The 57671-nt window shown below is 35.0% G+C and carries 56 protein-coding genes (2 of these 56 running past the window's edge); 40 read left to right on the top strand and 16 right to left on the bottom strand.

Annotated features, from left to right (window positions below; translation table 11 throughout):
- Positions 1–186: the 3' end of an MFS transporter gene (locus tag PI23P_RS03705; protein ID WP_004569397.1), read on the top strand. It extends 1083 nt beyond the left edge of the window; only the last 186 of its 1269 coding nucleotides appear in the window; the start codon falls outside the window, past its left edge; its stop codon occupies positions 184–186.
- Positions 187–270: 84 nt separating this feature from the next.
- Here PI23P_RS03705 and PI23P_RS03700 read toward each other — a convergent pair whose 3' ends face one another.
- The gene (locus PI23P_RS03700) at positions 271–606 is read right to left on the bottom strand and encodes a hypothetical protein (protein ID WP_004569396.1); all 336 of its coding nucleotides are present in this window, start codon (positions 604–606) and stop codon (positions 271–273) included.
- 408 nt (positions 607–1014) lie between these two features.
- Here PI23P_RS03700 and PI23P_RS03695 point away from each other — a divergent pair, with 408 nt between their 5' ends.
- Positions 1015–2493: a Na+/H+ antiporter NhaC family protein gene (locus PI23P_RS03695; RefSeq protein ID WP_004569395.1), complete on the top strand. Its 1479-nt coding sequence runs from the start codon at positions 1015–1017 to the stop codon at positions 2491–2493.
- 52 nt (positions 2494–2545) lie between these two features.
- Here PI23P_RS03695 and PI23P_RS03690 read toward each other — a convergent pair whose 3' ends face one another.
- From PI23P_RS03690 to pheS, 7 genes are all read right to left on the bottom strand, one after another.
- Entirely contained in the window at positions 2546–2941 is a 396-nt protein-coding gene (locus PI23P_RS03690; RefSeq protein ID WP_004569394.1) for a hypothetical protein, read from the bottom strand.
- Positions 2942–3381: 440 nt separating this feature from the next.
- A complete protein-coding gene (locus PI23P_RS03685) occupies positions 3382–4815 on the bottom strand; it encodes an efflux transporter outer membrane subunit (RefSeq protein ID WP_004569393.1) in 1434 nt (477 codons plus the stop codon).
- The gene (locus PI23P_RS03680; protein ID WP_026288382.1) at positions 4805–7948 is read right to left on the bottom strand and encodes an efflux RND transporter permease subunit; all 3144 of its coding nucleotides are present in this window, start codon (positions 7946–7948) and stop codon (positions 4805–4807) included. Before PI23P_RS03680 ends, PI23P_RS03685 begins: the two co-directional genes overlap by 11 nt.
- Before the next feature lie 22 nt (positions 7949–7970).
- Positions 7971–9104: an efflux RND transporter periplasmic adaptor subunit gene (locus PI23P_RS03675; protein ID WP_004569390.1), complete on the bottom strand. Its 1134-nt coding sequence runs from the start codon at positions 9102–9104 to the stop codon at positions 7971–7973.
- 11 nt (positions 9105–9115) lie between these two features.
- On the bottom strand, positions 9116–9613 hold the full coding sequence (locus PI23P_RS03670) for a GbsR/MarR family transcriptional regulator (protein WP_004569389.1): 498 nt from the start codon (positions 9611–9613) through the stop codon (positions 9116–9118).
- Positions 9614–9851: 238 nt separating this feature from the next.
- Positions 9852–10109, bottom strand: coding sequence for a hypothetical protein (locus tag PI23P_RS03665; protein ID WP_004569388.1), 258 nt, complete (start codon positions 10107–10109; stop codon positions 9852–9854).
- Entirely contained in the window at positions 10109–11128 is a 1020-nt protein-coding gene (gene pheS, locus PI23P_RS03660) for a phenylalanine--tRNA ligase subunit alpha (RefSeq protein ID WP_004569387.1), read from the bottom strand. Before pheS ends, PI23P_RS03665 begins: the two co-directional genes overlap by 1 nt.
- Positions 11129–11335: 207 nt before the next feature.
- On the opposite strand from pheS, the gene gdhA reads away from it, so the two are divergent.
- The 15 genes from gdhA to PI23P_RS03585 all read left to right on the top strand — a co-directional run bounded on the left by gdhA (position 11336) and on the right by PI23P_RS03585 (position 23984).
- The gene (gene gdhA / locus PI23P_RS03655) at positions 11336–12679 is read left to right on the top strand and encodes an NADP-specific glutamate dehydrogenase (protein WP_004569386.1); all 1344 of its coding nucleotides are present in this window, start codon (positions 11336–11338) and stop codon (positions 12677–12679) included.
- Positions 12680–12782: 103 nt separating this feature from the next.
- The gene (locus tag PI23P_RS03650; RefSeq protein WP_018941879.1) at positions 12783–13403 is read left to right on the top strand and encodes a LysE family transporter; all 621 of its coding nucleotides are present in this window, start codon (positions 12783–12785) and stop codon (positions 13401–13403) included.
- Between the two features lie 6 nt (positions 13404–13409).
- Entirely contained in the window at positions 13410–14258 is an 849-nt protein-coding gene (locus tag PI23P_RS03645) for an alpha/beta hydrolase family protein (protein WP_004569384.1), read from the top strand.
- Between the two features lie 32 nt (positions 14259–14290).
- Entirely contained in the window at positions 14291–15373 is a 1083-nt protein-coding gene (gene dinB / locus PI23P_RS03640; RefSeq protein ID WP_004569383.1) for a DNA polymerase IV, read from the top strand.
- A 61-nt stretch (positions 15374–15434) separates the two neighbouring features.
- Positions 15435–15890 carry a GNAT family N-acetyltransferase gene (locus tag PI23P_RS03635; protein ID WP_004569382.1) on the top strand — a complete coding sequence of 152 codons (456 nt, stop codon included), beginning with the start codon at positions 15435–15437 and terminating at the stop codon, positions 15888–15890.
- Entirely contained in the window at positions 15887–16996 is a 1110-nt protein-coding gene (locus PI23P_RS03630) for an NAD(P)/FAD-dependent oxidoreductase (protein ID WP_004569381.1), read from the top strand. The genes PI23P_RS03635 and PI23P_RS03630 overlap by 4 nt, the downstream gene beginning before the upstream one ends.
- A complete protein-coding gene (locus PI23P_RS03625) occupies positions 16997–18160 on the top strand; it encodes an NAD(P)/FAD-dependent oxidoreductase (RefSeq protein WP_004569380.1) in 1164 nt (387 codons plus the stop codon).
- Between the two features lie 40 nt (positions 18161–18200).
- Positions 18201–18911, top strand: coding sequence for a methyltransferase domain-containing protein (locus tag PI23P_RS03620; RefSeq protein ID WP_004569379.1), 711 nt, complete (start codon positions 18201–18203; stop codon positions 18909–18911).
- Complete coding sequence (locus tag PI23P_RS03615; RefSeq protein ID WP_004569378.1) at positions 18912–19964, top strand: type III polyketide synthase; 1053 nt, start codon at positions 18912–18914, stop codon at positions 19962–19964.
- Positions 19965–20131: 167 nt separating this feature from the next.
- Positions 20132–20572 (top strand): 3-hydroxyacyl-ACP dehydratase FabZ family protein, encoded by a 441-nt coding sequence (locus PI23P_RS03610; protein WP_004569377.1) that lies wholly within the window; start codon positions 20132–20134, stop codon positions 20570–20572.
- Positions 20573–20580: 8 nt separating this feature from the next.
- Entirely contained in the window at positions 20581–21891 is a 1311-nt protein-coding gene (locus PI23P_RS03605) for a beta-ketoacyl-[acyl-carrier-protein] synthase family protein (RefSeq protein WP_004569376.1), read from the top strand.
- A 279-nt stretch (positions 21892–22170) separates the two neighbouring features.
- Positions 22171–22422, top strand: a complete 252-nt coding sequence (locus tag PI23P_RS03600) for an acyl carrier protein (protein ID WP_004569375.1) — start codon at positions 22171–22173, stop codon at positions 22420–22422.
- Entirely contained in the window at positions 22415–22981 is a 567-nt protein-coding gene (locus tag PI23P_RS03595; RefSeq protein WP_004569374.1) for a 4'-phosphopantetheinyl transferase family protein, read from the top strand. Before PI23P_RS03600 ends, PI23P_RS03595 begins: the two co-directional genes overlap by 8 nt.
- Positions 22982–22999: 18 nt before the next feature.
- Positions 23000–23545 (top strand): YceI family protein, encoded by a 546-nt coding sequence (locus PI23P_RS03590; RefSeq protein WP_004569373.1) that lies wholly within the window; start codon positions 23000–23002, stop codon positions 23543–23545.
- Positions 23526–23984 (top strand): hypothetical protein, encoded by a 459-nt coding sequence (locus tag PI23P_RS03585; RefSeq protein WP_004569372.1) that lies wholly within the window; start codon positions 23526–23528, stop codon positions 23982–23984. Before PI23P_RS03590 ends, PI23P_RS03585 begins: the two co-directional genes overlap by 20 nt.
- On the opposite strand, the gene PI23P_RS03580 is transcribed toward PI23P_RS03585, so the two are convergent.
- Positions 23947–24909 (bottom strand): ABC transporter ATP-binding protein, encoded by a 963-nt coding sequence (locus tag PI23P_RS03580; RefSeq protein WP_004569371.1) that lies wholly within the window; start codon positions 24907–24909, stop codon positions 23947–23949. The two genes, PI23P_RS03585 and PI23P_RS03580, sit on opposite strands and share 38 nt — an antisense overlap.
- Before the next feature lie 163 nt (positions 24910–25072).
- Complete coding sequence (locus PI23P_RS03575; RefSeq protein WP_004569370.1) at positions 25073–27142, bottom strand: M13 family metallopeptidase; 2070 nt, start codon at positions 27140–27142, stop codon at positions 25073–25075.
- A gap of 219 nt (positions 27143–27361) precedes the next feature.
- Between PI23P_RS03575 and PI23P_RS03570 the strand changes: the two genes are divergently transcribed.
- Positions 27362–28432, top strand: coding sequence for a flavin-containing monooxygenase (locus tag PI23P_RS03570; RefSeq protein ID WP_004569369.1), 1071 nt, complete (start codon positions 27362–27364; stop codon positions 28430–28432).
- A gap of 65 nt (positions 28433–28497) precedes the next feature.
- Here the strand turns inward: PI23P_RS03570 and PI23P_RS03565 are convergent, their stop codons facing one another.
- Positions 28498–30660 (bottom strand): prolyl oligopeptidase family serine peptidase, encoded by a 2163-nt coding sequence (locus tag PI23P_RS03565; RefSeq protein ID WP_202899942.1) that lies wholly within the window; start codon positions 30658–30660, stop codon positions 28498–28500.
- Positions 30661–30836: 176 nt separating this feature from the next.
- On the opposite strand from PI23P_RS03565, the gene PI23P_RS03560 reads away from it, so the two are divergent.
- The 20 genes from PI23P_RS03560 to atpG all read left to right on the top strand — a co-directional run bounded on the left by PI23P_RS03560 (position 30837) and on the right by atpG (position 46731).
- Positions 30837–31196 (top strand): thioredoxin family protein, encoded by a 360-nt coding sequence (locus PI23P_RS03560; RefSeq protein ID WP_004569367.1) that lies wholly within the window; start codon positions 30837–30839, stop codon positions 31194–31196.
- A 252-nt stretch (positions 31197–31448) separates the two neighbouring features.
- The gene (locus PI23P_RS03555; protein WP_004569365.1) at positions 31449–31787 is read left to right on the top strand and encodes a PadR family transcriptional regulator; all 339 of its coding nucleotides are present in this window, start codon (positions 31449–31451) and stop codon (positions 31785–31787) included.
- A 26-nt stretch (positions 31788–31813) separates the two neighbouring features.
- Positions 31814–32464, top strand: coding sequence for a hypothetical protein (locus PI23P_RS03550; RefSeq protein ID WP_004569364.1), 651 nt, complete (start codon positions 31814–31816; stop codon positions 32462–32464).
- 4 nt (positions 32465–32468) lie between these two features.
- Positions 32469–33122: a hypothetical protein gene (locus tag PI23P_RS03545; RefSeq protein WP_004569363.1), complete on the top strand. Its 654-nt coding sequence runs from the start codon at positions 32469–32471 to the stop codon at positions 33120–33122.
- Between the two features lie 2 nt (positions 33123–33124).
- Positions 33125–33775: a hypothetical protein gene (locus PI23P_RS03540; RefSeq protein ID WP_004569362.1), complete on the top strand. Its 651-nt coding sequence runs from the start codon at positions 33125–33127 to the stop codon at positions 33773–33775.
- Between the two features lie 2 nt (positions 33776–33777).
- Positions 33778–34452 carry a hypothetical protein gene (locus PI23P_RS03535; protein WP_004569361.1) on the top strand — a complete coding sequence of 225 codons (675 nt, stop codon included), beginning with the start codon at positions 33778–33780 and terminating at the stop codon, positions 34450–34452.
- A complete protein-coding gene (locus PI23P_RS03530; protein ID WP_004569360.1) occupies positions 34452–35150 on the top strand; it encodes a hypothetical protein in 699 nt (232 codons plus the stop codon). Before PI23P_RS03535 ends, PI23P_RS03530 begins: the two co-directional genes overlap by 1 nt.
- Complete coding sequence (locus PI23P_RS03525) at positions 35147–35854, top strand: hypothetical protein (RefSeq protein ID WP_004569359.1); 708 nt, start codon at positions 35147–35149, stop codon at positions 35852–35854. The genes PI23P_RS03530 and PI23P_RS03525 overlap by 4 nt, the downstream gene beginning before the upstream one ends.
- 22 nt (positions 35855–35876) lie before the next feature.
- Positions 35877–37370, top strand: coding sequence for a DUF5687 family protein (locus PI23P_RS03520; RefSeq protein ID WP_238299970.1), 1494 nt, complete (start codon positions 35877–35879; stop codon positions 37368–37370).
- A 19-nt stretch (positions 37371–37389) separates the two neighbouring features.
- Positions 37390–38085, top strand: coding sequence for an ABC transporter ATP-binding protein (locus tag PI23P_RS03515; protein WP_004569357.1), 696 nt, complete (start codon positions 37390–37392; stop codon positions 38083–38085).
- Positions 38086–38229: 144 nt separating this feature from the next.
- Entirely contained in the window at positions 38230–40461 is a 2232-nt protein-coding gene (gene porW, locus PI23P_RS03510) for a type IX secretion system periplasmic lipoprotein PorW/SprE (RefSeq protein WP_004569356.1), read from the top strand.
- Positions 40462–40463: 2 nt separating this feature from the next.
- Positions 40464–40883, top strand: a complete 420-nt coding sequence (locus PI23P_RS03505; protein ID WP_004569355.1) for a bactofilin family protein — start codon at positions 40464–40466, stop codon at positions 40881–40883.
- Complete coding sequence (locus PI23P_RS03500; protein ID WP_004569354.1) at positions 40849–41067, top strand: AtpZ/AtpI family protein; 219 nt, start codon at positions 40849–40851, stop codon at positions 41065–41067. The genes PI23P_RS03505 and PI23P_RS03500 overlap by 35 nt, the downstream gene beginning before the upstream one ends.
- A complete protein-coding gene (locus PI23P_RS12745; RefSeq protein WP_004569353.1) occupies positions 41060–41449 on the top strand; it encodes a DUF6168 family protein in 390 nt (129 codons plus the stop codon). The genes PI23P_RS03500 and PI23P_RS12745 overlap by 8 nt, the downstream gene beginning before the upstream one ends.
- 74 nt (positions 41450–41523) lie before the next feature.
- A complete protein-coding gene (gene atpB / locus PI23P_RS03490) occupies positions 41524–42657 on the top strand; it encodes a F0F1 ATP synthase subunit A (RefSeq protein WP_004569352.1) in 1134 nt (377 codons plus the stop codon).
- 75 nt (positions 42658–42732) lie between these two features.
- Positions 42733–42921, top strand: coding sequence for an ATP synthase F0 subunit C (atpE, locus tag PI23P_RS03485; protein WP_004569351.1), 189 nt, complete (start codon positions 42733–42735; stop codon positions 42919–42921).
- A 158-nt stretch (positions 42922–43079) separates the two neighbouring features.
- Positions 43080–43580, top strand: coding sequence for a F0F1 ATP synthase subunit B (locus PI23P_RS03480; protein ID WP_004569350.1), 501 nt, complete (start codon positions 43080–43082; stop codon positions 43578–43580).
- A gap of 6 nt (positions 43581–43586) precedes the next feature.
- A complete protein-coding gene (gene atpH, locus PI23P_RS03475) occupies positions 43587–44144 on the top strand; it encodes an ATP synthase F1 subunit delta (RefSeq protein ID WP_004569349.1) in 558 nt (185 codons plus the stop codon).
- A 73-nt stretch (positions 44145–44217) separates the two neighbouring features.
- Positions 44218–45795 carry a F0F1 ATP synthase subunit alpha gene (atpA, locus tag PI23P_RS03470; RefSeq protein ID WP_004569348.1) on the top strand — a complete coding sequence of 526 codons (1578 nt, stop codon included), beginning with the start codon at positions 44218–44220 and terminating at the stop codon, positions 45793–45795.
- A gap of 69 nt (positions 45796–45864) precedes the next feature.
- Positions 45865–46731: an ATP synthase F1 subunit gamma gene (atpG, locus tag PI23P_RS03465; RefSeq protein ID WP_004569347.1), complete on the top strand. Its 867-nt coding sequence runs from the start codon at positions 45865–45867 to the stop codon at positions 46729–46731.
- A gap of 178 nt (positions 46732–46909) precedes the next feature.
- Here the strand turns inward: atpG and amaB are convergent, their stop codons facing one another.
- A complete protein-coding gene (gene amaB / locus PI23P_RS03460) occupies positions 46910–48451 on the bottom strand; it encodes an L-piperidine-6-carboxylate dehydrogenase (RefSeq protein WP_004569346.1) in 1542 nt (513 codons plus the stop codon).
- Between the two features lie 111 nt (positions 48452–48562).
- Here amaB and PI23P_RS03455 point away from each other — a divergent pair, with 111 nt between their 5' ends.
- Positions 48563–49621 carry an isoaspartyl peptidase/L-asparaginase family protein gene (locus PI23P_RS03455; protein WP_004569345.1) on the top strand — a complete coding sequence of 353 codons (1059 nt, stop codon included), beginning with the start codon at positions 48563–48565 and terminating at the stop codon, positions 49619–49621.
- Positions 49622–49693: 72 nt separating this feature from the next.
- The gene (locus tag PI23P_RS03450; protein ID WP_004569344.1) at positions 49694–50668 is read left to right on the top strand and encodes a LuxE/PaaK family acyltransferase; all 975 of its coding nucleotides are present in this window, start codon (positions 49694–49696) and stop codon (positions 50666–50668) included.
- 123 nt (positions 50669–50791) lie between these two features.
- Here PI23P_RS03450 and PI23P_RS03445 read toward each other — a convergent pair whose 3' ends face one another.
- From PI23P_RS03445 to PI23P_RS03430, 4 genes are all read right to left on the bottom strand, one after another.
- Entirely contained in the window at positions 50792–52330 is a 1539-nt protein-coding gene (locus PI23P_RS03445) for an SLC13 family permease (RefSeq protein ID WP_004569343.1), read from the bottom strand.
- A gap of 87 nt (positions 52331–52417) precedes the next feature.
- Positions 52418–54352 carry a glucosamine-6-phosphate deaminase gene (nagB, locus tag PI23P_RS03440; protein ID WP_004569342.1) on the bottom strand — a complete coding sequence of 645 codons (1935 nt, stop codon included), beginning with the start codon at positions 54350–54352 and terminating at the stop codon, positions 52418–52420.
- Between the two features lie 2 nt (positions 54353–54354).
- On the bottom strand, positions 54355–56955 hold the full coding sequence (locus PI23P_RS03435; RefSeq protein WP_004569341.1) for an exo-rhamnogalacturonan lyase family protein: 2601 nt from the start codon (positions 56953–56955) through the stop codon (positions 54355–54357).
- Positions 56956–56976: 21 nt separating this feature from the next.
- On the bottom strand, positions 56977–57671 hold the 3' portion of the coding sequence (locus PI23P_RS03430; protein WP_004569340.1) for an ROK family protein. The gene runs 151 nt beyond the window's last position; only the last 695 of its 846 coding nucleotides appear in the window; the start codon falls outside the window, past its right edge — the gene reads right to left on this strand; it ends in the stop codon at positions 56977–56979.

Here is a 57671-nt window from a genome sequence, read left to right as displayed (position 1 = left end):
GGATCTTCTAATGAGTTGGGAGCTTTTGAAAGTGGCTTGGCAGCAAAATTAATAGGACCGGTTGCAGCGGTAGTTTTTGGAGGAACTATGACTTTAATTACGGTGGTGGGAACAGGTATTGCAAATCCCATATTGTTAGATTTAGATTTAACCAAGGAAATTGAAGACTATGAGAAAGAGGAATAGTGCGTGAGTTGTGCTTTTTGAGAAATAAAAAAAAACCGTTTTTTAGTATTTAAAAAACGGTTTAGTTGAAAATTAGTAGCGGTATTAGTTGAGTAATTTAAGTGAAATGATAGATTTCACCTTTTTTTTCTCTCCCGTTAAGTCTCCTTCGTCATCTGAAAGTTCAATTTCTTTTTCTACCCAGGTAATTTCGAATTTTTTATTTAGATACGTGTCGTCGTACAAGCTAATTTCAACTTCTTCGTCAATATCATAGAATAAAACCTCTTGTTTGTCGGGGGTTATAAATTTAAAGTAATCTTCTTCGGTAATTTCCATAAAAGTAGCAGTTATGGCATTTTCTGAAACAATTATTTTATTTGTAAAAGAAAGAGAGATAGAAATAAGTAGCAAGATTGCTACGCGGTATGCAGTTTTCATAATTTTTAATTTAAAGGTTGTTTTATAAAATATAAAGAAGCTACTCTTTTTTTCAAAAAAAGATCGCTAGTTGCTGAGGTGCGGCAAATTATATATTCATACGCTTTAAAATTAGAAATTATACCTACAAATATATAGTATTTTCTAATTGAATGTAATTCTTAGGGATCATTTTTATGAGTACTTTCTTTTTTTTTCATTGTGTTCACTTCATAAAAAAACGTCCCTTTTTATGAAAGACTATCGGTACAACATACAGACAAATAAGGGAGTGCGCATCTAAGATAGTAGCTTAAAGAGTACTTGGTGTTTTCAATAAATAGAGCGCTATTTTTTTTGTTCCTGTCTAGAAAGGTTTGATACACTATTATTTTTAAGAGTACCTTTAACCAAACTAAAATTTCGTTTATGGAATATGGATTTTTGTCAGTATTACCACCAATTATCGCTATTATTTTAGCGTTGAAAACAAAACAAGTATACATTGCGTTGTTGTTTGGTATCTGGTTTTCTTGGCTTATTATAAATAATTGGAATCCTTTGGATGGAACAATAGCAATGATTGAAGGTATGGTTAACGTTTTTCAATCGGAGGGAAATACAAGAACCATAATGTTCAGTGCTTTGGTGGGTGCCTTGTTAATTTTTATCCAATTTTCTAGAGGTGTTGAAGGGTTCATTAATATTATAAACAGGAAGTTAACACAATTAGAGGGCAAGAAAGCTGGGTATAGCAGAGTTGTTGTGCAGGTGTTGGCAACAGTTACTGGGCTGTTGTTATTTGTAGAGACAAGCATTAGTTCTTTAACTGTCGGAACATTATACAGACCTATTTTTGACACCTTAAAAATACCAAGAGAAAAGTTGGCATATATTGCAGACTCAAGCTCTGCGCCGTCTTCTATTTTAATTCCTTTTAATGCATGGGGTGCCTTTATCATGGGGCTGCTGTTAACGCAAGGAATTGAGCAACCATTTACTATGATGTTGGCTTCTATTAAATATAATTTTTATCCTTTATTGGCAATTGCCATCGTGTTCGTTGTCATTTTTACGAAGAAAGATTTTGGACCGATGAAAAAGGCAGAAAAAAGAACCTTAGAAACGGGGCTTTTGATGAATCCAAACGCAATACCAATGGTATCAGATGCCGTAACTTCATTTCCCCCGAAAGAAGGTATTGAGGCCAAAGCATACAATATGATTGTGCCGCTTTTAGTGATGGTTTTTATGATGCCTATAAACCTGGTATATACGGGTTGGACTTTGGTTGAAAATGCAACTTCATTTTTAAACCACGCTTCGGAAGCAATCGGTAAAGGATCTGGATCTTCTGCAGTATTGTATGCGGTAATTACGGCTTTATTGGTAGCCATAGTGATGTATTTTATACAGGGAATTATGAAGCCAAAAGAAGCCGTTGATTTAACCTTAAAAGGGATTGGTGAGCTGATGCCCTTGGCTTTGTTAATGTTGTTAGCTTTTGCGATCGGAGATGCGTGTAAAGCTTTAGAAACTGGAGCCTACGTGGCAGATGCTACAAAGGATTGGTTGTCACCAGAGTTATTGCCAGCGGTTGTTTTTATTATCAGTTCTTTTATTGCTTTTTCTACAGGAACTTCTTGGGGAACCTTTGCTATTATGTTAGCAATTTCAATTCCAATGGCAAATATTCACGGCTCTGATAGTACAATTATTGTTGCCGCGACCTTAGGTGGTGGAATTTTTGGAGATCACTGTTCTCCCATATCAGATACGTCTATAATATCCTCTATGGCCTCTGCAAGTGATCATATCGATCACGTAAAGACACAATTACCGTACGCTTTGGTTGGTGGCGTAATTACGGTTATTATGTATTTGATTATTGGTTTTTTAGGATCGTAAATAGTGGGCTGTTTATGTACAAAAATGAAAGTATCCTTGTTACAAAAAAGAGTTATTCTGCTAAAATTCCGCGTTTTTTAATTTCGGGAATACTTTGCAGCGCACTCTCTTTAACGGTATTCTCTTTGAAGAGAAACGTTTTCTCGAAGAGGGTGTTTCCCTCAAAAAAAGTAACTTGAAAACGATTGTTTAGTGTAAATAATTCAGGTTGGATGTATTCTATTTTAGCAAAAGAGTTGGCAGGTAAAATCGTTAACTTTTTACGCAATAAGGAGGTTGTTTTTTCATCAGAAAACCCTTGAGAAACAATCATACACGATTCCAAGTCAATATCTTTATTGTTGATTAGATATACATTCCAATCATCTGTTTTATAAAGATTGTTGTATTCATAAACCATCGCCATTTCTACAGCTGTAACTTCGGGAATCTGTATGTCTTTTTTCATAAAAAATAATTAAGAATAGAATGTAATTGTTTCTTTGTTACCTCAGAGCATTGCTTTCTCTTAGACTTTTAAAATGAGTTATACACCATAAACATTAAAGATGTTTTTGTACGGAATTATATCTTTGCGACAAAAGAAATTAAATATTGGCAAAGGTAGTCTTTTTATAGAGCCGCTTTGAGCATTGCATTTAAAGTGTTTTACAAAAAAAGGTTTAAAATAATATCGCGCTAAAATAGGGTGTCATACATTTTTTTGTAGCAAAGATTTATTTATTTAATACGAGTAATTAGCAGTACCAAAACGAATGCTTTTAGAGCTCCATTTGTTTCTGTTTGAAGGCAGACAGAAATAGATTTTTATAAACATTAGGGCGCAATATAAAAGCGTTCGTGTTTTTTTAATCTTTAAAAATTAGGTCACAGAGATTTTTAGATCCTTTATTTGAGACCACCACCTAAAGCTTTGTATAAATTAACAACGGTGAGCAACTGCTGCAGTTGGCTGTCGATAACTTTAATCTCAGTACTTAAAGCACTTTGTCTGGCGGTTAGTAAATCTAAATAATTTGCATAGCCGTTTTTTAACAATTCTTCTGAATTCTTTTCTGCTTTCCGCAAGGCTTCAACTTCATTATTTAAAAATTTAAACTTTCTATTTTCAGCGTTGAAGACAAACAGTGCATTAGAAACTTCAGTACCCGCAATCAATAGTGTTTTTTTAAACTTTAACAATGCTTGCTGCTGTTGCGCAATTGCCACTTCTTTTTGCGTTTTAAGTCTTCGTTGATTAAAAATAGGTTGAGTTAAACCACTAATAATATTTGTAAATAAAGAGTTTGCACTAAATAATTTATCCAATTCTAAACTTTGAAATCCGCCAGAAGCAGTCAATCTAAACGCTGGGTAAAAGTTACTTTTTGCTACATTGGTTAGTTCAAAAGCATTAATTAAGCCATATTCAGCAGCCACGAGGTCTGGTCGGTTGCTTAATAATTTTGACGGGATGCCTAGTTTTATCTGAGTATTTATAATTTGTGTTTCTAAATTATTTCTATGAAGTTGTTGCGGTGTTTTACCCAATAAAATACATAAGGTATTTTCTGCTTTAAAAAGAGCCACTTCTAAGTCTACTTCTAAAGATCTTGCATTATTATACTGTGCAATATTTTGATCTACAGCAACTTGGTTTGTAAATCCTGCCACCTTTAAAGCTTTGATCGTTTCTACACCTGTTTTTCTTGTTTCAATAGATTTTTTGGTGATTTCTAATTGTGCATCCAAAGCTAAAATAGTATAATAAGTAGTAGCAATACTGCTAATTAACTGGGTTTTTACAACCTGATGTCCAGCAACACTTTGTAAATAAAGAGCCTGTGTTGCACGACTATTACTGCGTATTTTGCCCCAAAGATCAGCTTCCCAAGTAAGGTTTGCCGTGATGTCAAATTGATCTGTAGAGGTGTTCGTTAAGAAGGAGCCAAACTGACTGTTTTTAGACAGTTCTTGATGTATTACATTGGCACCAATATTTACAGATGGTAAATATCCTAATTTCCCTTGTTTTGCATAGGCATTGGCTGCAACGATTTGTTGAACTGCAATGCGAATATCCATGTTATTTTGCAGCCCTTCATCAACATATTGTTGCAAATACGTATCTGTAAATAACGTTTTCCAAGATATAGCTGCCATAGATATACTATCAGATGGCAAATTTTCTGTTCTGTACAAACTCTCTGTTTCTGTAATAATTGGTTTCGAATATTCTTTAGCTACAAAACAACTTTGTAATGTAAAGGCAGCGACTACTAAAACAAATCCTTTTTGAAGAAATGTATTTTTTATAATTGGGATCATATGATTAATCTTCATTTTGTTGAGATACAATTGCAGGTTTACTAGAAACTTTTTCTTGCAACCATTGAAATAATATAAATAAAATAGGAATTATAAAGACTCCCAAAACAGTTCCTATAAGCATTCCTCCAGCAGCTCCAGTTCCAATAGATTTGTTTCCTGCTGCACCAACACCTTTGGCTAAGACTAACGGCATTAAGCCTAAGATAAAGGCAAATGAAGTCATTAAAATGGGGCGCAAACGGGATTTTGCTCCATGAATAGCAGCATTCACAATACTTTCTCCGTTTTTACGTCTTTGAACTGCAAACTCTACAATTAAAATGGCGTTTTTGGCGAGTAGCCCGATAAGCATAATCAAAGCAATTTGGAAATAAATATTATTTTCAAGTCCAAAGAGATAGGTACTTATGTAGGCTCCAAAAACACCAAAAGGTATTGAAAACACAACTGCCAATGGCAGTAAATAACTTTCGTATTGTGCGCTTAACAAGAAATACACAAATAAAATACTCAAGATAAAAATGAAGGTAGTTTGGTTTCCTGCACTTACTTCTTCACGCGTTAAACCAGAATAGGCAATGGTGTAGTTACTTGGCAATTTAGACGCTTCTTGTTCAATTACGCTAATGGCATCTCCCGTGCTAAAGTTATCGTTTGTAGCACCCGTTATGGTGGCAGAATTAAACAAATTGAAACGCGTTACCGATTGTGGTCCATACACCCTTTCTAGTTCTACAAATTGTGTAATTGGGGTCATTTCACCAGAGTTGGTTCGTACATACATGTTATTTAAATCCCCTACGTCTGCTCTGTCATCGGGTAAAGACTGAATATACACTCTAAATTGTTTTCCAAATTTAGAAAAATCTGAAGCATAAACTCCACCTATATATCCCTGCAGTGTTGAGAAAATACTGTTTATTGGTACGCCTTTTTCTTTCGCTAAAGGCACATTAATTTTCATTTCGTATTGTGGGTAATTTGTATTGAAAGAAGATTGTGCATATTTTATTTCTGGGTGCTTCATTAAAGCCATTGAAAATTCTTTGTTCACTTTATCTAAATCTTTAAATTCTCCACCAAATTTATCTAATAAATTTACTTCGAAACCTGCAGAATTTCCAAAACCACGAATGCTTGGCGGCGAAAAGAAAATAATATTTGCTTCTGGCACGTCTGCAACTACTCCAAACAATTTTCCTGTGATTGCTTGCACGGATGTAGCGGCATCTTCACGATTTTTCCAATCTGCTAATTTTATAATACCAAATCCATAATTACTACCTGCTCCACTAATTAAACTTCTACCCTTGATAAAGTTTACGGCAACAATACCGTCAATTCCGTTTATTCTACTGTATAGATCCTTTGCTACAGCATTTGTTCTGTCTAGGGAAGCGCCTGCTGGTAATTCTATGTTGGCAAAAATAATTCCCCGGTCTTCATTCGGTACGAAGCCGGTAGGTATTTTTTCAGAGGTCCAGAAAATTCCAAGAACTGCTAAAATTAGTAAGAGCGCAGGAACCCATTTTCTCTTGTATAAAAAATGAAGTGACTTTCCATATCTTTCTACCGAGGCGTTAAACCCACGGTTAAAAAGTGTGTAAAAACGTTTTAAAGCACTCTTATTTTTTAAATCTTCATCTTCTTTGTGTGTTTTTAAGAGCAATGCGCACAACGCCGGGCTTAAGGTCAAGGCATTTACCGCAGAAATAAGAATGGCGATAATTAAGGTAACTCCAAATTGCTCATAAAAAACACCTGTCGGTCCAGAGATGAAGGTTACTGGAATAAATACAGCTGCCATCACCAAAGTAATGGATATGATTGCGCCAGAAATTTCATTCATGGCGGTTAGTGTTGCTTTTTTTGGATTCTTTTCTCCTTCATCCATTTTTGCATGCACTGCCTCTACCACCACAATCGCGTCATCAACTACAATACCAATGGCGAGTACCAGAGCAAAAAGCGTCAATAAGTTTATTGAGTATCCAAAGACATTCAAGAAAAAGAAAGTACCAATAATAGACACTGGCACTGCGATTGCAGGAATCAAGGTAGAACGAAAGTCTTGTAAGAACAGAAACACGACCAAAAACACCAGAATAAAGGCTTCTACTAAAGTGGTAATTACCTTATCAATAGATGCGTTTAAAAATAAACTAGTATCATAAGGAACAAAAATATTCAAGCCTTTTGGTAGGTCTTTTTCAACGGATTTTAAAGTAATTTTAATGTTTTCAATAATTTCTCTTGCATTTGAACCTTTTGTCTGAAAAATTCCCATAAATACTGCAGGATTTCCCAAACTCATTGCATTAGAAGAATATGATTGTGCATCTAGTTCAATTTTCGCAACATCGTTTAAACAAAGAAACTGTCCATTTCCTAATGCTTTGATCACAATATTTCCATATTGTTTTACTTCTTTAAAACGACCACTATACGTTAATGTATAAGAAAAAGCCTCTCCACTATTTTGTCCTAAAGAGCCAGCAGCAGCTTCTAAGTTTTGCTCTTTTAAAGCTGCGGTAATATCTGAAGGTATTAAATTATAAGCGGCCAATTTTTCTGGTTTTAACCAAATACGCATTGCGTAATCTTGTTGAGAAAACACACTAACATCTCCAACACCACGAATACGTTGTATCGCGGGAATAACGTTTATCTTTAAATAATTCTGAATAAAAGTGGCGTCGTAAACGTCGCTTTCAGAATACATGGATATAAACATCAATGCACTTGTTTCTTGCTTTTGAGTAGTTACACCATTTTGAAGTACTTCTTGGGGCAACAACGAATTTGCTCTAGAAACCCGATTTTGAACGTTTACTGCAGCAATATCTGCGTCCATTTCTTGGTTAAAATAAACAGTAATTTCGGCAGTTCCTGTGTTAGATGCTGTAGATGTGATATAACTCATACCTTCTACGCCATTAATTTGTTCCTCAATAGGAATAATTACGCTTTCTAAAACAGTTTCTGCGTTGGCACCGGGATACGCAGCAATCACTTTTATGGTAGGGGGTGCAATATCTGGATATTCCTCTATGGGAAGGCTGGATATACTTATAATACCAAGAACAACGATTATAATAGAGATTACAGTTGAAAGTACGGGTCTTTCAATAAATGTTTTTAAAATAACTAGATACGTTTACAGTTTGTTAGTTTTTAAATAAAGTTGCGATCGGTTTAATAGTTTCATCAAAGGAGACAACCTTTGGTGAAATCGTCATGTCATTTTTTACCTTACCAATTCCAGAGACTACAATATGGTCTTCTAAATTGATCCCAGCGGCAATGACATATAGCTGGTCAACGGTCGCTTTAACTTCAACAATAGAAGCAACAACTTTGTTCTGCTTGTCTAGTTTAAAAACCATGATATTCCTCTGTTGCTCGTAGGTTGCTTTTTGCGGAATTATAGTAGCGTTTTCATAAATAACAGGAATTTGTATTGTTCCACTATTACCATTCGTAACCAATTGATTTGGATTTTTAAAGACAGCTCTAAAGCTTACAGTGCCCGTATTTTGGTTGATTTGTTCCGTGCTGGTCTCAATTTTTCCTTTTTCAGCATACAGACTTCCGTTTGCCAAGATTAAGTTTACTGCTGGGAAATTTGTTAGTTTTTCGGATAAATTTTCACCTTTAGTATTTTGTAGGAAATCTAAATACTGCGACTCATTTAAACTGAAAAAGGCGTATACCTTGCTAATATCACTCACTGTTGTTAATGCTTTTTGATCGCTAGGGCTCACCAACGCGCCCTCTCTAAAATTAATGGCACCAACATTCCCGTCTACTTGACTTCGTATCGTTCCGTAATTGATACGGGCAGAAATACTGCTGTAATTCGCTTTTTCCTGTGCTAAATTTGCTTTGGCAGTTTCTAACAGCACTGTGCTTATAATATTTTTTTCTACAAGTGGTATTAGTTTATCAACTTCTACCTGAGCCACATGAATACGTGCTTGAGCCGCATGCGCGTCTTGGCTTAGAGACTGGGTTTCTAATGTAAATAAAATTTGTCCTTTTCGTACTTTTTCCCCTTCATCAACGAATACCTTTTGCAGGTATCCAGAAACCTTTGCTCTTACAGCACTATTTACAATACCCTCTATACTAGTTGGGTATTCTTGATACCCAGTTACTGTTTTGGCATGTATTTGGGTTACTGGAAAAGAGGGCATTGGATCTGCTACTGCAGCAGTATTTTGCGTTTTATTTTTGTTACAACTTGTAAAAACTAAAAATATGCTTAGTGCGAGTAACGATCGTAATTTATCTTTTTTCATTTTTTTTAAGTTTAAATACTGAACTTATTGTTGGTTAATTTTTCTCTTAGTTCTTCTACAGAGGCTGAAGCTCCATCTATAAATTTGATGTAATCGTCATGAAAACTTAAATCGAATTTTTCGTTTTCCTTTTTGGTATTGTTTATTTCTTCCTTGTAATTTTTTAATTCTAAATGTATTTCACGGTCTTCTTTCCATTTAATTACCATACTGCTTATGTGCTGAACCACCATGTCTTTATTAATAATGAAATACTTTTTACGATCCCCTGTTTTTGTGAAATATACAATCTTATTCAAATCTTGTAAATGATTTAGGTGCGTGGAAATTGTGCTTTTACTCGCACAAAGGATTTTCACCATGTCTTCAAAAGTGGTTCCTATTTTACCAGTAAGAATAATGTATGATAAAATACGAGCGGCAACCGGTGCCAGCTGTTCTCTGTTTTCTAGGTGAACGCCCAACTTCTCAACTAAAGCCATTTTTTCCTTGCAGACTTCTTCTTTCATTTTTAAATTTTTTATTAGCGTTTTTGAAACTAATTATTTATTTCCAGTGAAATTCTTTGCAAAGATGTATTATTAGTTCGGAACAAACCGAACATAAAAAAGTTAAAACTGTGTTAAATAAAAAAAGCCGACAGTGATGTCAGCTTTAAATTTTTGGGATACTTTTCTAGGTGCAAACTTTTTGACCTTTAAAAAGGTTTTCTAATGAAAGTACTATTTTAAATTAGCAATGCTACTGCTACCAAAGCAGATAAAAGTCTTCTTTACTAATAATTTCGCCATCGCAATCATCAATGGTTAGTGGTCCTTCGCACAGACCACCAAACTCATCTTCTTGTTTTTCTTCAGTATATTTCACTGTTTTTCCATTTTGATAGACGGTAATTTGTTTTAAAACCAAGTCTGTGTGATTGGTTTCAAAATACCAAGTGGAGGTTCCCCAACTAGCGTATTCGTCATCTCTTTCTTCGTCCCAGACTTGTGTAAAGTAGTTCATTATATTACGGATTTAAATTGCTCCAAGAAACGTTTGTCGTTTTCATAAAACATTCGAATATCTGGTATTTGGTAGAGCAACATTGCAATGCGCTCTATGCCCATTCCAAAGGCATAACCAGAATATTTTGTTGGATCAATATTTGCATTTTTTAAAACATTAGGATCTACCATGCCACAGCCCATAATCTCAAGCCACCCAGTTCCTTTTGTTATTTTGTAGTCAGTTTCAGTTTCCAGACCCCAATAAATGTCTACTTCGGCACTTGGTTCTGTAAACGGGAAATAAGAGGGTCTTAATCGTATTTTTGACTTTCCAAACATCTCTTTTGTAAAGTATAAGAGCGTTTGTTTTAAATCAGCAAAGGAAACATCCGTATCAATATACAGACCTTCCACTTGATGGAAAATACAATGGGCTCTTGCAGAAATATCTTCATTTCTAAAAACTCTTCCTGGAGAAATGGTTCTAATTGGAGGGGTGTGTTCTTCCATGTACCGCACCTGAACAGAGGAGGTGTGCGTTCTCAATAAAATATCCGGATTTTGTTCAATAAAAAAAGTGTCTTGCATGTCTCTTGCCGGATGGTATTCTGGTAAATTTAATGCTGTAAAATTATGCCAATCATCTTCAATTTCAGGACCTTCGGAAACCGTAAATCCAATTCTATTAAAAACATCAATAATTTTATTTTTCACTAATGAGATTGGGTGTCTAGATCCTAATTCAATTGGTTCTGAAGGGCGGGTTAAATCTCCATAAAAGGAGTGCTTACTTGTTGTATTTTCTAGCGCATCTGTTAATTTAGCGACCTTATCTTCAGCAGCTTTTTTCAAGCTATTTAAAGACTGCCCAAATTCTTTCCGAGCATCAGGAGTAACATTTTTAAATTCAGCAAACAATTCTTTTAACAGCCCTTTGCTTCCGAGATACTTAATTCTAAACGCTTCTACTTCATTTTGAGTACTTGCTGTAAAAGCTTGTACATCACCGATAAGCTCTTTTATTTTGTCTAACATTTGGTGTAAAATTAAAGCGCAAATTTAGTCTTTTTATACCCTTTTATCAACCTAAATTTGAGAAAACAGTCGTAGTTTTCGAAATCGATTGAGATAAACTTGTTTTTCGGGTAAATAAAAAACCAATTTTTAATTGTGGATTCAGAATTTAACTATATTTGTGCTACAAATTAATTATGCAATTCATAAAAAAACATACCCTAAATTATGGAATTAAAAATTAAAGAATTTATGGATTTGGTCAAAAAAAGAAATGACCATGAGCCAGAATTTTTACAAGCCGTTCAGGAGGTTGCAGAAACTGTGATTCCTTATATCGTAAATCATGATATTTATCACGGCAAAAACATCTTGCTAAGAATGGTAGAGCCAGAACGATTAATTTCTTTCAGGGTTTCTTGGGTAGATGACAAAGGAGAAATACAAGTAAATAGAGGATATAGAGTACAGATGAATTCTGCAATTGGACCTTACAAAGGAGGTTTGCGTTTTCACCCTTCAGTAAATGCAAGTATTTTAAAGTTTTTAGCGTTCGAACAAGTATTTAAAAACTCTTTGACAACTTTGCCTATGGGTGGAGGAAAAGGAGGTTCTGATTTTGATCCAAAAGGAAAATCAGACAATGAAATTATGCGTTTTTGTCATGCATTTATGAGCGAATTGTTTAGACATATTGGTCATAATACAGATGTACCAGCAGGAGACATTGGTGTTGGCGGACGAGAAATTGGTTTTATGTTTGGAATGTATAAAAAACTAAACAATAGATTTACAGGAGTGCTTACAGGAAAGGGAGCTTCTTGGGGAGGTTCTTTAATCCGACCAGAAGCAACAGGATATGGTACGGTGTATTTCGCACAAAACATGCTGTTGCGTAAACAAGATTCGTTTACTGGTAAAAAAGTGGTGATTTCTGGTTCTGGAAACGTAGCGCAGTATGCTGCTGAAAAAGCAATAGAATTGGGTGCAACTGTTTTAACATTGTCAGATTCTGGAGGTTATATTTTAGACGAAGAGGGCATCAACTCAGAAAAACTGCAGCACGTAATGTATATTAAAAACACAAAAAGAGCCAGAATTAGTGAGTATATAGAAAAGTATCCAAATGCAAAATATGTAGCAGGTGAAAGACCATGGTCTGTGAAATGTGATATTGCTTTGCCATGTGCAACGCAAAATGAATTGGATGGAACGGAAGCAAAAGAACTAATTAAAAATGGCTGTATGTGTATTTCTGAAGGCGCGAACATGCCTTCTACACCAGAAGCAATTCACGAATTTCAAAAAGGAAAAATTTTATTTGCACCAGGAAAAGCAAGTAATGCAGGTGGTGTAGCCACTTCTGGCCTTGAAATGAGTCAGAATTCACTTCGTTTAAGCTGGACTCGTAAAGAGGTAGATGACAAATTAAAAGATATCATGGAGGACATTCATGACTCTTGTGTACAATACGGAGAAAACGAAGACGGAACGATAGATTATATTAAAGGGGCAAATATTGCTGGTTTTGTGAAGGTTGCAGATGCAATGTTGGCACAAGGAGTTGTTTAAAAACACGTTAATAAATTTAAATTTAATAAACGCATCAATTTAATTGGTGCGTTTTTTTGTGCAATTTGTTTTAAAAACCAATCTTTACATTTAGATTTTATAGATGATGATCGTTGCCTTTTTTCTTTTTGGTTTTTCTTTTTCTTTTGTGGGGTCTATAACGCCAAGTATGTTGAATATGACTGCTTTAAAAATTAGTTTAGAAAAAGGACAAAAAGAGGTGAATAAGTTTGCCATAGGTGTTTCTTTAGTTGTAGCACTGCAAGCGTATATCGCCGTTTTTTTAACAAGGTATATTTCAGAAAATCCTTTAGTCTTAGAGACATTAGAAAAGGCAGGCATCTTTATTTTTGCAGCATTATCTATTTATTTTTATTGCGCCTCTAAGAAAAACAAAATTTCCAGTAAACCCAATACAAGGAAAGATGAGCACGCGTTCTTTACAGGAATATTATTATCTGTGTTTAACATGTTTTCAATTCCTTTTTTTTGTGGAGTTGTCGTTGCACTAGAGTCTTTTAGTTTTTTTAGCTTTGATGTTATTCCTGTAGTTTTCTTTATTCTAGGAGCTGTTTTAGGTACGTTTTTAATCCTTTTTTTATATGGGAAATTTGCAAAAAGAGCGCAACAGTTAACAGGGAAATTAACCAACGACATCAATATAATTTTAGCAATTTTAACAGGATTAGTTGCCATTTTTACAGCAATAAAAACATTTCTTTAAATAAAAATGAAAGTCATTAAAAATATTATTGTCAAAGGAAAACACGGCAAACCAATTGTAACGGATGTTTTTTTCAAGGAAGATAAGCGGCCAAAAAACCTCCTTATTTTTTGTCACGGATACAAAGGGTTTAAAGATTGGGGTGCTTGGAATTTGATGGCAACCGCGTTTTCAAACTTGGGTTTTTTCTTTGTAAAGTTTAACTTTTCACACAATGGAGGAAGTATTGAACAGCCGATTGACTTTCCAGATTTAGAGGCATTCGGCAATAATAATTATACAAAAGAAAGAGACGACTTACAAAGTGTAATCGATTGGGTTGTGACCAGTTCTGATTTTAAAAATGAGGTAAATTGTGCAGATATTTCTTTGATGGGTCACAGCAGAGGAGGAGGAACTGTACTCATAAAAGCAGCGGAAGATCGGCGCATTACACAAGTGATTTCTCTGGCAGGAGTTTCAGATTATGGAAGTAGGTTTCCAAAAAAAGAAGATTTTAAAAAGTGGGTTGAGACAGGTGTTTTTTACGTAAAAAATGGACGGACTAAGCAAGAAATGCCTCATTTTTATCAATTTTACGAAGATTTTAAGCTAAATGAAGAGCAGTTAAATATTCAGAGATCTACTCGGAATCTAAAGATTCCACAGTTGATCATTCACGGCGATAGCGATACCAGTGTGTCAATTAAGGAGGCAGCACTTTTACAGTTATGGAATCCCAAAAGTACGTTCAAGGTGATTCAAAAGGCAGATCATGTTTTCAATGTTTCCCATCCTTGGCAAAAGGAAACAATGTCTCAAGAACTCGAGGAGGTAATAAATACAGCCGTTTGCTTTTTGAAAGGACAATCCTAAGGACAACACAACAAATTCCGTATTTTTGATAGATGGAATTGCTAGGGCCTTTTAGAAAAATAATTCATGTTGATATGGATGCATTCTATGCATCCGTAGCCCAATTAGACAATCCAGAGTTGATCGGAAAAGCGATTGCAGTAGGTGGAAGCGCAGAGAGAGGTGTGGTTTCTGCTGCGAGCTACGAGGCTCGAAAGTTTGGTGTAAAGTCTGCCATGAGTTCGTTTTTGGCGAAACAAAAATGTCCACATTTGATTTTTGTAAAGACAGATTTTGAGCGTTACAAAGAAATTTCCCAAAGAATTAGAGCAATTTTTTATGAGTATACCGATTTGGTAGAGCCCCTTTCTTTGGACGAAGCATACTTGGACGTTACCGAGAATAAAAAAGGAAATCTTTCGGCAAGTTTGATCGCAGTGGAAATTAGAAAAAGAATATACGATGAAATAGGTTTGCGAGCTTCTGCGGGGATTTCAATAAATAAATTTATAGCGAAAGTTGCTTCAGACATCAACAAACCAAACGGACAAAAAACAATAAACCCAGAAGAGGTAATTGAATTCTTAGCGGCACTTCCAGTAAATAAATTTTATGGTGTTGGTAAAGTTACTACTGCAAAAATGTACAATTTAGGAATTTTTACGGGCAATGATTTAAAGAAAAAACCGTTGGAGGAATTAATGAAATTGTTCGGAAAGTCAGGAGCTCATTATTATCATATTGTTCGCGGAATTCACAACAGTGCCGTGAAACCCAATAGGATTCGAAAATCTATCGCAGCAGAAAGAACGTTTAGTGAAAATATTTCTTCAGAAATCTTTATGATTGAACGCTTAGAACAGATTGCAGAAGAACTGGAGCGGCGCATGAAAAAAACGGATACAAAAGGAAAAACAATTACCTTGAAAATTAAATATTCAGATTTCACACAACAGACAAGAAGCAAAACAATGCCTCATTTTATGCAGGCAAAAAAAGAGTTTTTCCCTGTTGTTTCTGAGTTATTATACCAGCAGAAAATTACAAATTCTGTGCGTTTACTCGGTTTGTCTTTCGGAAACTTAGATACAGAGGAAGTCTTGCCTTTTTGGGTACAATTGAAGTTTGATTTTTAAAATATTGGAATGCCAAGAAAAAGTTTGAGGAGGCAGTTTCTTTCTAAATAATAGAAAAGTAATGAATATAAAAATAGTAACTACCGATGCTAACAATCAGGATTTTATAAACTTAATACGACAGCTAGATGCTTATTTAAAAATTACTGATGGCACTGAGCACGCTTTTTACAATCAGTTTAACAAAACAGACATGTTAAAGCGTATTGTGCTTCTTTATGCAGACGAAGTTCCCGTCGGTTGTGGTGCCATCAGGGAGTTTGATGCCTTTTCAGTTGAGGTAAAAAGGATGTTTATTCGTTCGGAAAAAAGAGGGCTGGGGTTTGCGAAAAAAATTATGCAGGAATTAGAAAATTATGCAAGAGAATTGGGGTATAAAAAGTGTATTTTAGAAACGGGAAAACGACAGGTGGATGCTGTAAATTTTTATCTTAAAAATGCATATCAAGTAATCCCTAATTACGGGCAATACGCTGGAAAGAAAAACAGTATTTGTTTTGAAAAATACATCGGATGAATTATAGTTATTGGGAGTTAAAAGAATGGTTTTCTAATATTGACTTTACAATTGTAGGTAGTGGAATTGTGGGTTTAAATTGTGCTTTGGCGTTGAAGGAAAAGTATCCAGGGGCGAAGATTGTAATTTTAGAGAAAGGAATGTTACCGCATGGTGCAAGCACAAAGAATGCTGGTTTTGCTTGTTTTGGAAGCCTTTCAGAGCTGATTGATGACTTGTTAACACATACCGAAGAAGAGGTTTATAGTTTGGTGGAAAACCGTTGGCAGGGCCTACAGTTGCTGCGGACCAATTTAGGAGATCAAAACATCGATTATCAGCAAAATAAAGGCTTTGAACTGTGTGTATCAGAAGGGTTCTTTGCGGAGTGTATTTCCCAGAAAAAAGCTATAAACAGTCTTTTAAACCCAATTTTTAAGTCGGATGTTTTCTCGATTTCAAACAATGTGTTTAATTTTAAAAAAGTGCATTCAAAATATATTGTGAATAATTTTGAAGGGCAAATTGATACTGGAAAAATGGCTTTTCAACTGTTGCACAAAGTGCAAAAATTAGGTGTTAAAATTCTTAATAATATTTCGGTAGAAAGTTTTGTAGCATTAGACGCTTCTTTGGAAGTGAAAACAGATAAAATCAATTTTAAAACAAAGAAGTTGTTTATTGCTACCAATGGTTTTGCAAAGCAATTGTTAGAAGAAGAGGTACAACCAGCGAGAGCTCAGGTTTTAATAACAACGCCTATTGAAAATTTAAAAATTAAAGGAACTTTTCATTTAGACAAAGGCTATTATTATTTTAGAAATATTGACAATCGTATTTTATTTGGAGGGGGAAGAAATCTTGATTTTGAGACGGAAGAGACTGCCGTTTTTGGGCAAACACCGCGAATTCAAAACGAGTTAGAAAGAATTTTAAAGGAAACTATTTTGCCAAATATTCCCTTTGAAATTGAACACCGTTGGAGTGGAATAATGGGCGTTGGTCCTCAGAAAAAAGCAATTGTAAAACAGCTTTCTGACAACGTGTATTGTGGAGTTCGCTTGGGAGGAATGGGTGTCGCAATTGGAAGTTTGGTAGGGAAAGAATTAGGAGATTTATTACAATAGATGAAAAAAAGTACCCAAACAGTGAATCATATAAAAGAGTATTGTGTTTATGATGCCATAATTATTGGCGGCGGTTTGGCAGGTTTATGCAACGCCATACACTTGTCAAAGTATGGTAAAAAAATACTGCTAATAGAAAAAAATGAATATCCAAAACACAAAGTTTGCGGAGAGTATATTTCAAATGAGGTACTGCCTTATTTAGAGTTCCTAGGTATAAACCCTTTTGACTTTGGCGCTGTAAAAATTAAAGAATTTCAATTGTCAACTGCAAAAAGTAAGCTTATTTCTGCCAAATTACCTTTGGGAGGGTTTGGAATTTCACGACACACACTAGACCTTGTTTTATCAGAAAGAGCGAAAAAAAATGGGGTTACAATTTTACAAGACGTGGTTGTAAATAGCGCTTTTTTAAAAGGTGTTTTTAAGATTGAAACAAAACAAAACAATATATTTACTTCAAAAGTAGCTATTGGTGCTTTTGGAAAACGCTCTTTGTTGGACGTGAAAATGGAACGTGCTTTTATTCAACAGAAATCGCCTTACTTGGGAGTGAAAATTCATGTAAAAGGAGATTTTCCTGCTGATTTAGTCGCGCTTCATAATTTTAAAGGAGGATATTGTGGGGTTTCAAAAGTAGAAAACAATGCAATTAACTTGTGTTATATCACAAATTTTTCATCCTTTAAGCAATATAAAAACATTGATGACTTTCAAGAGCAGGTTGTTTTTAAAAACAAGTTTTTAAAAGAAATATATCAGAATTCAGAGGCGATTTTTGAGCGTCCGTTGACGATTAGCCAGATTTCTTTTGAGACAAAAAAGCCTGTTGAAAATCATGTTATCATGTGTGGAGATTCTGCTGGAATGATTCACCCTTTGTGTGGAAACGGAATGAGTATGGCAATTCAATCTGCACAAATTGCATCCAAATTGATTCTAAATTATTTGAATGATTCGTTAAGCTCTAGAAGAGAACTTGAAAAGCAATACATTAGACAGTGGAATAAAAAGTTTCGTTTGCGTTTAAAAGCGGGTCATTTTATAGCGATGCTGTTTCGAAACGATAGGGTTGCAGCCGTTTTATTGCAGGCTTTGAAGAAAATTCCCTTTTTGTTACCGATTATTATCCGTCAAACACACGGAAAACCAATGAAAATATAGCTGTAAGAGAAATTGTAAATAATAAAATTAAGCAAGGAGAATGGATTTTTTTATCAGCACGAAAACGAGAACAGACAAAGAGGAGTTAATGGATGACTTTTCTGTGGGCGGTGCTTTATTAAGAGATACTTTAGATAAATTAGAAAATATTAATCGCTGGTTGGGTGGAAATGCAATGACCGTCAGATCGTTGAAAAAAGTTTTAAAAGAGCATCCGAAAGAACAAGTACTAACTATTGCGGATATTGGTTGCGGTCACGGAGATATTTTAAGAGATGTTGCCAAGTTTGGAAGAAAAAACGGTTACAAAATGAAGCTGATTGGCATGGATGCGAATTCTACAGCAATTGCATACGCAACTGAATTGTCATCTGAATTTGCGGAACTTAGTTTCGTGACAGAAGATATTTTTTCTAAAGAATTTAAAGACAGAAATTTTGACGTGGTCTTAGCAACATTATTTTTGCATCACTTTAAGGAAGCTCCGTTGGTTTCTTTTCTTGGTGATACTTTGAAACAAACAAAAATAGCGATTGTTGTGAACGATTTACATCGGCATAAGTTGGCCTATTATTTATTTATGGCACTGTCTCTTTTTATAAAAAATAATATGATTATTGAAGATGGGCTAACTTCAGTTTTAAGAGGATTTAAAAGAAAAGACTTGGTTAAAATAGCGCAACAAATAAATGTAAAATCACAAATTTCTTGGAAATGGGCATTTCGTTTTCAATGGATAATTCAAAAATAAATGGCAGTAAGAATAACATCGGTTGCGAAACAGCTACCAAAATATTATCGAGAGACTAAAGATATTATTCCGTTTGTAAAATTATGGATGCAGGACCAGGACACCCGCTTTCAGCGAAAAGTTATCAAACTGTTTGAGGGAGCTGCCGTGGATAAGCGGTATTCAATTATGGATCCAGCAGCGGTTTTTGTTGCGACCTCTTTTGAGGAGAAAAATGATATTTATGCAAGGGAAGTTGTAAAGTTAGCAGAGCAGTCGCTTAAAAAGTCATTAGACAAAGCACAATTAAAACCAACGGATATTGATTATATTATTACGGTAAGTTGCACAGGGATTATGATTCCCTCTATGGATGCCTACCTCATTAATTCTTTGCAGATGAAGCAAGATATTGTGCGTTTACCCGTTACAGAAATGGGCTGTGCCGCTGGAGTATCAGGGATTATATATGCAAAAAACTTTTTAAAGGCGAACCCGAATAAAAGAGCTGCTGTAATTGCTGTAGAAGCACCAACAGCAACTTTTCAGTTAGACGATTACTCGATGACAAATATTGTAAGTGCAGCTATTTTTGGTGACGGAGCCTCCGCTGTGATTCTTTCTTCTCATGAAGCAGATAAGGGGCCAGAAATTATAGATGAGGCGATGTATCATTTTTATGACGCGACAAGTATGATGGGGTTTAAGCTTGTAAATACAGGTTTGCAAATGATTTTAGACAAGGAAGTGCCACAGAAGATTTCAGATCATTTCCCTGCAATTGTGCACCCTTTTTTAGAGCGGAATCAGCTAACAATTGACGATGTACAGCATTTGATTTTTCATCCAGGGGGAAAAAAAATTGTACAGACGGTAGAAGATTTATTTGGTGTTTTAGGGAAGAATATAGACGATACAAAGGAGGTTTTACGGCTGTACGGGAACATGTCTAGTGCAACAGTTCTCTACGTTTTAGAGCGGTTTATGGATAAGAATCCAGCAAAAGGAGAAAGAGGTTTAATGTTGAGCTTTGGTCCTGGGTTTTCTGCACAACGAATTCTGTTAGAGTGGTAAAATTATTAAAAAGGTGAAATTACGCTGTCATTATTGTAGAGGTAAGAGCCCAAAATAATGAATGACTTTGTATTCGTTTTTGAAAATCTCAAAAAGCATCTTCAGGAATTGCTCTTATAAGAAGATATTAAAAATTACTGCATTTGCAGGAACGACAAGAAAGGAAAATGACAAACGAACAAATTATAAGCAATTTACCGTATCAAAAACCTTTTTTGTTTGTCGATGAACTTACTGAGGTTTCAGAAAAAGGAATTACAGGCACATACACGTTCCAAAAGAATGAATTTTTTTATGCAGGCCATTTTAAAGAAAACCCAATAACACCTGGGGTTATTTTAACAGAAACAATGGCGCAAATTGGGTTGGTTTGCCTAGGGATATTGCTGCTAAAAGATGAAATCTCAATAGTTAGCAAACCGCAAATAGCCTTGACATCTAACGTGATTGATTTCTATTTGCCCGTTTTACCGAATGAAAAAGTAACTGTGATTTCAGAAAGAGAATATTTTAGATTTAACAAGTTAAAGTGCAAAGTAAAAATGATAAATTCAGACAATGAATTGGTTTGCAGAGGAACTATTTCTGGAATGGTCATCGTAAAATAGATACTGTAATGAATTCAGCAGAAGTTAAAAATAGAGTTGTAATTACTGGTCTCGGTGTTGTGGCGCCTAATGGTGTTGGTTTGCCAGCGTTTACAAATGCGATAAAAACAGGGATTTCAGGAATTACGTACCACCAAGATTTAAAAGACAAGGGTTTTTCTTGTTGTATCGGCGGAATTCCAACTGTTTCAGAAGAAAAAAAGTTAGAATATTTAACACCCTTGCAATTAAGGGGTTTTAACAGCACTTCTATTTTATATGGTTGCATGGCAGGAATTGATGCTTGGAAGGACGCTGGTTTTTCTGTGGATGAAAACTCGAGCCCAGATTACGATTCCGGATTAATTTTTGGAACAGGAACTTCGGGAATCGAGAAATTTAGAGATGCAATATACAAAATAGACGCGCAACAAGTGCGCCGTTTGGGAAGCACCTCTGTAGTGCAGACAATGGCAAGTGGGATTTCTGCATACTTAGGGGGGATTTTAGGTTTTGGGAATCAGGTTACAACAAACTCTTCTGCATGCACTACAGGGACAGAAGCGCTATTGTTAGGTTTTGAAAGAATAAAAGCGGGAAAAGCAAAACGCATGTTGGTGGGAAGTTCTAGTGATAGTAGTCTGTATACTTGGGGAGGTTTTGACGCAATGCGCGTGATGTCTTACAAGCACAATGAAACGCCAGAGAAAGGATCGAGGCCCATGAGTGCAACAGCAGCAGGTTTTGTTCCAGGAAGTGGTGCAGGTGCAATGGTTTTAGAGTCTTTAGAAAGTGCATTGAAGCGGAAAGCAACTATTTATGCAGAGGTTTTAGGAGGAAATATTAATTCTGGTGGACAAAGAAATGGGGGCACCTTAACAGCCCCAAATTCAGAGGCAGTCCAGAAATGTATTACAAATGCCTTGTTGGACGCTGATGTTACACCAGCAGCAATAGATGTGATTAATGGGCATTTAACAGCAACCTCTAAAGATTCTTTAGAAATAGAAAATTGGACAAAAGCACTGGGCAGAAAAGGAAGTGATTTCCCCTATATTAATTCTTTAAAGTCGATGATAGGACACTGTTTAGCGGCCTCTGGAGCAGTAGAGTGTGTCGCGGCTGTTTTACAAATAAAAGAGCAATTTGTGTTTCCAAACATTAATTGCGAAGATGTACATTCAGAAATAACCGCATTAATTGCCACGGATAAAATTCCAACCAAAATGATTAAAAAAGACATTACTATTTTAGCCAAAGCAAGTTTTGGTTTTGGTGACGTGAATGGTTGTGTTATTTTTAAAAAATATGAAGAATCTTTGACAGGATTAGACAGATAGGTTTAATATCAATTGATCTACAGGATACCAACGGTATTATTGCAGCTTTTAAAAAAGAGGGATACAATAGACTCAAAGACATCAAGATTAAAGAGATCTCACTGAGCTTGTCGAAGTGTAAAATAGAAGACTTGTAAAATAAAGTCTGCTGCGATTTCAGACTGATATATCCAGTATCAAGGAATGCTCTGGTATGTGCAAAAGGATAAAACGTAGTATTTAAAGATGCAAAGTAGGTAGAAAAGATAATTTTTCAAGAAGTAAAGTAAAATTAATAATATGACAAAAGAAGAAATTATATCAAAATTAACAACGCTTGTAAAGCCTTATGTTCAAAATGAAGAAGGGTTTAAAAACATGAATGAAGACACAGATTTTATCAACGATTTAGAAATAAATTCTGCTAATTTGGTTGATATTATTTTAGATGTAGAAGATGAGTTTAAGGTAGAAATAGACAATGATTCTATGGAGAAAATGCTTTCTGTGAAAGCTACAGTGCTGGTAATTCAAGAAAAAATGAATGCATAGTATTGGCAATGATATTGTAGATTTAAACCTTGCCAAGGTTGAAAGTAATTGGCAGCGAAAAGGGTTTTTAGAAAAACAATTTACGAAAACTGAGCAGGAAGAAATACACACTTCTGAGGATCCTTTCTTTAAGGTATGGTTGTTTTGGTCGATGAAAGAGGCAGCCTATAAATGTTATACACAATCGGTAAAAAAACGATTTTTTGCCCCGAAACAATTTGAATGTAGCCTACTTTCTTGGAATCAAGGAGTAGTTGTTTTTAAAGAAATAAAGTTTTATACCAGTTCTTCTTTTGATGTCCTCTACTTGCATACAATAGCGAGCGAAGCTCAAAAAGAAATAAAGTTGTTCTCTTCGGTGCTGGCAACGGAAGAATTAAATAGGGCGGTAAAGGAAAGACTGGCTGCGCTCACGGGTATTGCGGCTGAAGAAATAGAGAAAAGAAAAACAGAGGTAGGTGCGCCCCTGTTTTATCACAAAAAAAAAAGATTAACAAAGGCCTGCTCTCTTTCTCATCACGGAATATACGGAGCATATCTATTTTGTTTACAGAATTAATTTAAAAAAAGAAGAAGGATGTTGAAGACAATAAGAAATGTAGGAATGTTAATTATCTTGAGTACATTTAGTTGCTTATCTCAGGAAATGGTTCAAAAAAAGACAGCAACCACCGTTACTTTTACGATACGGAATTTTGGTTTTAATGTAGCGGGTCTTTTCAAAGAAGTTGCTATTTCAAGTAATTTAAAGTCGGCAAATGCAAAAGAACTTTTTTTCAATGCTGTACTTCGGGTAAACTCGATATTTACAGACTCAGATGCGAGAGATACACACTTACTAGCACCCGATTATTTTGATGCTGAAAAGTATCCAAAGATCGTATTTGAATCTACAGCAGTAGAAAAAATAAGTCCCTCTAAATACGTATTAAAAGGGGTTTTAACCATAAAGGGTGTTGACAAGATAGTAGAAACATTTCTAGAAATTGAAAGCTCAAAAAGCGAAAATATATTTTTAGCAAATTTTGCTTTAGATAGGAGAGATTTTGGAGTTGGGGGCAGTAGCCTCGTGCTTTCTGACAATGTGAATATTAAGATGAAATATGTTACAGGTAAAAATTAAAGAGGCATTATTTGAATACTGTAAAACATTTGTAAATAAGCGCCTACAAACGGTAGCAGAGGTTCTTTCTTCGAATCAAATAGCATTGCAGTCTGAAACCAAGAGTTCAGCAGGTGATAAACACGAAACAGGACGTGCAATGCTGCAGTTAGAAATGGAGAAAGCAGGTCAGCAACTAGCAGGGATTGATCAGATGAAAACAATTTTAGCAAGAATAGATGTTTCACAAAGATCAAAAAAAGCCTGTTTGGGAAGTATTGTGATTACAAACAAAGGAAATTATTTTTTAAGCATAAGCGCTGGGAAATACGTTTTTGAGGATACCGTATATTTTGCTATTTCAGCGGTTTCTCCGATTGGTAAACTGTTATTGGGATCCTCTGAAAACAGTACATTCTCTTTTAATGAGATGTCTTATAAGGTTCAAAAGATAGTGTAACTTCAGTATGTTTTTCTAAATCTGAGAAATGATTAAAAAACACGATTTGTCCGTCAAAATTAGCTTCAATCAACCAATAAGAACCTTTAAAATAAGAGTTTAGAACAGTTGCCTGTGCGCTAAAAAGATCGGTGTTGGCATCCTTATTTTTTATGAGTTTAATTTGGTTCGGATATAACAGTACATGTGTACCTTTTAGAGTAATTTCGTTGACATCATCAAATAAGGCGGCGATATATTTCTCTGAAGGTGCGTTATAGATTTCTTTGGGAGCACCGTTTGCAATAATTCTTTTATTTCGAATTACCATTAGCTTGTCAGCAAAAGAGAGCGCATCATTTTTATCGTGCGTGGCAACGATACAAGCAATATTCTTTTCTTTTAAATAGGCAAACAGCTTTCTTCTCAATGAATTTTTTTTAAAATTATCGATTTGTCCAAAAGGCTCATCAAGTAAGAGCATTTGTGGTTCTTTTGCCAAGGCTCTAGCAATGGCGACACGTTGTTTTTGGCCACCGCTTAAGTTTTTTACTTTTGTATTTGCAAAAGAGGTCATTTCGATTACTTCTAAAAGTTCTTGGGTTCTAAGTTCACTCTCTTCAGGATAGAAGCGAGAGAGAAATTTTTTAATGTTTTCAGCAACGGAGATATAGGGCATTAGATCAAAGTCTTGGGCAACATACTTGAAGAAATCCATTCCGGGAACTAAGTGAGCTTTAGGTCCTAAAACTTGATTTTCTTTCCAGAAAATAGTCCCTTTCTTTAAGTCCAATAAACCATATATCGCTTTTAAAAGGGTTGATTTTCCACAACCACTTTCGCCCATAATACATAAGTGTTCCCCTACTTTTAACTGGAAAGAGAAGTTGTCTAGAACAACTTTTCTTTTAGAATACCCAAATGAAATGGAAACAACTTTTAGCATGATACAAAAATAAGGTATTCTTAGCACTCCTAAGAAGGCATAAGATTTTAAAAATTTCTTATTTTTTTGCGGTAAGAAATAAAAACAATTAATAAAAAAAAACCGACATGAAAGTGTCGGTTTTTTTTATGCGTACGAAGTAATTTTTAGAGATACTTTCTGCTTACCAAATGCGAACTCTATCTTCTGGTTTTAAATACATTTCGTCTCCTTCTTTTACATCAAAGGCAGTGTAAAAAGCATCTACATTTTTTAATGGCATATATGCGCGGTACATTCCTGGTGCATGTGTATCGGTCATAATTCTATTTTTTAATGCTTCATCTCTCATTTTTGTTCTCCAAATAGTACCCCAAGAAAGGAAGAAACGCTGTTCTGGCGAATAGGTATCGATGTTTGCAGGTCTGCCACTTTTTTCCAAGAAAATTTGTAGGCCTTCATAGGCTGCTTGTACGCCTCCTAAATCACCAATGTTTTCCCCTAATGTATATTCACCATTTAAGTGCATGCTATCAATGGCAATAATGTCACTGTACTGTTTTATAAGTTGTTTTCCAATGACTGCAAATTTTTCAGAATCTGTTTCTGTCCACCAGTTTTTGAGGTTTCCATCACCGTCAAAACGAGCACCAGAATCATCAAAACTATGAGAAATTTCGTGTCCAATAACAGCACCGATACCACCATAATTTACTGCTTCATCCGCTTTGTAGTCATAAAATGGAGGTTGTAATATTGCTGCAGGAAAAACAATTTCGTTGTTTACGGGATTGAAATAGGCATTTACTGTTTGTGGAGACATTCCCCATTCTGTTCTATCCACTGCTTGTCCCAATTTTGCCATGTTTTTATCATAGTTCCATTTGGTAACATTAATGGCATTTTCAAAATAAGAGCCTCCTTTTTCTATCCCTTTTACTTGTAATTCAGTATAATCTTTCCAAACATCGGGGTAGGCTATTTTCACGGTTAACTTGTGTAATTTTTCCAGGGCTTTTTCTTTTGTTTTTTCGCTCATCCACTTTAAACCAGCAATTCTTTTTTCGAAACCTAACAATACATTGTCAATCATTTCTTTTGCTTTTGCTTTTGCTTCTGGCGGAAACTTTTCATCTACGTATAGTTTTCCTAAAGCTTCACCAACGGCTCCATTTAAGTTTCCAATAGCACGCTCATCTCTTGCGCGTTGTTTTTTAGCACCACGCATTTCTTTGCTATAAAATTCCCAATTAGCAGTTTCTAAATCTGTAGACAAAGAGCCTAAAGAATTATTAATAGTATTCCAACGTAATAAAAGTTTAATATCTTCTACAGAACGCGCTGTAAACACGCTACTCATCGCTTTAAAGTAACCGGGGTCTGTTACGATGATGCGATCGATATTTCCCACTCCAATACCTTTAAAATGTGCACTCCAATCGATTGCAGGGGCCAATGTGCTAAGTTCTGAAATTGACATTGGGTTGTACATTTTTCGAGTATCTCTACTTTCTTCCTTTGTCATCATGGGTTCTGCTAAACTTTTCTCAAAAGCAACAATGGTGGCAGCGTTTTGTTCTGCGGTCGCTATGTCATCACCAAATTCTTGCATCATTTTTGCTACAAATTCTTGGTATTTTTTTAATTTGTCGGCAACTTTTTCGTCTACATAATAGTCCCGAGACAAACTTAAAGACCCTTCGCTCATATAACCTGCGTACTCACTACTCTTTTTTAAATCGTTGTACACGCCAAATCCATAGAAACCAGCGCCACCGTAGGGTGCCATGTTTATAATGTAGTTTTCTACATCTTTTTTTGTTTTAATTGCTGCTATTTTTTCCAAAAAAGGCAGTACCGGGGTTTTGCCTTGTTGGTTTCTAGTAACCGTATCCATTATCGTTTGGTAGTAGTTTACTGCTTTTTCTTGGTCCGAATCGATGTCATTACCACGTGCATCTTTCACTTTTGGAAAATCTCTTGCGGCGATGGCATTATTTAAAATCGTTAATACGTCTGCATCCGTTTTTTTACGGAGTTCATTAAAACCACCCCAAGAAGTTTGGTCTTCTGGAATTTCTGTGTTTTTAATCCAATTCCCGTTTACATGTTTGAAGAAATCATCAGATGCCTTTACAGAGGTATCCATATTTTCTAATGTGATGCCTGCAGATTTCTCTGTTTTGTTAGTGCAGGCAGTAAAAGAGAGCGCTGCTATTGCAGTAGTAAAAAGAACTTTTTTTATTTTTTTCATAGGTTCATTATTTAATTTTAAATTGAGAATACTGTCTTTTTTAGATCATATGAATGCAGGTGTGTCAAAATATGTATAATAGCTGCCTCATATTTTTTATTAAACTTTTAGATTTGAACCAAATATAGTAAAATTTGAAAACAGTTATTTTACAGAAGTAATCTTTTAATTTGAGCAAAGTGCTTTTAAATTGATTATTTTGCAACTTTAAAATAGTACATGAAGGATTATATAATTATTGGTGCTGGACAGTCTGGTTTAGCGATTGCTTATTATCTTAAAAAGCAGGGTGTAAGTTTCCTATTGGTGGACGCAAATTCAGAAATAGGTGCGCCTTGGTTAAAAAGATGGGATTCCTTGAAATTATTTACGCCTTCTGAATTTAATAGTTTGCCAGGGTTAAAGTTTCCTCACAAAAAAGGGCATTATTCTGATAAGTATGAGGTGGCAGCCTATTTAAAATCATATGTTTCCGCATTTGACATTCCTATTGAGTTCAATCATAAAATCATGTCTTTAAAGAAATCTCAGGGAATTTTCACCTTGAAGAGCGCACTGAGAACTTTTGAGACAAAAAATGTAATTGTTGCGACAGGACCCTTTCACAAACCATTTATTCCCCCGTGTCATTTAAAAATTGCAAAAGAGGTAATACAAATTCACAGCGAGCATTATAAAAATCCCTCTCAACTGCAACAGGGTGCTGCTTTGGTTGTGGGTGCTGGAGATTCTGGGGTACAAATTTTAAATGAAATCTCGAAAACGAATACGGCTGTTTATTTTTCTGGGAATACAAATATTGTTTCATTGCCTCAGGAAATTTTAGGGAAAACATTGTGGTGGTGGTTTGCAAAAGTGGGTTTTCTAACAGCGAACAAGTACTCTTGGATTGGAAAAAAATTGAGTAACAGTGCACAACCAGTTATTGGGACAGACGTAAAAGCATTGTTTAAAAGGAAAAATGTAGTTTGCGTGGGAAGAACATTAGATGCGGATACACAAAGCATCACTTTTGAAAAACAAAAAGTAGCAGATATTAAAAACATTGTTTGGGCTACCGGTTTTAAGCCAAATTTTAGTTGGATTGACGCTATTGAATTAGACGATCGAGGATATCCTAAAAACTACAGAGGAGTTAGCGATACTATTGAAGGACTTTATTTTCTTGGACTTCCATGGTTATATACAAGGGGTTCTGCTACACTTGGGGGCGTAAGAAAAGATGCAAAATATTTAAAAAAACACTTTTCTAGGAAAATTAAAAATAACCAACAAAGGCAAGAAGTTTAGAAGAGCCTTTAAGGTAAAAAATAAAAAAGACAGCTTAAAAGCTGTCTTTTTTATTTTTCCTCCTATTAAGATTTTACATTCGGTTTTGGGGGGTTGGGCAATTGCTCAAAACCCATATTAAAAAGGGTAAATCCAAAAATATCAGCATATTGTTCAATTGTTTTTGTAATCGGTGTTCCTGCTCCGTGACCTGCATTGGTTTCTATCCGTATCAACGTGGGATTTTCTCCGGCTTGTTTTGCTTGCAATTCTGCAGCAAACTTAAAACTATGTGCGGGTACAACTCTATCGTCGTGATCTCCGGTTGTGACTAGAGTTGCAGGATATTTTACGCCATTTTTTACATTGTGTACAGGGGAATATCCCTTTAAATAGTCAAACATTTCTTTGCTGTCATTTGCCGTTCCGTAATCATATGCCCACCCCGCGCCTGCGGTAAAAGTGTGGTATCTCAGCATGTCTAAAACGCCAACAGCCGGCAAAGCGACTTTCATTAATTCAGGTCTTTGCGTCATGGTTGCGCCCACTAACAGCCCTCCGTTAGAGCCTCCTCGAATTGCTAAATAATCTGAAGAGGTGTATTTTTCTGCAATTAGAAAATCAGCCGCTGCGATAAAGTCATCAAAAACATTTTGTTTTTTCATTTGGGTACCTGCATCATGCCATTTTTTCCCGTATTCACCGCCACCTCTTAAATTAGGAACGGCATACACGCCACCTTGTTCCATCCATACGGCATTTGCAATGCTAAAAGAAGGAGTTAGACTAATATTGAAACCACCATAACCGTAAAGTATTGTTGGATTTTTACCATTTAAATCAAGTCCTTTTTTGTGGGAAATAATCATCGGGATTTTTGTTCCATCTTTTGAGGTATAAAAAACTTGTGAACTGATATACGCGTCAGAATTAAAATCAACGACTGGTTTCCAATAAGGGCTGTAGGTGCCTTCTTTTGGATTGAATAGGTAAAGTGAACCTGGCGTATTGTAGTTCGTAAATGAAAAGTATAATTCTTTTGCAGTTGCCTTTCCTCCAAAACCACCTGAAGAGCCAACACCAGGCAATTTTATTTCTCGCACTAAGGTTCCTTCAAAATCGTACTGTAAAACTTTAGAAACAGCATCTACCATATATTCTGCGAAGAAATAACCAGCGCCAGTAGTTGGTTTTAGCACATTTTCTGTCTCAGGTATAAAATCTATCCAATTTTCTGAGGTAGGATTTGCAGCATCTACGCGAACAATTTTTTGGTTGGGGGCATTTAAATTTGTTTGTAAGTACAAAGTAGTACCTCTATTGTCTAGCACATAAGTGTCACTCTCTACCGTTGCTATTATTGGTTTTAGAAGACTGTTTTTTAGGGATAAATCACGAATAAAGAGCTTGTTTCCTGAAGTAGAGGTAGCTGCAGTAATTACTAAATAGCGATTGTCTTCTGTTACAGAGCCACTCACATACCTGTGTTTTTCTGTATTTTTTTCACCGTAAATTAGTGCATCATTTTTTTGAAGTGTCCCTAGTTTATGATAATACAATTTGTGCTGATCTGTTTTTGCAGACAACTCACTTCCTTTAGGTTTATCGTAGCTTGAATAGTAAAAACCTTCGTTCTTGTACCAAGAAATTCCAGAGAATTTTACATCTACCAAGGTGTCTTCTTTGATGGTTCTACTTGCGGCGTCTAGGATGATTATTTTCCGCCAATCAGAACCGCCCTCAGAAATTGCATAGGCCGCCGTTTTACCATCTTTAGAGAAACTTAAGGCTCCTAGTGATGTAGTAGCATCCTCAGAAAATGTATTTGGATCTAAGAATACTTCTTCAGTACCACTTTTTTCTTTTTTTCTATAGATTACAGACTGATTCTGCAAACCATCATTCTTAGAAAAATAAGTATAATCTCCCTCTTTGTAAGGGGTGCCTATCTTTTCATAATTCCACAAGGCTGTCAATCGATTCTTCAAAGTTTCTCGATATGGAATTTTATTTAAATAATCGAAAGTGACTTCGTTCTCTGCTTGCACCCAAGCTTCTGTTTCTTTACTGCGGTCATCTTCTAGCCATCTATAATTGTCGGTAACTGCAGTTCCAAAAAGGGAATCTATAACTGGTTTTTTAGTAGTTTTTGGGTATTTCAAGTTTTTATTATTTTGTTGGTTTTCCTCTTTGCAAGAAATAAGAAATGCACTTACAAATAGAATAGGAATAAGAAATTTGTTTTTCATAACAGTTTTTTTAATAAAACCAAAGCTAATTATTTTGATGTGTTTTTTGATTGTTTTTAGCTTTTTTAACTTTTTAAATAGCACGAAGATGTAAGAGACATCATGTAAAACGACTATTTTTGTAGTGTAATTGAAAATCAATAAAAACAAAACACGATTTAGAAACGCTACCAAGAATGATAGAAAACTTAACAAAAGAGACTTTTTTAGAGAGAGTATACGATTTCGAAAAAAATAAAGAATGGAAGTTTGAGGGAAAAAGACCAGTAATCGTAGATTTTTATGCAAATTGGTGTGCACCGTGCATAACAATTGCATTTGCGCTAGAATTGATTTTAAAAGAATATGGAGATAAAATCGACATCTATAGGGTGGATACAGAAGCAGAGCAAGAATTAACTGCGGCATTCGGAATTAGAAGCAGACCTTCGCTTTTATTTTGTTCTGCAGAAGCAGCACCACATATCGCAAAAGGGATTATGCCAAAAGCAGAATTAGAACGAATGATTGCAGATATCTTAAAGGTGGAGAAGTAATTGAATTGTCGTAATTTTCCGATGTAGCGAAATCATTCTTACAAAATAAACATGCTTTTTAAAAGAATATAGATCCTGAAAAATACATTTCAGGATTTTTTTTATTTAAAAATAAACACCTAAGTGTTCTATGCATTACAAAATTATGTATATTTGGTTAACTACTTTAACGAAAAGCGAAAAAGAAAATGGTATTGTGTCTTCAATATTAAAATTGGACAAAAAACATAAATTAAGAGTCATATAATTAAAATGGGAAATCAGAAATTATTCAAAGGGTCTTTACAGACTATTATTTTAAAGTTACTTGCAAGTAATGATAAAATGTATGGATATGAAATTACACAAAAGGTAAAGGAGTTAACTAAGGGTGAGTTGCAAATTACAGAAGGCGCTTTGTATCCTGCCTTGCACAAATTAGAGGCAGACGGTTTGTTAGATGTTGAGGTTGCTAAAGTTGGAAATAGAATGCGTAAATATTATAAATTAACGGAAAGCGGAACGAAGGAAACGGTTAACAAGTTAGAGGAAATGCAAGAGTTTCTGAAGACTATGCAGCAATTGGTAAACCCTAAATTTAGTTTAGAGTAATAAAGAAGACGTTTTAAACAAGTCCTATGGAAAAGAAATACAAAATCACAGAAAAGCAATTGACTTTTCTGGAAGAATTTCTACTTAGAATATACAAAGACATTCCTGTTAAAACTAGAATTGAATTGACAGATCATTTAATTCTAGATTTTGAGGCAACTACTAGGAATGGGAATTTATCACAGTATCTATCTAATGAAATCGCGTTTATTAGAAAGTTTACTTCTACTAAAATAAAATTATATAAAAATTTATATAGAAAAGAAACATGGCAGTATTTTTTTAGTTTTTTTAAGGATTTAAACAAACTACCACATTCAGTTTTTGGTTTTATATTTTTTTATTCATTATCTGAAAGCTTGAGTAATTATTGGCTTTGGTTGGCTTACATGATTAGTTATTGTGTACTCTTTTTTCTTGTAATTTTTTATGGAATGATACATCAAAAAGCCCTAAAAAAATTAGATGAGGTTAAGTTTCTAGGAGCAGAAATTTGGTGGCTCTTTGTTTTAATAAATTTTGCCCAAGGATTAGATTTTATTGATTTTCTTACGCAAAATAGCCTCTTGTTTTCAGCAATATGGTTTTTAACTATTTTCTATAGTTATGCCGCCTATATGATTGTTAAAAAGCATGAAAAAATTATTATAAATAAATATAAGCACTTGTTAAACTAACACTATGGAATTAACAAAGGAGCAACTGCAAAGAGTAGCACACTACTTAAACGTAAAAGAGATTACTTACATTGATTTAAGAACAGAGATTTTTGATCATATTGTTTCAGATATTGAAGTAAAAATAATGGCTGAAAACTTAGAATTTGAAACTGCATTTTATGCGGTCACCGTCAAATGGAACAAACATTTAATACAGGAGTCGAGTTTTTATTTTGGACTTTCATATGCGCTGCCCAAAATAGTCTTAAACAACGCTAAAAAAGTATACAAAAAGTGGTTTTTTCTCTCGTTACTAGTTTACTTCATTCCCTATATTCTTTTAGACAATGTGAATATTACTTTTTCTAAAATTGCTATAAATGACTTAAACATATTTTTACAAATACTCACGGCATGCGCTCTAATGGTCTTCTTTGGGTTGTTAATTCTTAAATTCAAAGAAAAGAATAAAACCACCTTTAGCTTTATTTTAAAAACATTGAGTTGGAATTTTGGTGTAGGTTTAATGGTTTTATTTTATTTAAACTCTAACCCACAAGACGACTTGCAAAGGCTTCTTGTATCGTTTTCAGCAGCTTTTATTTTTATGACATACAGCTATTTTCATTTTTATAAAAAACATTTGGAAGCCGTTAAAAAACATAAAATTTCGTAGTTATGGAAATCACAAAAGAGCAACTACTGCAGGTAGAAGTATACTTACAGCACAAAGACTTCGATTTTATCGATTTAAATGTAGAGGTTTTAGACCACATTATTTCTGATATTGAAAGCTTACTTGTTAAAAAGTATTCTTTTGACAATGCTTTTAAAATAACCATTTTAAAATGGGAAAAGCATTTTAAAGAAACGTCTAGTTTTTACCTGGGGTTTCATTATTCGGAGTCTAAAATAGTGGTAAAGAAAGCAATTAAGATGTTCAAACCCTTTTATTTTTTATATCTAGCAGCATATATACTGCCAGTTATCTTTTTAAAGTTAGTGCCTATTCAGATTGCGATTGCATTCGCAGAGAGCATCAATAGTTTGTTGTTCTGTACTTCTTTAGTGATGTTGAGTTATTTGGTATTTATTTTTTTTAAAACCGTTAACTCTAAAGTAAAGACAACCTATCGCTTTATTTTAAAAACGCAGTATTTAGGACTCGTTTTACTAATTACGGGTGCTACAATGGGGGTCTTTAGAGAAAATGGAGAAATGAATCCTGTTTTTACTGGTTTTATTTGTGGAGGCTTTGCCATTGTTTTTATTTGCCACCATTTCTATAAAAAACACATTGAAGCCATTAAAAAGTGTAAAATTTTGTAACAATGGAAATCTCAAAAGAACAGCTTTTACAAATAGATAAGTATATGTATGCTTGTGGTATTAAATTTCACGACGTTAGAATAGAAATTGTAGATCATTTTGCAAATATTCTAGAGCAAAAATTAGTCGACAATCCAGGTTTAAATTTAGAGCAAGAAATTATAGAAATTCATAAAAACTTTAGTGACAGCGGTTTCAGTAAATTATTAAAAGAGAAAACAAAGTGGGTAACTAAAAAGTTTTACAAGCAGACGCTCAAACATTTTATTGCTTTTTTTAAATTGCCTAAAATTATTTTTTCTGCGGCAACTTTTTACGGCTTATTTTTACTAATGAATGAATTCGGAAATAAAGAAAACTTCTTTAACATTTTACAAGGTGTGGCCTTGCTTTTATCTTTTCGATTGCTATTTAATGTGAATATTAGAAATACTAAAAAAGAGCAGTTTTTATCAATAAACATGACTCATAGTTTCTTTAATGTGTTTTATCTTTTGGTGATGCTTTTTAGATTTCTCGACAGTCAAATGCTTTTAAACCTATTAGGGGGATTTTATCAAATCTTTCACATTGGAGCGTATGTTTTACTGTTTTTGTTTTATTGGTCTGGAGAATATGTCTACCGTCAGAACAAAATAGAAGTTCAAAAACAATATCCAAATATTTTAGTCTCATAATGGAGTTAACAAAAGAGCAAATACAATTTATAGACCATCGCTTAGAAAAGGAGGGCATAAAATATTGGGATGTTAGAATAGAAATGTTAGCTCATATAGTGTCTGGGGTGGAAGAGAAATTAAAAGCAGAAAACACTCAATACGAATTTAAAGGAATAGTGCAAGATGCTTTTGTTGCGCTCGGTTGGAAAAATAATTTTAATGGAGGCGGTTTTGATGACTTAAACAAGCAAGGCTGGAAAAATGCAAACAAAAGGTATCGAAAAATATACCACCAAGGTTTTGTAGACTTTTTTAAAAATTATTTAAGCCTTTTAGTGCTAGGGGTCTTTTTGCTTGGGATTTATTTTTTGTCAGAGGTATTGTTGCATAAAACATTTTTGAAAGTAAGTTATAGTATTTTCTTTTCACCAGCAGTGCTTTATATCTATTTGTTCTATAAAACTTGGAAAAAGAAATATGGAAAATCTGTACATAGAGACTACGCTTTAACCTATTTATTACTATCGTTCTTTCTGTTAAACGGAGTAATGAATTTCATGACAATCGATGGAGACTTTGCTTTTCCAATAACATATCACAAACCAATATTATTTTTTATACTTCCTTTGCATTTAATTTTAGTGTATGCAGGTTACGGGGTGTATAAGAAAGGAATGGGTAAAGTAGAACATATGAGAAAACAACGATTGTCATGAAATTAACAGAAACCCACATACAAGAGCTCTATAAATTTACCAGAAAGCATTACGTGTATTTCTATGACGTGCAATCAGAATTGGTAGACCATTTGGCAAACGATATTGAAGATATTTGGCAGGCGCAGCCTAATTTGTCATTTCAAGATGCGCGCGATACGTCGTTTAAAAAATTTGGAATTTTTGGTTTTATGGATGTTATAGAGGCCAAACAAAAACAAATGAATAAGCGCTACCGTAAAATTTTATGGCGCTTTTTTAGGGAATGGTTTACCATGCCTAAATTGGCAGTGACCAGTAGCACTTTTTTAATTATCTTTTTCTTTTTTAAACTTCCACATTCAAAATATATATTGCTTGGAGCATTGCTGTGCCTCGCTATTTTTGATTTGACAAGGCAGTACAGATCTCGAAAAAAGCAACAAAAAAAAACAAAGAAGAAAGAGAAAATATTCTTACTGGAATCTATGATTGGAGAAACACGCAATGGTTTTTCAGGGGTTGCATTTGTAAATCTTTTTAATTTTATACATTTATCTAGAGTTTCTTTTAATTCGCTTGAAAATCATTGGTTGCTCCTTCTTTCTCTTTCTGTGACCTTATTGATTTTAATGTTTTACGTGACAGCATATTTAATTCCACAAAAAGCAGAGGAATTGCTAATAGAAACTTATCCAGAATATAAAATGGTGCAACGTCTGTAACAATTCTTATTTTAAACTACTAATGAGTAACCAAACCAATCACAATTATATGATTTCACATTTTTTAAAATTAGAATGGAAACAATTTTTCCGTTCCTCACATTGGCAAAAAGGAATTGCATTAAAAATAATAATGGGATTTTTTATGGTGTATTTTATGGTGGTCTTCTTAGCGATTGGTGTCGGAGGGTATTACATTCTAAAAAAATTATACCCCGCTTTAAATCCGCTGCAATTAATAAACTCTTATCTTTTGTATGTAGTTTTAGGAGAGTTGGTTGCTAGGTATCTAATGCAGACCCTGCCAGTAATGAATATAAAGCCTTTATTGATGCTCCCCATAGAACGAAGCACTCTGGTGCATTATGTATTAGGGAAGTCGGCAATTTCTTTTTTTAATATTATTAGTTTGTTTTTTTACATTCCCTTTGCTGTTGTTTTGATTATTGAGGGGTATGATACAGTTGGTGCTTTAGGTTGGTTGCTAGCAATTGTATTAATGACACAGTCTGTAAATTTTTTAAATTTTCTAATCAATAAAAATACCACTGCTTTAGGTAGTATTGTCTTTTTACTTTTAGCAACCATAGGCTTGCAAAAATTTGGTGTTTTTGATATTAGTGTTTTTGGTGGTCAAATTTTTGATGCGGTATATGCAAATCCTGTCTACGCTTTAATTGGTTTTTTGATTGTTGGTGTCTTGTATAATTTGAATTATAAACAGTTAAAAAGCCTGGTGTATTTAGATGAAGCAGTTTCTCAAAAAGTAGAGGAAGCAACCTCTGTAGATTTATCTTTCGCAAACAGACTGGGGGATGTTGCGCCTTTTATAAAAAATGACATCCGTTTAATTTGGAGGAATAAGAGAACAAAAACAGTCTTTTTAATGTCGTTTTTGTTTTTGCTCTATGGGCTTATTTTCTTCACACAAGAGGCGTATAAAGAAATGCCAGCGTTGTTAATGTTTGCATCTTTATTTATTACGGGGGGCTTTACTTTAAATTACGGTCAGTTTATTCCTGCATGGGATAGTGCTCATTATAAGATGCTGATGAGTCAGAGTTTTAAGTACCGGAAATTTTTGGAGTCGAAATGGATTTTGATGGTAGTAATGACCTCAATTTTATACTTATTAAGTTTTCCATATTTATATTTTGGATCTAAGATTTTTTTAATGATTACGGCAGGCGCTATTTTTAATATTGGTTTTAACTCACTCTTTTTATTGTACGCAGGTTCTTTCAATAGGAAGAAAATTGACTTAGGTAAAAGTGGTTTTGGAAACACACAGGGCACAAGTGCTACGCAGTTTCTTATCATTATACCACTCATGTTGTTGCCGATGTTATTGTTTTGGGTTTTCAATACGTTTGTTGGTTATAATATGGGTTTTATCGTAGTTGCCTCTGTAGGAATTATCAGTTTTCTATTGAGAAAATCCGCGATGAACTTTATCGAAAAAAAATATATCAAAGACAAATACGCAATGATTAACGCTTTTGGAAAAGAGGCATAATTAAAATAAAAAACACAGTATGATTACAATAGATACAATTTCAAAGAAATACGGGAAGGCAGAAGTTTTAAGTGTTGCATCCATAGAAATTCCTACGGGTCAAAGTTTTGGTTTGGTTGGAAATAACGGTGCAGGTAAAACAACGCTATTCAATGTTATTTTAGACTTAATAAGACCCACAACAGGCAGTGTTACGAGCAATAATATTGTGGTAAGTGAGAGTGAATCCTGGAAAAATTTTACAGGGTCTTTCATTGATGAATCTTTTTTAATAGGATATTTAACTGCAGAGGAGTATTTTCAGTTTGTGGGAGATCTAAGAGGGATGAATGTTGCGGAAGTAAATGCATTTATTGGTGGATTTGAAGATTTTTTTAATGACGAAGTTATTGGAAAGAAAAAGTATCTGAGAGACTTGAGTAAAGGAAATCAGAAAAAAGCTGGAATTGTTGCCGCGCTTATGGGCAATCCAGAAGTGGTAATCTTAGACGAACCTTTTGCCAATTTAGATCCAACGACTCAAATTCGCTTAAAGCAGGTCATTAAAAAATTGACAGATACGAGTACGATCACAGTTTTAATTTCTAGCCACGATTTAACACATGTTACTGAAGTTTGTGAACGTATCGTTGTTTTAGACAAAGGTCTTGTAGTTAAAGATCTTTCAACATCAGCAGAAACTTTAAAAGAGCTAGAGCTTTATTTTTCAGTATAGTTGAGGTAAAATTTTGATTGAATAACGGGTTTAGTTTAAAATTTACAAGTCTATTTTAGGCGATTCTTATTTTATTGTTATTTTTACACGCTGACGAATACTATTTTCAAATGAAATTAGTTTTAGATAAGAGTTTCTTAATCCATGGAATACATAAAAAAAACATTTCTATATCTCTTCCTTTTTGCAACACTATGCTCTTGCAGTGCAAAAAAAGACGCAGTTACGAGTAGAAATTATCATGCATTCACCTCCTATTTTAATATTTTATTTAACGGCGAAGAGGCTTTTGACAATGGAATACAAGCCATTAATGAAGGGTATAAAGACGATTGGTTCCAGCAATTGCCCATCGAGCCCATTGTTTTTGATGATCGAAAAATAGCAATACCAACTTTTAAAGAAGTAGCTCCTGAAGCGCGCTTTAGTTTAAACAAAAAAACGGAAGTAAGCGAAGAGATAAAAAACGAGAATTCTTTTGAGAGGGCGGAAGAAAAAGCAGTAAAAGCAATTCAAAAGCATGGGATGTATATTGACGGTTTAGAAAGAAACGGTCAAATAGACGATGCTTATTTATTGTTGGGAAAGTCTCGGTATTATTCGCAACGCTTTGTTCCTGCGATAGAGGCATTGAATTACGTGATTGCTAATTACCCGAATGCCAGTTTAATTGCAGAAACTAAAATTTGGCGTGCAAAAGCAAATATTAGGATGGGTAATGAAGAACTCGCTATTGAAATAATGAATCTTTTGTTGTTTGTAAAAGATACTTTAGAGCTTGATTTTGACCCCGAAATTAAAGAACAGGCAAATACAGCTTTAGCAATGGCCTATATTCAGTCGGACAGCCTACATAAAGCAAAAAAGCACTTGATACTAGCAACAAGAACGCGAAAAAATAGAGACCAAGCAGCTAGAAATATGTTCGTTTTAGGGCAGATGTATGCAAAAGAAAATAAAAAGGACTCAGCAGCAGCAGTTTTCAACCAGTTAATAGCATTTAAACGGGCACCTAAAAAATATAAAATTCATGCAAATTTAGCGCTGGTTAAAAATGTTTCAAATGATTCTCTTTCGAATGAAATTTTAGAGCGGCTAGAGCAATTAATAGATGACAGAGAGAACAGACCTTACCTAGATCAGTTGTACTACGAAGTTGCTGGGTTATACGAAAAAAAAGATAGTGTAGGTCTTGCAGTGTCTTACTATAACAAATCCTTACAAGCGGAAACACAGGAAGTTCAGCAAAAAAGTTTTACATACGAGAATTTAGGAAATTTATATTTCCGGAATTCAAATTACCAGTTGGCAAACAGTTATTACGACAGTGTTTTAAAGGTTGCTTTAGACACTTTAGATTTAAGGATTCGAAGGGTAAAAAGAAAATCTAAAAACTTAGCTTCTTTAGTTAATTTTGAACAGCTTGTTGCAGTTAATGACAGCATTGTAAAAATAGCCGCGTTGTCAAAAGAAGGACAAGTAACTTTTTTTCAGAAGTATATAGACGGTTTAAAAGATGCAGATGAAGCGGCTGCGCAGCTAAAGTTGAATCAAATTGCTTTCGGTGGAACTTCAAATGCGCTCGCATCTTCCAACAAAGGAAAATGGTATTTTTATAATTCACAATCTTTAAATTACGGGAAAACATCTTTTCAAAAAGTGTGGGGAAACAGAAAATTAGAAGACAATTGGCGGTGGTCAGAAAAAGCAAGTTTTATTTCTAAAAGCAAAGATTCTTCGGTGGTAAAAGCAAAAGATGTGCGATATGATTTGGAGAGCTATATAGCAACCATTCCAATATCAAAACAAGAAATAGACAGCTTAAAGTTTCAGAGGAATCAAGCTTTGTACGAGTTGGGGTTAATTTATAAAGAACAGTTTAAGAATCCACAAGTAGCAATTCTAAGACTCGAAAGGGTTGCAGGTTTGCAACCAAAAAACGAATTACTATTGCCAATTAATTGGCACTTATACCAAGCTTATACGGACTTAGGTGCGGTTGTGAAAGCAGACTTTTATAAAAATGTAATACTTACGGAGTATTCAAATACCGTATTTGCTAAAATTATAAAAAACCCAGGAGAAAAAGCAACGTCTTCCATAAAAGTAAACGAGGCAGCAAACCTTTATAAAGAATTTTATTACCTTTATGAAAAAAGAAAATATAGAGAGGTCGTAGCAAGCGTCAATGAAGCGCTGTTAAAGATACGTGCGGACAAATTATTACCAAAATTTGAATTATTAAAGACTTTTGCAATTGGTAAGCATTTAGATAAAGAATCATACCAGAAAGCATTGGAATTTGTTGCTGTGAATTATGGAAATACAGAAGAGGGGAAAAAGGCAAAGGAAATTTTAAAACAATTAGCCAAATAGTTATGTTTAATAGTAAATCCAAGCAGCAAATAATGCAAAACCAGAGAACTATGGAAAGAAATGTAATTGCAAAGAATACTACATTTGTAGGAGAGGTCACTTCAGAGGGAGATTTTAGAATAGACGGTGTCTTAGAAGGAACTTTAAAGACCAATGGCAGAGTTATTATTGGTGCAGAAGGCTTTGTAAAAGGGACCATAGAGTCTAAAAACGCAGACATAGAGGGTAAATTTTCGGGCCAACTTTCTGTGGCAAACACATTGACTATAAAAGCAACTTCAAACATTTCTGGAGATGTAATTGTTTCAAAACTTTCAATAGAGCCTGGGGCAACATTTAATGCAACCTGTGCAATGAAAGGGGCTTTAAAAGAGTTAAATAAAGGAAATGAAGGAAAAAAAATCTCAGAAAAAACCGCTTAACAAAGCCATTCAGCTTTCTGGAGCAGGTTTGCAAATGGGTTTTACAATTTATGTAGGTTTTCTTTTAGGAGAGTGGTTAGACAAGAAATTAGAGCTGTCTTTTTTAACAACTACGTTTACGTTAGTTGCTGTTTTCTTAGCAACATACGTACTTATAAAACAAGCAACTAGGATTAATGATTAGACGGTTTGGGTGCGTGTTTTTAGTTTTCATTACGCTGGGGGTTGTTAGCCTGTATGCACATACTGAAATTTTAAAAAGCCAGGAAAAAATTCTTCCTTATGCTTTGAGTAAACTGTATTTTTTTCATGCAGGGTTTTCAATTTTAATTTGTGTTAATTTAGAGTTGTTGGTGGCCTTTAATAAAGGAGTATCGCAGTTAGGATATCTATATTTAGGGGCATTATTTTTAAAAATAGTCCTTTTTTTAGCAGTTTTTTATCCGGTTATAATAAACGGTGAAAATGGACTGTTATCCTCAAAACTATCTTTGTTAATACCCACCTTTATCTTTTTATTCACAGAAGTATATTTTGTTGTAAAAATTTTAAATAGGAAACAGTAAATTTTTTTTAAAAAAGTTTATAATTTTGAATTATTACGTATCTTTGCGCCGAATTTAGAAAGCGTATTTTTACAATGAAGGTTGCACAAAAAACAATCAAGTTTCTTACAATAGCAGTAATAGCCATTATTACAAGTACAACTTTTGCATCAGAAGCAGGCGAAAAAGGCCAGCCTCAAAGCGATGGTGGTCAAGTAAATACACAGGCAGAAGTAAAAGCTTACATCAAACATCACCTAAAGGATTCCCACGATTTCACGCTTTTCTCCTATTCTACAGATGCAGGAGAAAGAAAGCATTTCGGTTTTCCGTTGCCAGTAATTTTATGGTCAAGTGAAGGTTTGGTTGCTTTTATGTCTTCAGAATTTCATCATAATGACGATGGACACGTACTTGTGGAAAAGAAAGGGTTGAAATTTGCGAAGATTCACAGCAAAATCTATGAAATAGAAAAAGGAGCCGTTGCCGTTTCTTTTGACAAAAGCGAGCACGCAACAAATGCACAAAAACCGTTAGATTTATCAATTACAAAAAGTGTTGTAGGCATTTTGTTTGCAGGGTTTTTAATGTTGTTTGGATTCTCTAGATTAGCAAGGCAATATAAATCAAGAGAAGTACCACGGGGATTTGGAAGGGTTTTAGAACCTTTGGTAATTTACGTTAGAGACGAAATAGCGCGGCCAAATATAGGTGAGAAGAAATACAAAAAGTTCATGGGATTTTTGTTGACTGTATTTTTCTTTATTTGGATCTTGAACTTATTGGGATTAACACCGTTGGGATTTAACGTTACTGGTCAAATAGCTGTAACCGTTTGTTTAGCCTTGTTTACAATGGTCATTTATATGACGAATGGAAGTAAAGATTTCTGGGCACATACTTTATGGATGCCAGGAGTTCCTTATATATTAAGACCAGTATTAGCAGTAATAGAATTGGCAGGTTTTGTTTTAATCAAGCCTTTCTCATTACTAGTGCGTTTATTTGCAAATATCACAGCAGGGCATTTTGTGGTAATGAGTTTAATTGCATTAATGGTTACAATGAAAGAAGCATTTGGGCCAGTAGCGTCTACAGGCATGTCTTTAGTGTTGGCACTATTTATTATGGTTATTGAAATTTTAGTGGCGTTTTTACAAGCATTTATTTTTACGATGTTGTCGTCATTATTTATTGGTATGGCCGTGGAAGAGCACGAGCATCACTAGAAAACCTTGGTGAAAGCCAAGTAAAAAGGAGAATTAGAATTTGTTTAATTAATATTTATTTAAAAATCATTTAGTATGTACAATTTAATTGGAGCAGGATTAATCGTAATCGGAGGAGGAATTGGATTAGGTCAAATTGGGGGTAAAGCAATGGAAGGTATTGCACGTCAACCTGAGGCAGCTGGTAAAATTCAAACTGCAATGATCATCATTGGTGCCTTATTAGAAGGATTAGCATTTGGTGCATTAATCTTAGGGAAATAGTCTTCCTAAAAAACAAGAACATTTTTCTGCAACGGTTGGTTGCAGAAAGTGTTTTTAATTGCTATGTTACAGAAATTACTTCCGAATTTTTCGGGATAAAAGAATGCTAAAGAGGGTTCTTTTAAATTAAACAAAAAATAATATAACTAGTTTACAGAATGGAAACTTTATTAAACGATTTTTCACCAGGGTTGTTCGTTATGCAGATTGTCATCTTAATAATTTTATTATTTTTGATGAAAAAATTTGCTTGGAAACCAATTTTAAACTCTTTAGAAGAAAGAGAAACGGGTATCGAAGAAGCCTTAGCTGCAGCAGAAAATGCACGTAAAGAAATGCAAAACTTGCAAGCAGATAACGAAAGATTAATAAAAGAAGCAAGGGCAGAAAGAGAGGAAATTATGAAAGAGGCAAGAAGCATTAGTGATGTTTTAATTGCAACAGCGAAAGAGGATGCAAAAGAGGTGACTTCAGGTTTGATTGAAAAGGCACAGTTAGTAATTAATCAAGAGAAGCAAGCTGCTTTGGCAGAAATCAAGAAAAGTGTTGCCGAGTTGTCTATCGGAATTGCCGAGACCGTTATTAAAAAAGAATTATCCAATAAAAAAGAGCAGTTAGCGTTGGTTGAAGAGCTCTTAAATGATGTGACTTTAAATTAAGAATAAATGAAAGACGCAAGAGCAGCAATACGATATGCGAAAGCAATCTTAAACCTTGCTAAAGATGAAAAGTCAGAAATAGCAGTAAATGACGATATGTCATTAATATCTGCTACGATTGAAGAGAATAGAGATTTAGCCGTAATGCTAAAAAGTCCTATTGTAAAAGCATCTGATAAAATCAATGTATTGAATGCATTGTTTGAAGGCAAAGTAAATAATGTAACTTTGGGTTTGTTTCATTTATTAAGGGAGAATAAGAGAATTGCAATGTTAAATTCTATTGCAAAGAAGTACACGCTTATTTTTGATCATTTAATGCATATGCAAGTTGCCATGGTAACCACTGCAGTTGCATTAACAGAAGAAGTAGAGAAACTGGTTTTAGAAAAAATTATAAGTTTAACAGGGAAAAAAGCAAATATAGAGAATGTTGTAAATCCTGCAATCTTAGGAGGTTTTATTCTGCGTGTAGGAGACGTGCAATACGATGCAAGTATCTCAAATCATTTAAACGAGTTAAGAAGGGAGTTTGACAACAGTCAATATGTTCCAAAAATATAAGTGGTTATAAGCTTTTAGTGCTGTGCAATCTGCGCATTTCTCAGAGTGAAACCCCAAAGCAAATTTTAAAAAGATGGCAAGTATTAAACCAGCTGAAGTATCAGCAATTTTAAAACAACAGTTAACAAATTTTGAAACAAAAGCTACTTTAAATGAAGTAGGTACTGTTTTACAAGTAGGTGATGGTATCGCACGTGTTTACGGTCTATCTAATGTTCAATACGGTGAACTCGTAGAATTCGAAGACGGATTAGAAGGGATTGTATTGAACTTAGAAGAGGACAATGTAGGTGTTGTATTATTAGGTGCTTCTACTGCAATTAGAGAAGGTTCTATTGTAAAACGTACAGAGAGAATTGCTTCCCTAAAAACGGGTGAAGGAATTGTAGGACGTGTTGTAGATACTTTAGGAAACCCGATTGACGGTAAAGGACCTATCGAAGGGAAAACGTATGAAATGCCTCTAGAGCGAAGAGCTCCAGGTGTAATTTACAGAGAGCCAGTAACCGAGCCACTACAAACGGGTATCAAGTCTATTGATGCCATGATTCCTGTGGGAAGAGGGCAACGTGAATTAATCATTGGAGATCGTCAAACCGGAAAATCTACAGTGGCTTTAGATACGATCTTAAATCAAAAAGAATTTTTTGATGCTGGTCAACCAGTATATTGTATCTATGTAGCAATTGGTCAAAAGGCTTCTACTGTTGCAGCAATTGCAAATATGTTAGAAGAAAAAGGGGCAATGGCATACACCACAATTGTGGCAGCAAATGCATCTGATCCTGCAGCAATGCAAGTATATGCGCCTTTTGCGGGAGCTGCAATTGGAGAGTATTTTAGAGATTCAGGGAGACCTGCTTTGATTATTTATGACGATTTATCGAAGCAAGCTGTTGCGTATCGTGAAATTTCTTTATTGTTAAGAAGACCTCCAGGACGTGAAGCGTATCCAGGGGATGTTTTTTACCTACACTCAAGATTATTAGAAAGAGCTGCAAAAGTTATTAATGATGATAAAATTGCAGGTGAAATGAATGATTTACCCAATTCTTTGAGAGGAATCGTAAAAGGTGGAGGTTCTTTAACAGCATTGCCAATTATTGAAACACAAGCAGGAGATGTTTCTGCATATATTCCAACAAATGTAATTTCAATTACAGATGGTCAAATTTTCTTAGATGGAGATTTGTTTAACTCAGGTGTTCGTCCAGCAATTAACGTAGGTATTTCGGTATCGCGTGTTGGAGGTAATGCTCAGATTAAAGCAATGAAAAAAGTATCTGGTACTTTAAAATTAGATCAAGCTCAGTATCGCGAATTAGAAGCGTTTGCTAAGTTTGGTTCCGATTTAGATGCAGCTACCATGAGTGTAATTTCAAAAGGACAGCGAAATGTTGAAATTTTGAAACAAGCGCAGAATGATCCTTTCTCAGTGGAAGATCAAATTGCAATTATCTATGCAGGTTCTAAAAACTTGTTGAAAGAAGTTCCAGTAAATCAAGTGAAGAAATTCGAGAAGGAATATATCGAATATTTAAATGCAAAACATAGAGATACTTTAGATGTATTAAAATCTGGAAAGTTAACACCAGAAGCAATTGCTGTGTTAGAAGCAGCAGCGAAAGACATTTCTAAAAATTATAATTAGAAGTTAGGTATTGGTAGCGTTATTTGTAGCGCTACCACTATTTAATTATGGACAACTAGTTACGTACATATGGCAAACTTAAAAGAAATACGCAATAGAATTACCTCTATTAAATCAACAATGCAGATTACATCTGCTATGAAAATGGTTTCTGCTGCGAAGTTGAAAAAAGCACAAGATGTAATTACGGCAATGAGACCGTATTCATTGAAGCTAACTGAACTGTTGCAAAATTTAAGTGCAACTTTAGAGAGTGATGCGAGTGGAGCATACGCAACAGAAAGAGAAGTTTCAAAGGTTTTAGTAGTAGCAATCACATCAAATCGAGGTTTGTGTGGTGGATTTAATTCTTCTATTACCAAGACTGTTGTTAGAACAATTGGCGAGAAATACAACAAGATATCGGTAGACATCCTTGCTATTGGTAAAAAAGGGGGCGATGTTTTGTCGAAAGCACACAGTGTTATAGGTAATAGAAACGATATTTTCGATGATTTAACTTTTGAAAATGTAGCAGTAGTTGCAGAAGAGTTAATGGAATTGTATGCAAACGGTAGCTACGATAAAATTGAAATTGTGTACAATCAGTTCAAAAATGCAGCAACCCAAATTCCGCAGGTAGAACAGTTTTTACCAATCAAGCCAGTAGAATTAGAAGGTGCAAGTGCAGTAAAGGCGGATTATATTTTTGAGCCTTCGAAAGAAGAAATTGTTGAGGCTCTGATTCCTAAGTCTTTAAAGAATCAGTTGTTCAAGGCGTTAAGAGATAGTTTTGCTTCAGAGCACGGAGCAAGAATGACAGCAATGCACAAGGCAACAGACAACGCAACAGATTTAAGAGATGATTTACTGTTAACATACAATAAGGCACGTCAAGCATCAATTACCAATGAAATTTTAGAAATTGTTGGTGGTGCAGAGGCACTTAAAAATTAAACGTAGCGTTTGTGAAGTTAAATTTATCAGCAGCAGAGGCACTTAAAAATTAAACGTAGCGTTTGTGAAGTTAAATTTAATATCAGCTGAATGTTGAAAGACGAGTCAGTCTTTGAACTTAGATCATAAAAAAAACCCAACTCAATTGAGTTGGGTTTTTTATTACTATGTTATTATTTTATAGATCAAATTTAATGCCTTGCGCTAAAGGCAATTCATCAGAATAATTAATCGTGTTTGTCTGTCTACGCATGTATACTTTCCAAGCATCAGAACCAGACTCACGTCCACCACCAGTTTCTTTTTCACCTCCAAAGGCACCTCCGATTTCTGCACCAGAAGTTCCAATATTTACGTTTGCGATTCCACAATCTGAACCAGCATAAGATAAAAATTTCTCAGCTTCTTTAAGCTCGTTGGTCATAATTGCAGAAGACAACCCCTGTGCAACGCCGTTTTGTTGTAGGATTGCGTTTTCTACTTCACCAGAATATTTCATTAAATATAAAATTGGAGCGAAAGTTTCGTGTTGTACAATTTCAAAGTGATTGTCTGCTTCTATAATTGCCGGTTTCACATAACATCCAGATTCGTAGCCTTCACCTGTAAGAACGCCGCCTTCCACTAACATCTTTCCACCTTCTGCTTTTGCTTTTGCAATTGCAGCTAAATAGGTGTTTACAGAATCTTGGTCAATTAAGGGTCCGATGTGATTCTTTTCATCTAGCGGGTTTCCAATAGTTAATTGTTGGTAAGCACCCACTATGGCATCTCTAACTTTATCGTAAACGGATTCATGAATGATTAGTCTTCGGGTTGAAGTACAACGCTGTCCGCAGGTTCCTACAGCTCCAAATACTGCGCCGGGAACCACGACTTTCAAATCTGCAGTTGGGGTAATAATAATGGCATTGTTTCCACCTAACTCTAACAAAGATTTTCCAAAGCGCTGCGCAACAGTTGCGCCAACAATTCTTCCCATATTTGTAGAGCCAGTTGCAGATACTAATGGCATTCTCGTATCTTTCGTCATCATTTCACCAACGGTATGGTCACCATTGATAATAGAAGAGATTCCTTCAGGTAAATTGTTTTCTTTGAGGACCCCAGCAATAATATTCTGACAAGCAATTGAGCATAGTGGTACTTTCTCAGAACCTTTCCAAACACAAACATCACCACAAATCCATGCTAAAGATGTATTCCACGCCCATACAGCAACGGGGAAGTTAAATGCAGAAATTATGCCAACAACACCAATTGGGTGCCACTGCTCCCGCATAACATGTCCTGGACGCTCAGATGGCATGGTTTGACCGTTTAATTGTCTTGATAAACCGACAGCAAAATCACAGATGTCAATCATTTCCTGGACCTCACCGTAACCTTCTTGCAAAGATTTTCCCATTTCATAGGAAATTAATTTTCCTAAGGGCTCTTTTAGCTCTCTTAATTTATTACCAAATTGACGTACAATTTCTCCTCGCTGCGGAGCTGGCATGTTTCTGAAAGACAAATAAGCTTCGCCAGCAGTTTCCATTACCTTTTCATAGTCTTCTTTGGAAGTTGCTTTTACTTTTCCAATGAGTTTTCCATCAACAGGAGAGTAACTTTCTATAAGCGCTCCGTTAGAAAAATTATCAGACCCCGTAGCAGTTCCGTTATTAATTTCTTTTACACCTAATTGCTTTAGGGCTTCTTTTATTCCAAAATCTGTCATTTCGCAGTTCCGTTTAAGTTGTTTAAATTAGTTCCTCGAAATTACGAAATATTTTACGAACAAATAAATTAAACAAAAAACATATTATTGTTTGATTTTAAACAAATTACTATGAGAAAATTATTATTTACAGTGCTCTTACTAAGTTTTGGTTTTGGATGTCAAAATAATTCGGTATCCGTATCGATAGAGACTGATGTTGAAAAGAAACAAAATGAATTTGCAATTATACTACATGGGGGGGCAGGAACTATTTTAAAAGAAAATATGTCTGATGAAATGGAGAAAGCATACCAAAAGAAATTAGAACAGGCAATTCGAACCGGGTATACCATTCTTAGAGACGGAGGTAGTAGTCAAGAAGCTGTTGTTAAGACGATTCAAGTGATGGAAGATTCACCTTTGTTCAATGCTGGGAAAGGTGCTGTTTTTACGCACGAAGAAACCAATGAATTAGATGCTTCTTTCATGGAGGGTAAGACTTTAAATGCCGGAGCAGTAGCGGGTGTAATGAATGTGAAAAGTCCCATTGCTTTGGCGGTTAAGATCATGACAGATTCTGAGCATGTGATGCTTTCAGGAAACGGTGCGTCGCAATTTGCGAAAGAAAAAGGATTGGAAATTGTAGCTCCTAGTTATTTCTATACGGAAAAGCGTTTTAAGTCTTTGCAAAGGATAAAAGATAGGGCAAAAACAGCTTTAGATCACGACGATCCCAAAGCTGCATTTTACGATGCCGATATAAAAAACTCAAAGTTTGGCACCGTGGGATGTGTTGCATTAGATAAGGCTGGAAATATTGCTGCTGGGACGTCTACAGGAGGAATGACAAATAAGCGCTGGGGAAGAATTGGAGATGCGCCAATTATTGGTTCAGGAACCTATGCAAATAATAAAACTTGCGGAGTTTCTTCTACTGGTTGGGGCGAGTATTTTATAAGAAGTCAAGTGGCTTACGATATTTCTGCACAAATGGAGTATCAGCAAAAAACATTAAAAGAAGCTACAAAAGATGTCATTCAAAATAAATTAACAAAACTTGGGGGCACCGGAGGTGTTGTTGCTTTAGATAAAAACGGAAATATGTCTTTTGAATTTAATACTGCAGGAATGTATCGGGCTTCTATGAATGATAAAGGAGAATTGGTTCTCAAAATTTATAAAGAGTAACATTTTTTTATGGATATTTTATTTTAAAAGGGTAAAAGAGTGCGCTGAGAAGTCTTATTTTTGTGAAGCCATATGCAAAACAGAATTTTCAACATACAAAACGAGTATCAATTTACAGAAGTAGCACTAGCGGTTTTTAAACATCAGTTTAAAAATAACAGAGTGTATCGCTCTTTTTGTGATTTGCTGTACATACATCCTTCAGATGTTTCTAAAATTGAAGAAATTCCTTTTTTACCTATTCAGTTTTTTAAAAGTAGAAAAGTGCTCTCTTCTCTAGATGATGTTCAAGAAACTTTTACGAGTTCTGGGACTACAGGAGGCCTTACAAGCAGCCATTTAGTGACAGATATAAACCTATACAAAGAAAGTTATTTAAAAGGTTTTGCCCATTTTTATGGCAATATTGAAGAGTATACTGTGCTCGCCCTTTTGCCTAATTATTTAGAGCGAAATGGTTCTTCTTTGGTTTTTATGGTGGCTGATTTAATAGAGAAAACTAAAAATCCTGAAAGTGGATTTTATCTTGATAATCTTCAGGAGTTGGCCAAGAAGCTTGTTGCATTAGATAAAAGTGGACAGAAAACGCTGTTAATTGGCGTTTCTTTTGCCTTGTTAGATTTGATAGAGCTACAGCCATTCAACTTAAAAAATACCACAATCATGGAAACAGGTGGTATGAAGGGAAGAAGAAAAGAGTTGATACGAGAAGAATTACACAGCATTTTACAGACGGGGTTTGGAGTTTCGGAAATTCATTCAGAATATGGAATGACAGAGTTGTTAAGTCAGGGATATTCAAAAGGAAAAGGTGTTTTTGAAACGCCTCCTTGGATGAAAATTTTAACAAGAGATACGGAAGACGCCTTGACAATTAATTCTTTGGAGAAGAACGGTGGAATAAACATCATTGATTTGGCAAATTATAATTCTTGCTCTTTTATTGCATCTCAAGATTTAGGAAAAGTACACGAAAATGAGACGTTTGAAGTGCTTGGTCGTTTTGATAATTCAGATATTAGAGGCTGTAATTTGATGGTTTTGTAAGGTTTTTTTGATTATGCCCCTAAAAAATAATCCAATCTAGGCCATTTTTAGTAAACAAATTTGAACTATTTAACGTTCAGTAAAGAATACCTAAAAATACAGGTTTTAAAAAAGGATTGTTTTTTATGAACCAGGGTTCACTGCTTTTTGAGCCCATTCTGGAAATACCGCGGGGTCAATATTGAAAATTATAGTACCCCAGGTGATGGTAAAAAATAAGATGACAATAATCGCAAATATATTGATTACTAACCCAGTTTTAATCATTTGAGCTATTGTCAACTTCCCTGTACTAAATGCGATCGCGTTCGGAGGAGTTGCAATGGGCAACATGAATGCCAGGGAGGCAGCCAGTGTTACAGGAATCATAATTAGCAATGGATTTACGCCTATTTCATTTGCCAAACCACTAATCACTGGTAAAATCATTTCTGTAGTAGCAGTATTCGATGTAAATTCAGTCAGCATTGACATCAACCCCGTTAATGTTCCTATCAATAGTGTTGGAGAAAAGTTACTGGCTCCTGAGAGCAGACTACCAGCATAATTAGACAAGCCAGAGTCTACAAACCCCTTTGCAAGCGCAAAACCACCTCCAAACAAAAACACGATATTCCAAGGTATTTTTTTTGTAATCTCCCAAGTCAGTAAGGCTTCCTTTTTTTTAGAGGAAGGGATCATAAATAATAAAATAGCAATCAATATAGAAACAGTCCCGTCTGTTATAAAATTGGGAGTACTAAATAATGAACTCCATCCTGGAATAGTAATAAAACCCAAGTTTATATTGGATCGAAAAACCCACAATAAGACCAACGCTATAAACAAAACAAATACTTTTCTTTCTTCAGAGCTTGTTCTCCCCAAGGCCAGGTATTGATCATTAAAAAACGATTTGTCAAGTTTTTCAATTTTTTCTTTTGGTTTATAGATTTTATAAATTACAAATAAGGTGAATAAAAACATTACGATGGTTATTGGAAAAGCGAAAGCGATCCATTGTCCAAAAGAGATGGAGGGTCCTTCAGGGTATAAAATTGAAAATAGCCTAAGAAACGATAAGTTTGGAGGTGTACCCACTAACGTAGCAATGCCACCAATTGAACATGCGTATGCAACTGAAAGTAGTAATCCAGCAAGGAATTCTTTTATCTTACCTGGTCCGTGAACCTCTTCAAGTGCGTTTGATACAGAGAAAGCAATTGGCAACATCATCATCGTTGTTGCTGTATTCGACATCCACATCGATAAAAATGCGGAGGACAGCATAAAACCAAATAAAATCATAAAAGGACTCCCTCCGACAATAGAGAGAACTTTTAAGGCGATTCTTTTATGTAGGTCCCATTTTTCCATGGCCAAGGCCATTAAAAAACCTCCAATAAATAAAAAGATAACATCGTTGATATAAGCATCAGCGACTGTGCGACCGTTTAAAACACCTAAAAGAGGAAATAATATTAAAGGTAGAAATGAGGTAACCCCAATAGGTAACGCTTCACTCACCCACCAAAAAGCCATTAATATTGCAATAGCAAATGTATATGTTATTTCTGGTTTTCCTGGATACAGGTCTACACCGAAAATGATTCCAAAGAAAATGACAATTCCTGAGATAATTAGGGGAATATGGATATGATTTTTTTTAGGTGCGTTTGTCAATCTGTAATTGGGTTTAAAGTTATCTTCAATAGCTATGTTTGCTCAATAAATGAATACTATTCAATTTTATAAAAAAATAGTTAAAATTTAAATCTGTACTTTTTTAAAGCTTTCAATGGCTTCGTATTCTGTGAGTCCTAGCAAGTTATAATGCACAGCCGTTTTTCTATTTCTCTCTTCAACTCTCAACCAAAATTCTCTAGAATCATCTCCTTGAAACATTACTTTGTCTTTTTGAGATTGGTGGTATAAAATAGCCTGACGTTTTAAAATAACTTCGCTGGGGCTCAGCGGTACTGCCATATTTATTGAATTAATATCCCAATCATGCCAAGCACCACTGTACAGCCATAACCAACAGTTGTCCATAAATTTACGGGGTTTTAAGGCTTTTATTGCAGTCATAACAGCATTCAAGCAGACTTCATGAGTTCCGTGCGGATCTGTCATATCTCCAGCGGCAAAAATCTGATGCGGTTTAATTAAAGCAATAATATCTTTAATTATTTCGATATCATTTTGACCTATTGGATTCTTTTTGACTTGTCCCGTTTCATAAAAAGGCAAATCTAAAAAGTGTACATTTTTATCTTTTAAACCAATGTATCGGACTGCTGCGTATGATTCTCGTCTTCTGATCAATCCTTTCAATTTTCGAACTGCTAAAGAGTCAATTTGATTTTCTGATTTGTTGTTTAAGAAATGGATGACGTCTGTAAAATCTGTTTGCGAGGAATCTAATAAAAAATCGTTGCTAACTTCGGCAAACTTTAATGCTTCATCGTCTGTAACGGCAATGTTTCCAGATGTTTGATATACGACATGTACATCGTGCCCTTGTTTTATTAATTTTGACAAAGTTCCACCCATTGAAATTACGTCATCATCTGGGTGTGGACTAAAAAGAATAATTCTTTTTTTGGATGGGCTTGCTCTTTCTGGCCGGTGCGAATCGTCTGTATTTGGTTTTCCTCCTGGCCATCCCGTTATGGTTCGTTGCAAAACATTGAACATGCTAATATTCATGTCATAGGCAGAGCCCTCTTGCGCTAATAAATCTGACATGCCGTTATTGTTATAATCACGATCTGTTAATTTTAAAATCGACTGTTTTGTCTTTTCACACAACCAAACGATTGCTTTGCTTTTTAATTCGGGTGTCCAAAGGCATTTATCTACCAACCAAGGTGTTTTGAAACGAGTGAGTTCAGAGGCTGCAGATTGATCTAATACAAAAGTTACATTGGTGTGATTTTGCAAGAACGTTGCAGGAATTTCAGAGCTTATCAATCCTTGAATGGTTCTTTCTATAATTTCTGCCTTATTTTGTTTCCAGGCAGCGAGTACAACTCGTTTTGAACGCAGAATTGTTGAAACCCCCATTGTGATGGCTCTTTTAGGGACATTATTAATTCCATTAAAGTCTGACGAAGCATCCAATCTTGTGATGTGGTCAAGGGTGATAATTCGCGTTTGTGAATTGACGTGAGAGCCTGGTTCGTTAAAACCTACGTGCCCCGTGCGTCCAATTCCCAACAATTGAAAATCAAGGCCACCTTTATTTTTAATCGTCATTTCATAATCAATGCAGTATTGATTTAAGGAATCAAAACGAACTGTTCCGTCAGGAATGTGAATATTCTCTGGTAAAATATCGATATGATTGAACAAGTGTTCATGCATAAAATAATAATAACTTTGGTTATTTTCTTTAGACATTGGGTAATACTCATCTAAGTTGAAGGTAATAACATTGCTAAAGCTTAATCCATCTTCTCGATGCATTCTTACCAGTTCTTCATATACTTTTATAGGAGAAGACCCAGTTGCCAAACCAAGCACACAATTTTTGTTTTTTTTCTGCTTAGACATTATGAGGTATGCAATTTCTTGCGCTATAATTATAGATGCATCGGCAGCGTTTTTAAAAATTTCGTTGTGAACCTTTTCAAACCTTGTATTTTCAAAAGCCCCTGGCTGAGAAAATTTAATTTGATCGTGACCTTCTTTATATGTTTGCATATTTATTTTTTTTCTTGATTTAGGTAGTACAGAAGATATGGGATATTATACGCGTGGGTCCATCCAAAAGCTCTTAAACCATTGTCTATTTTCCAGATAGTTCTTTCTCCATCTCTACCTATCGGCAATTTTGAAACCTTTTTTAGAGCTTGACTGTATTCCTCTTGATTCGTGAAGTTGTAGTTTAAAGAATCAACTTGCAACACTTTAGACCTTTCAATAGCTTCCTCTAAGTACATTTTATTACCAGTGAATTCATAGCCTAGAATTAAAGGGTATATGGTCGCTAGATAAGATTCCATTTCGTGATTTAGTGGAGGGACTTGTTTCACCCATCGTGCGTGGTCTACCAGTGCTTTTTTAATTCTATCATCACCAGATAGCTGCCAATATTTATACAATCCCTGCGCAACGTAGTTTTGGCTGTATCCAAATCGATCTAGAATAAGGTTTCCGCCTTGTTCTTTTTGGAGAGAAAGTAGTAATTCAACCCTTTCATCGAGTTCCTTTTTATATTTTTTTTGTTTGGTAGCGTCATAAAGTTCAACCAAATTTAGAATTGATAAATAAAGTCTTCTACCGCGCAAGCCGTGGTCTCCCCAAATTTTATTTATATACGTGTCTCCTGTCATTTTTGCAACTTCTAGGGCTCTTGTATCCCCTGTAATGTAATAGGATGCAATCCAACCTTGTATCCACACATGCGCACTTAAAAGAGCAGACCAATGTTCATCTCCGTGTCTTCTTCCTATTCCCAGATATGGGGTGGATGCTGTTTCTTCTTTAAAGTTCCACCAGTCAACGGCATCATTGATATCTCCAAGGAATTTACGTTTTTTTGGCCAATGAATATTATCTACGTCCATGGTGTGTTTGCTCATATTCTGTGCGGCATAGTAGTATTTCGCCTTCCCAGTTCTCATAAAATTCGTCCAGAGCATAAAGTCTATGGTGGGCTCATTATTATTCCACATTTTCCATTTTCCTTTGTTGTAATACGCTTTTCCGTCGCCATGATTAAACATTCCATACCAGGCATCCCAATTTTGATTGTACATCCACCAATCGTACTTGTATTGTAGTGCATTTTCATATTCTGGATGTTCCAAAGAAAAGGGTGCCATATTTCCGTAAACTTTAGAACCGGTGTACCATTCAGAAGAGGCGTGGGCAACTGCTGGTTTTAATGAATAATCCATAATATTATTTATATTGCCACTCGTAGTTGTCTCATGGAAATAGTAAATAAACTCAGTAGTTTTTGCGATTCCCTGGGCAAAATTACCCAACATGCCACCGTCTATCTTGGTGTCTTTTCTTTCGAAACTCATAGGATCTACAGCTGCGGGCCAAATATAACTGTTGAGGGTTTTTGTTTTTGGATCCACTTCTAATGCTTTTGGATATTCCTGATAAAAATTCTTGATACCTATTGCAATTCCTTTTGTGCTATCTGAGAGATCTATCCATCCTTTTGCTTTCTCAGTATTCTCGATGACTATTTTATTTTGGTATGCTTTTGCGTCAAAACCTTTAATTTTTTTAGTTGGAGAAGAAACTGCATCTGGATTATTTTGCTGAGGTCCAGTTTGAAGTAGTGTTGTTTTGTCTATTGCCGATGCAGGAAATTTAACGATGCGTTCTTCTGAATCTACTTGTGACCAATCTCCATCGTAAAAAGGAATCAGAACTTCTTGCGTTGAATCTAAATGATATACTAAATTTAGTCCACATCCTGATATTTGGTCATTAGGTTGTGTCCATCCTATGTCGTCAGCGGTATCTTCAGAAAGAATTTTTTTGTTTTGAGTAGCAATATTATAGTGTTCTCCATCCTGTTTTTTGTGCTTATCAGGAACCCCTGTGTATGTTAAAGTGTGCAGTACTTTAATGTAAGATTTTCCGGCATATGCATGTATTTTTATTTCAAAAGGAGCAGCATTGTTGTCTTTTTGAAGGTAAGAATACGTTCCTTCAATTCTAAAAATAGCATGCAACGGTCCAGAGCCTTTTTCCCTGAAAACTTGACCAATTGTTGCCTGTGAGGCGTCAATTCCAGAGGCATCCATAATGTCTAAAAAACTTCCTCTTTTATTTTTTTGAGCAGATGAAATAAGTTCGTTGTCAGTAAATTGCCCATCTTTATTTAAGTCTAAATAGACGGCATCTAAAAAACCATCACCCAATTTATTTAGGCGAAATGATAAGGGCCCAGTATTCACATCTATTCCACCCCTTGGGCGCATGTTATTGGAAGAGATAATTCTTTCCTTTGTCTGAATAGGGGCTATGTTTTCTCCATACTCTAAAATATAACTTGAGGATTTTTCTGAGAAGAAAAACACCCAAACCCATTTAATGCTGAGGTCGGAAGGTTCCCAGGTGGTTACTTCTGTTGTTTGACAAACAATTTCTTTTCCATTAGCATTTAATAAACGGAGGTTGTCCACCGAAAAGAGTTCGCCTTTTGGGAAAGGGATACCAATTGTTATTGGTGCACCGACTTTGTTATTTTCAATAGTTATGGGAATTTGTTTTTTATTACTGGCTTGGGCACCTATTATTTCGAATAATAGTAGCGCTAAAAGAATTCTAATTTTCATTCAAAGGGTTTGAAATATTATTTAAGGGTTTTGTAAACAAAGCGATGCAGCTCCTAATAGTGCAACTCCACTTTGATTCGAGATTTCTATTTTTAAATTTTGTATTTGTTTCTGATAAGCAAAGGATTGCAGCGCATGTTCCACGGATTTTTGAAAAAGGGGGTACGCCTTGCTGATAGACCCTCCTATAATAATAGCGTCTGGGGAGAATAGGTATAAAACTGCTTTTACAGCCGCTCCAACATGCACCCCAAAATCATTAAATAATTGCAGTGCATTTTCGTCTCCTGCGGTTGCTTTTTCACTGAACTCTTTTACCGTTGTGTTGTGTTTGTTAGAAAAGAAGAAACTTCCCGCATAATCTTCTATAATTCCCTCTTTGTAGGGAAGCATTCCAATTTCTCCAGCGCCACAAAGATGTCCATTGTACAGTTTATTATCAATAATGATACCTGCTCCAATTCCCGTACCGATAGAAAGCGCAATAAAATTTTTATAGTTCTTACCTTTTCCAAATATTTTCTCTCCCAGTGCAAAACAATTGGCGTCGTTGTTTATTGAAACGGGCAAAGAATACTTATTTTCTAGTATTTTTTTTAATGCTATTTCTTTCCATACAGGTATATTTTGTATGTCGTAAATAATTCCTGTTAATTGATCTACAGTTCCGGGAACCCCAATACCTATAGCAATAACACTTGAATCATTAAGTGCAT

Origin of the sequence: Polaribacter irgensii 23-P, from assembly GCF_000153225.1 — a bacterium.
Lineage (GTDB): Bacteria > Bacteroidota > Bacteroidia > Flavobacteriales > Flavobacteriaceae > Polaribacter > Polaribacter irgensii.
This window is presented reverse-complemented; position numbering and strand designations above follow the sequence as displayed.

Bases quoted from the DNA above. Each gene is read 5' to 3' on its own strand.
- PI23P_RS03530 (WP_004569360.1), top strand. From the start codon at position 34,452: ATGGAGTTAACAAAAGAGCAAATACAATTTATAGACCATCGCTTAGAA.
- PI23P_RS03540 (WP_004569362.1), top strand. From the start codon at position 33,125: ATGGAAATCACAAAAGAGCAACTACTGCAGGTAGAAGTATACTTACAG.
- nagB (WP_004569342.1), bottom strand. From the start codon at position 54,352: ATGCAAACATATAAAGAAGGTCACGATCAAATTAAATTTTCTCAGCCA.
- PI23P_RS03690 (WP_004569394.1), bottom strand. From the start codon at position 2,941: ATGAAAAAAGACATACAGATTCCCGAAGTTACAGCTGTAGAAATGGCG.
- PI23P_RS03590 (WP_004569373.1), top strand. From the start codon at position 23,000: ATGTTGAAGACAATAAGAAATGTAGGAATGTTAATTATCTTGAGTACA.
- PI23P_RS03555 (WP_004569365.1), top strand. From the start codon at position 31,449: ATGGGAAATCAGAAATTATTCAAAGGGTCTTTACAGACTATTATTTTA.
- PI23P_RS03525 (WP_004569359.1), top strand. From the start codon at position 35,147: ATGAAATTAACAGAAACCCACATACAAGAGCTCTATAAATTTACCAGA.
- PI23P_RS12745 (WP_004569353.1), top strand. From the start codon at position 41,060: ATGATTAGACGGTTTGGGTGCGTGTTTTTAGTTTTCATTACGCTGGGG.
- porW (WP_004569356.1), top strand. From the start codon at position 38,230: ATGGAATACATAAAAAAAACATTTCTATATCTCTTCCTTTTTGCAACA.
- atpA (WP_004569348.1), top strand. From the start codon at position 44,218: ATGGCAAGTATTAAACCAGCTGAAGTATCAGCAATTTTAAAACAACAG.
- atpE (WP_004569351.1), top strand. From the start codon at position 42,733: ATGTACAATTTAATTGGAGCAGGATTAATCGTAATCGGAGGAGGAATT.
- PI23P_RS03580 (WP_004569371.1), bottom strand. From the start codon at position 24,909: ATGCTAAAAGTTGTTTCCATTTCATTTGGGTATTCTAAAAGAAAAGTT.
- amaB (WP_004569346.1), bottom strand. From the start codon at position 48,451: ATGACAGATTTTGGAATAAAAGAAGCCCTAAAGCAATTAGGTGTAAAA.
- PI23P_RS03570 (WP_004569369.1), top strand. From the start codon at position 27,362: ATGAAGGATTATATAATTATTGGTGCTGGACAGTCTGGTTTAGCGATT.
- PI23P_RS03520 (WP_238299970.1), top strand. From the start codon at position 35,877: ATGAGTAACCAAACCAATCACAATTATATGATTTCACATTTTTTAAAA.
- PI23P_RS03700 (WP_004569396.1), bottom strand. From the start codon at position 606: ATGAAAACTGCATACCGCGTAGCAATCTTGCTACTTATTTCTATCTCT.
- PI23P_RS03675 (WP_004569390.1), bottom strand. From the start codon at position 9,104: ATGAAAAAAGATAAATTACGATCGTTACTCGCACTAAGCATATTTTTA.
- PI23P_RS03435 (WP_004569341.1), bottom strand. From the start codon at position 56,955: ATGAAAATTAGAATTCTTTTAGCGCTACTATTATTCGAAATAATAGGT.
- pheS (WP_004569387.1), bottom strand. From the start codon at position 11,128: ATGTTAGACAAAATAAAAGAGCTTATCGGTGATGTACAAGCTTTTACA.
- PI23P_RS03595 (WP_004569374.1), top strand. From the start codon at position 22,415: ATGCATAGTATTGGCAATGATATTGTAGATTTAAACCTTGCCAAGGTT.
- PI23P_RS03670 (WP_004569389.1), bottom strand. From the start codon at position 9,613: ATGAAAGAAGAAGTCTGCAAGGAAAAAATGGCTTTAGTTGAGAAGTTG.
- PI23P_RS03455 (WP_004569345.1), top strand. From the start codon at position 48,563: ATGAGAAAATTATTATTTACAGTGCTCTTACTAAGTTTTGGTTTTGGA.
- PI23P_RS03635 (WP_004569382.1), top strand. From the start codon at position 15,435: ATGAATATAAAAATAGTAACTACCGATGCTAACAATCAGGATTTTATA.
- PI23P_RS03585 (WP_004569372.1), top strand. From the start codon at position 23,526: ATGTTACAGGTAAAAATTAAAGAGGCATTATTTGAATACTGTAAAACA.
- PI23P_RS03645 (WP_004569384.1), top strand. From the start codon at position 13,410: ATGAAAGTCATTAAAAATATTATTGTCAAAGGAAAACACGGCAAACCA.
- PI23P_RS03505 (WP_004569355.1), top strand. From the start codon at position 40,464: ATGTTTAATAGTAAATCCAAGCAGCAAATAATGCAAAACCAGAGAACT.
- atpB (WP_004569352.1), top strand. From the start codon at position 41,524: ATGAAGGTTGCACAAAAAACAATCAAGTTTCTTACAATAGCAGTAATA.
- PI23P_RS03565 (WP_202899942.1), bottom strand. From the start codon at position 30,660: ATGAAAAACAAATTTCTTATTCCTATTCTATTTGTAAGTGCATTTCTT.
- PI23P_RS03620 (WP_004569379.1), top strand. From the start codon at position 18,201: ATGGATTTTTTTATCAGCACGAAAACGAGAACAGACAAAGAGGAGTTA.
- PI23P_RS03480 (WP_004569350.1), top strand. From the start codon at position 43,080: ATGGAAACTTTATTAAACGATTTTTCACCAGGGTTGTTCGTTATGCAG.
- gdhA (WP_004569386.1), top strand. From the start codon at position 11,336: ATGGAATTAAAAATTAAAGAATTTATGGATTTGGTCAAAAAAAGAAAT.
- atpG (WP_004569347.1), top strand. From the start codon at position 45,865: ATGGCAAACTTAAAAGAAATACGCAATAGAATTACCTCTATTAAATCA.
- PI23P_RS03625 (WP_004569380.1), top strand. From the start codon at position 16,997: ATGAAAAAAAGTACCCAAACAGTGAATCATATAAAAGAGTATTGTGTT.
- PI23P_RS03695 (WP_004569395.1), top strand. From the start codon at position 1,015: ATGGAATATGGATTTTTGTCAGTATTACCACCAATTATCGCTATTATT.
- dinB (WP_004569383.1), top strand. From the start codon at position 14,291: ATGGAATTGCTAGGGCCTTTTAGAAAAATAATTCATGTTGATATGGAT.
- PI23P_RS03615 (WP_004569378.1), top strand. From the start codon at position 18,912: ATGGCAGTAAGAATAACATCGGTTGCGAAACAGCTACCAAAATATTAT.
- PI23P_RS03575 (WP_004569370.1), bottom strand. From the start codon at position 27,142: ATGAAAAAAATAAAAAAAGTTCTTTTTACTACTGCAATAGCAGCGCTC.
- PI23P_RS03515 (WP_004569357.1), top strand. From the start codon at position 37,390: ATGATTACAATAGATACAATTTCAAAGAAATACGGGAAGGCAGAAGTT.
- PI23P_RS03630 (WP_004569381.1), top strand. From the start codon at position 15,887: ATGAATTATAGTTATTGGGAGTTAAAAGAATGGTTTTCTAATATTGAC.
- PI23P_RS03535 (WP_004569361.1), top strand. From the start codon at position 33,778: ATGGAAATCTCAAAAGAACAGCTTTTACAAATAGATAAGTATATGTAT.
- PI23P_RS03605 (WP_004569376.1), top strand. From the start codon at position 20,581: ATGAATTCAGCAGAAGTTAAAAATAGAGTTGTAATTACTGGTCTCGGT.
- PI23P_RS03685 (WP_004569393.1), bottom strand. From the start codon at position 4,815: ATGAAGATTAATCATATGATCCCAATTATAAAAAATACATTTCTTCAA.
- PI23P_RS03550 (WP_004569364.1), top strand. From the start codon at position 31,814: ATGGAAAAGAAATACAAAATCACAGAAAAGCAATTGACTTTTCTGGAA.
- PI23P_RS03560 (WP_004569367.1), top strand. From the start codon at position 30,837: ATGATAGAAAACTTAACAAAAGAGACTTTTTTAGAGAGAGTATACGAT.
- PI23P_RS03610 (WP_004569377.1), top strand. From the start codon at position 20,132: ATGACAAACGAACAAATTATAAGCAATTTACCGTATCAAAAACCTTTT.
- PI23P_RS03450 (WP_004569344.1), top strand. From the start codon at position 49,694: ATGCAAAACAGAATTTTCAACATACAAAACGAGTATCAATTTACAGAA.
- PI23P_RS03600 (WP_004569375.1), top strand. From the start codon at position 22,171: ATGACAAAAGAAGAAATTATATCAAAATTAACAACGCTTGTAAAGCCT.
- PI23P_RS03665 (WP_004569388.1), bottom strand. From the start codon at position 10,109: ATGAACTACTTTACACAAGTCTGGGACGAAGAAAGAGATGACGAATAC.
- atpH (WP_004569349.1), top strand. From the start codon at position 43,587: ATGAAAGACGCAAGAGCAGCAATACGATATGCGAAAGCAATCTTAAAC.
- PI23P_RS03650 (WP_018941879.1), top strand. From the start codon at position 12,783: ATGATGATCGTTGCCTTTTTTCTTTTTGGTTTTTCTTTTTCTTTTGTG.
- PI23P_RS03545 (WP_004569363.1), top strand. From the start codon at position 32,469: ATGGAATTAACAAAGGAGCAACTGCAAAGAGTAGCACACTACTTAAAC.
- PI23P_RS03500 (WP_004569354.1), top strand. From the start codon at position 40,849: ATGAAGGAAAAAAAATCTCAGAAAAAACCGCTTAACAAAGCCATTCAG.